The organism is Micromonospora sp. NPDC049175 (assembly GCF_043197345.1).
Classification (GTDB): domain Bacteria; phylum Actinomycetota; class Actinomycetes; order Mycobacteriales; family Micromonosporaceae; genus Micromonospora.
This window is the reverse complement of record NZ_JBICSY010000011.1, coordinates 114,826-172,496: the sequence shown is the minus strand read 5'-3', so window position 1 is coordinate 172,496 and position 57,671 is coordinate 114,826. Positions and strand designations below refer to the sequence as shown.

Annotated in this window: 47 protein-coding genes, 1 tRNA gene and 3 pseudogenes (2 of these 51 only partly in view); 39 read left to right on the top strand and 12 right to left on the bottom strand. The window is 68.3% G+C overall.

From position 1 onward, the window contains the following. Window positions 1-924, bottom strand: the start of a protein-coding gene (locus ACGFH8_RS31530) for a glycerophosphodiester phosphodiesterase family protein (RefSeq protein WP_393374387.1). 1,119 nt of this gene lie to the left of the window's left edge; the window shows 924 of its 2,043 coding nt (coding positions 1-924); the start codon lies at window positions 922-924; its stop codon lies beyond the left edge, outside the window. Between the two features lie 190 nt (window positions 925-1,114). On the opposite strand from ACGFH8_RS31530, the gene ACGFH8_RS31525 reads away from it, so the two are divergent. Then, window positions 1,115-1,534: a hypothetical protein gene (locus ACGFH8_RS31525; RefSeq protein ID WP_393374448.1), complete on the top strand. Its 420-nt coding sequence runs from the start codon at window positions 1,115-1,117 to the stop codon at window positions 1,532-1,534. 87 nt (window positions 1,535-1,621) lie between these two features. Here the strand turns inward: ACGFH8_RS31525 and ACGFH8_RS31520 are convergent, their stop codons facing one another. Then, on the bottom strand, window positions 1,622-3,934 hold the full coding sequence (locus ACGFH8_RS31520; protein WP_393374384.1) for a HelD family protein: 2,313 nt from the start codon (window positions 3,932-3,934) through the stop codon (window positions 1,622-1,624). Between the two features lie 144 nt (window positions 3,935-4,078). Here ACGFH8_RS31520 and ACGFH8_RS31515 point away from each other — a divergent pair, with 144 nt between their 5' ends. Further along, window positions 4,079-4,705: an SGNH/GDSL hydrolase family protein gene (locus ACGFH8_RS31515; protein WP_393374381.1), complete on the top strand. Its 627-nt coding sequence runs from the start codon at window positions 4,079-4,081 to the stop codon at window positions 4,703-4,705. Between the two features lie 183 nt (window positions 4,706-4,888). Here ACGFH8_RS31515 and ACGFH8_RS31510 read toward each other — a convergent pair whose 3' ends face one another. After that, window positions 4,889-6,016: an outer membrane lipoprotein carrier protein LolA gene (locus ACGFH8_RS31510; RefSeq protein ID WP_393374378.1), complete on the bottom strand. Its 1,128-nt coding sequence runs from the start codon at window positions 6,014-6,016 to the stop codon at window positions 4,889-4,891. 96 nt (window positions 6,017-6,112) lie between these two features. On the opposite strand from ACGFH8_RS31510, the gene ACGFH8_RS31505 reads away from it, so the two are divergent. Then, the gene (locus ACGFH8_RS31505; RefSeq protein ID WP_393374376.1) at window positions 6,113-6,769 is read left to right on the top strand and encodes a response regulator transcription factor; all 657 of its coding nucleotides are present in this window, start codon (window positions 6,113-6,115) and stop codon (window positions 6,767-6,769) included. 74 nt (window positions 6,770-6,843) lie between these two features. Beyond that, window positions 6,844-8,223, top strand: coding sequence for a sensor histidine kinase (locus ACGFH8_RS31500; protein ID WP_393374445.1), 1,380 nt, complete (start codon window positions 6,844-6,846; stop codon window positions 8,221-8,223). A gap of 10 nt (window positions 8,224-8,233) precedes the next feature. On the opposite strand, the gene ACGFH8_RS31495 is transcribed toward ACGFH8_RS31500, so the two are convergent. Together ACGFH8_RS31495 and ACGFH8_RS31490 are read right to left on the bottom strand one after the other, a co-directional pair. Beyond that, the gene (locus tag ACGFH8_RS31495) at window positions 8,234-9,898 is read right to left on the bottom strand and encodes a tetratricopeptide repeat protein (protein ID WP_393374373.1); all 1,665 of its coding nucleotides are present in this window, start codon (window positions 9,896-9,898) and stop codon (window positions 8,234-8,236) included. A gap of 57 nt (window positions 9,899-9,955) precedes the next feature. Next, a complete protein-coding gene (locus ACGFH8_RS31490; RefSeq protein ID WP_393374371.1) occupies window positions 9,956-10,417 on the bottom strand; it encodes a MarR family winged helix-turn-helix transcriptional regulator in 462 nt (153 codons plus the stop codon). A 49-nt stretch (window positions 10,418-10,466) separates the two neighbouring features. Between ACGFH8_RS31490 and ACGFH8_RS31485 the strand changes: the two genes are divergently transcribed. Next, window positions 10,467-10,988, top strand: coding sequence for a VOC family protein (locus ACGFH8_RS31485; RefSeq protein ID WP_393374369.1), 522 nt, complete (start codon window positions 10,467-10,469; stop codon window positions 10,986-10,988). A gap of 25 nt (window positions 10,989-11,013) precedes the next feature. After that, on the top strand, window positions 11,014-11,889 hold the full coding sequence (locus ACGFH8_RS31480; RefSeq protein ID WP_393374366.1) for a hypothetical protein: 876 nt from the start codon (window positions 11,014-11,016) through the stop codon (window positions 11,887-11,889). A 179-nt stretch (window positions 11,890-12,068) separates the two neighbouring features. Here the strand turns inward: ACGFH8_RS31480 and ACGFH8_RS31475 are convergent, their stop codons facing one another. After that, a complete protein-coding gene (locus ACGFH8_RS31475; RefSeq protein WP_053653605.1) occupies window positions 12,069-12,248 on the bottom strand; it encodes a DUF4236 domain-containing protein in 180 nt (59 codons plus the stop codon). Window positions 12,249-12,495: 247 nt separating this feature from the next. On the opposite strand from ACGFH8_RS31475, the gene ACGFH8_RS31470 reads away from it, so the two are divergent. The 3 genes from ACGFH8_RS31470 (at window position 12,496) to ACGFH8_RS31460 (ending at window position 13,971) form a co-directional block, all read left to right on the top strand. Beyond that, window positions 12,496-12,573 carry a putative leader peptide gene (locus ACGFH8_RS31470; protein WP_393374442.1) on the top strand — a complete coding sequence of 26 codons (78 nt, stop codon included), beginning with the start codon at window positions 12,496-12,498 and terminating at the stop codon, window positions 12,571-12,573. A 220-nt stretch (window positions 12,574-12,793) separates the two neighbouring features. Beyond that, on the top strand, window positions 12,794-13,363 hold the full coding sequence (locus ACGFH8_RS31465) for a flavin reductase family protein (RefSeq protein ID WP_393374363.1): 570 nt from the start codon (window positions 12,794-12,796) through the stop codon (window positions 13,361-13,363). Next, the gene (locus ACGFH8_RS31460) at window positions 13,360-13,971 is read left to right on the top strand and encodes a malonic semialdehyde reductase (protein ID WP_393374360.1); all 612 of its coding nucleotides are present in this window, start codon (window positions 13,360-13,362) and stop codon (window positions 13,969-13,971) included. Before ACGFH8_RS31465 ends, ACGFH8_RS31460 begins: the two co-directional genes overlap by 4 nt. Before the next feature lie 13 nt (window positions 13,972-13,984). Here the strand turns inward: ACGFH8_RS31460 and ACGFH8_RS31455 are convergent, their stop codons facing one another. Together ACGFH8_RS31455 and ACGFH8_RS31450 are read right to left on the bottom strand one after the other, a co-directional pair. Next, the gene (locus ACGFH8_RS31455; protein WP_393374357.1) at window positions 13,985-14,440 is read right to left on the bottom strand and encodes an RrF2 family transcriptional regulator; all 456 of its coding nucleotides are present in this window, start codon (window positions 14,438-14,440) and stop codon (window positions 13,985-13,987) included. A 7-nt stretch (window positions 14,441-14,447) separates the two neighbouring features. Further along, the gene (locus ACGFH8_RS31450) at window positions 14,448-15,440 is read right to left on the bottom strand and encodes a helix-turn-helix transcriptional regulator (protein WP_393374354.1); all 993 of its coding nucleotides are present in this window, start codon (window positions 15,438-15,440) and stop codon (window positions 14,448-14,450) included. Window positions 15,441-15,643: 203 nt separating this feature from the next. Between ACGFH8_RS31450 and ACGFH8_RS31445 the strand changes: the two genes are divergently transcribed. After that, on the top strand, window positions 15,644-16,420 hold the full coding sequence (locus ACGFH8_RS31445) for a glucose 1-dehydrogenase (protein WP_393374352.1): 777 nt from the start codon (window positions 15,644-15,646) through the stop codon (window positions 16,418-16,420). Between the two features lie 139 nt (window positions 16,421-16,559). Here ACGFH8_RS31445 and ACGFH8_RS31440 read toward each other — a convergent pair whose 3' ends face one another. Then, complete coding sequence (locus tag ACGFH8_RS31440; RefSeq protein ID WP_007457244.1) at window positions 16,560-16,991, bottom strand: SsgA family sporulation/cell division regulator; 432 nt, start codon at window positions 16,989-16,991, stop codon at window positions 16,560-16,562. Between the two features lie 369 nt (window positions 16,992-17,360). Here ACGFH8_RS31440 and ACGFH8_RS31435 point away from each other — a divergent pair, with 369 nt between their 5' ends. Together ACGFH8_RS31435 and ACGFH8_RS31430 are read left to right on the top strand one after the other, a co-directional pair. Further along, window positions 17,361-17,843, top strand: a complete 483-nt coding sequence (locus ACGFH8_RS31435) for a TIGR02611 family protein (RefSeq protein WP_393374349.1) — start codon at window positions 17,361-17,363, stop codon at window positions 17,841-17,843. Window positions 17,844-17,893: 50 nt separating this feature from the next. Next, window positions 17,894-17,965, top strand: a tRNA-Val gene (locus ACGFH8_RS31430). 1,284 nt (window positions 17,966-19,249) lie between these two features. On the opposite strand, the gene ACGFH8_RS31425 is transcribed toward ACGFH8_RS31430, so the two are convergent. Then, window positions 19,250-19,645 (bottom strand): hypothetical protein, encoded by a 396-nt coding sequence (locus ACGFH8_RS31425; protein ID WP_393374346.1) that lies wholly within the window; start codon window positions 19,643-19,645, stop codon window positions 19,250-19,252. 113 nt (window positions 19,646-19,758) lie between these two features. Here ACGFH8_RS31425 and ACGFH8_RS31420 point away from each other — a divergent pair, with 113 nt between their 5' ends. The 3 genes from ACGFH8_RS31420 to ACGFH8_RS31410 are packed head-to-tail and all read left to right on the top strand — an operon-like array spanning window position 19,759 to window position 23,035. Continuing rightward, window positions 19,759-20,031 carry a hypothetical protein gene (locus tag ACGFH8_RS31420; RefSeq protein ID WP_357404122.1) on the top strand — a complete coding sequence of 91 codons (273 nt, stop codon included), beginning with the start codon at window positions 19,759-19,761 and terminating at the stop codon, window positions 20,029-20,031. Further along, complete coding sequence (locus tag ACGFH8_RS31415) at window positions 20,024-20,635, top strand: DUF6879 family protein (protein WP_393374343.1); 612 nt, start codon at window positions 20,024-20,026, stop codon at window positions 20,633-20,635. Before ACGFH8_RS31420 ends, ACGFH8_RS31415 begins: the two co-directional genes overlap by 8 nt. 3 nt (window positions 20,636-20,638) lie before the next feature. Continuing rightward, complete coding sequence (locus tag ACGFH8_RS31410; protein ID WP_393374341.1) at window positions 20,639-23,035, top strand: ATP-binding protein; 2,397 nt, start codon at window positions 20,639-20,641, stop codon at window positions 23,033-23,035. Window positions 23,036-23,071: 36 nt separating this feature from the next. Here ACGFH8_RS31410 and ACGFH8_RS31405 read toward each other — a convergent pair whose 3' ends face one another. Continuing rightward, complete coding sequence (locus ACGFH8_RS31405; RefSeq protein ID WP_393374338.1) at window positions 23,072-24,304, bottom strand: helix-turn-helix domain-containing protein; 1,233 nt, start codon at window positions 24,302-24,304, stop codon at window positions 23,072-23,074. Between the two features lie 280 nt (window positions 24,305-24,584). Here ACGFH8_RS31405 and ACGFH8_RS31400 point away from each other — a divergent pair, with 280 nt between their 5' ends. The 18 genes and pseudogenes from ACGFH8_RS31400 (at window position 24,585) to ACGFH8_RS31315 (ending at window position 48,511) form a co-directional block, all read left to right on the top strand. Beyond that, a complete protein-coding gene (locus tag ACGFH8_RS31400; RefSeq protein ID WP_393374336.1) occupies window positions 24,585-25,457 on the top strand; it encodes a DUF5753 domain-containing protein in 873 nt (290 codons plus the stop codon). Beyond that, a complete protein-coding gene (locus ACGFH8_RS31395; RefSeq protein ID WP_393374333.1) occupies window positions 25,447-25,635 on the top strand; it encodes a DUF397 domain-containing protein in 189 nt (62 codons plus the stop codon). Before ACGFH8_RS31400 ends, ACGFH8_RS31395 begins: the two co-directional genes overlap by 11 nt. A gap of 220 nt (window positions 25,636-25,855) precedes the next feature. Next, window positions 25,856-26,251 carry a hypothetical protein gene (locus ACGFH8_RS31390; protein WP_393374330.1) on the top strand — a complete coding sequence of 132 codons (396 nt, stop codon included), beginning with the start codon at window positions 25,856-25,858 and terminating at the stop codon, window positions 26,249-26,251. After that, complete coding sequence (locus ACGFH8_RS31385; RefSeq protein WP_393374327.1) at window positions 26,248-26,691, top strand: hypothetical protein; 444 nt, start codon at window positions 26,248-26,250, stop codon at window positions 26,689-26,691. The genes ACGFH8_RS31390 and ACGFH8_RS31385 overlap by 4 nt, the downstream gene beginning before the upstream one ends. A gap of 252 nt (window positions 26,692-26,943) precedes the next feature. After that, a complete protein-coding gene (locus tag ACGFH8_RS31380) occupies window positions 26,944-29,346 on the top strand; it encodes an AAA family ATPase (RefSeq protein WP_393374326.1) in 2,403 nt (800 codons plus the stop codon). Window positions 29,347-29,461: 115 nt separating this feature from the next. Continuing rightward, window positions 29,462-30,790 carry a hypothetical protein gene (locus ACGFH8_RS31375; RefSeq protein ID WP_393374324.1) on the top strand — a complete coding sequence of 443 codons (1,329 nt, stop codon included), beginning with the start codon at window positions 29,462-29,464 and terminating at the stop codon, window positions 30,788-30,790. A 113-nt stretch (window positions 30,791-30,903) separates the two neighbouring features. Next, window positions 30,904-31,040, top strand: a pseudogene (locus tag ACGFH8_RS31370) (IS5/IS1182 family transposase); the annotation flags it as partial. Window positions 31,041-31,450: 410 nt separating this feature from the next. Next, window positions 31,451-33,004 (top strand): ATP-binding protein, encoded by a 1,554-nt coding sequence (locus tag ACGFH8_RS31365; RefSeq protein WP_393374321.1) that lies wholly within the window; start codon window positions 31,451-31,453, stop codon window positions 33,002-33,004. Further along, complete coding sequence (locus tag ACGFH8_RS31360) at window positions 33,001-33,981, top strand: PD-(D/E)XK motif protein (protein WP_393374319.1); 981 nt, start codon at window positions 33,001-33,003, stop codon at window positions 33,979-33,981. The genes ACGFH8_RS31365 and ACGFH8_RS31360 overlap by 4 nt, the downstream gene beginning before the upstream one ends. Beyond that, complete coding sequence (locus tag ACGFH8_RS31355; protein WP_393374316.1) at window positions 33,978-36,953, top strand: Z1 domain-containing protein; 2,976 nt, start codon at window positions 33,978-33,980, stop codon at window positions 36,951-36,953. The genes ACGFH8_RS31360 and ACGFH8_RS31355 overlap by 4 nt, the downstream gene beginning before the upstream one ends. A 326-nt stretch (window positions 36,954-37,279) precedes the next feature. Next, a complete protein-coding gene (locus ACGFH8_RS31350) occupies window positions 37,280-38,434 on the top strand; it encodes a DNA cytosine methyltransferase (RefSeq protein ID WP_393374314.1) in 1,155 nt (384 codons plus the stop codon). 41 nt (window positions 38,435-38,475) lie between these two features. Continuing rightward, complete coding sequence (locus ACGFH8_RS31345) at window positions 38,476-39,204, top strand: GIY-YIG nuclease family protein (protein ID WP_393374312.1); 729 nt, start codon at window positions 38,476-38,478, stop codon at window positions 39,202-39,204. A 65-nt stretch (window positions 39,205-39,269) separates the two neighbouring features. Beyond that, on the top strand, window positions 39,270-39,644 hold the full coding sequence (locus ACGFH8_RS31340) for a very short patch repair endonuclease (RefSeq protein WP_393374309.1): 375 nt from the start codon (window positions 39,270-39,272) through the stop codon (window positions 39,642-39,644). Window positions 39,645-39,813: 169 nt separating this feature from the next. Next, window positions 39,814-40,812: a GIY-YIG nuclease family protein gene (locus tag ACGFH8_RS31335; RefSeq protein WP_393374307.1), complete on the top strand. Its 999-nt coding sequence runs from the start codon at window positions 39,814-39,816 to the stop codon at window positions 40,810-40,812. 199 nt (window positions 40,813-41,011) lie between these two features. Next, a pseudogene (locus ACGFH8_RS31330) lies at window positions 41,012-41,146 on the top strand (IS5/IS1182 family transposase); the annotation flags it as partial. A gap of 855 nt (window positions 41,147-42,001) precedes the next feature. After that, entirely contained in the window at window positions 42,002-45,670 is a 3,669-nt protein-coding gene (locus ACGFH8_RS31325) for an AAA domain-containing protein (RefSeq protein ID WP_393374305.1), read from the top strand. A gap of 5 nt (window positions 45,671-45,675) precedes the next feature. Continuing rightward, complete coding sequence (locus ACGFH8_RS31320) at window positions 45,676-47,469, top strand: hypothetical protein (RefSeq protein WP_393374302.1); 1,794 nt, start codon at window positions 45,676-45,678, stop codon at window positions 47,467-47,469. A 367-nt stretch (window positions 47,470-47,836) separates the two neighbouring features. Then, window positions 47,837-48,511, top strand: coding sequence for an HNH endonuclease family protein (locus tag ACGFH8_RS31315; RefSeq protein ID WP_393374300.1), 675 nt, complete (start codon window positions 47,837-47,839; stop codon window positions 48,509-48,511). Between the two features lie 58 nt (window positions 48,512-48,569). Here ACGFH8_RS31315 and ACGFH8_RS31310 read toward each other — a convergent pair whose 3' ends face one another. Continuing rightward, the gene (locus ACGFH8_RS31310) at window positions 48,570-48,821 is read right to left on the bottom strand and encodes a hypothetical protein (protein ID WP_393374297.1); all 252 of its coding nucleotides are present in this window, start codon (window positions 48,819-48,821) and stop codon (window positions 48,570-48,572) included. A 433-nt stretch (window positions 48,822-49,254) separates the two neighbouring features. Here ACGFH8_RS31310 and ACGFH8_RS31305 point away from each other — a divergent pair, with 433 nt between their 5' ends. The 6 genes and pseudogenes from ACGFH8_RS31305 to ACGFH8_RS31280 all read left to right on the top strand — a co-directional run. After that, entirely contained in the window at window positions 49,255-49,602 is a 348-nt protein-coding gene (locus ACGFH8_RS31305) for a hypothetical protein (RefSeq protein WP_393374295.1), read from the top strand. Between the two features lie 105 nt (window positions 49,603-49,707). Next, window positions 49,708-51,558 (top strand): Hsp70 family protein, encoded by a 1,851-nt coding sequence (locus tag ACGFH8_RS31300; protein WP_393374292.1) that lies wholly within the window; start codon window positions 49,708-49,710, stop codon window positions 51,556-51,558. A 1-nt stretch (window position 51,559) separates the two neighbouring features. Next, a complete protein-coding gene (locus ACGFH8_RS31295) occupies window positions 51,560-53,659 on the top strand; it encodes a hypothetical protein (protein WP_393374289.1) in 2,100 nt (699 codons plus the stop codon). A gap of 372 nt (window positions 53,660-54,031) precedes the next feature. After that, window positions 54,032-54,556: pseudogene (locus tag ACGFH8_RS31290) on the top strand (hypothetical protein); the annotation flags it as partial. A gap of 522 nt (window positions 54,557-55,078) precedes the next feature. Further along, window positions 55,079-57,127, top strand: coding sequence for a BTAD domain-containing putative transcriptional regulator (locus ACGFH8_RS31285; protein WP_393374439.1), 2,049 nt, complete (start codon window positions 55,079-55,081; stop codon window positions 57,125-57,127). Between the two features lie 215 nt (window positions 57,128-57,342). Continuing rightward, a protein-coding gene (locus ACGFH8_RS31280; RefSeq protein WP_393374287.1) for a hypothetical protein crosses the window boundary here: on the top strand, window positions 57,343-57,671 show its 5' portion. 988 nt of this gene lie beyond the right edge of the window; only the first 329 of its 1,317 coding nucleotides appear in the window; it begins with the start codon at window positions 57,343-57,345; its stop codon lies beyond the right edge, outside the window.

The window sequence follows — 57,671 nt, the reverse complement described above, 5'->3', positions numbered from 1 at the left end:
GTCGACGGTCCACGGGATCACCTTGATCCCGTAGCGGTGCGCCCGGGCGACCATCTCCTTCGTGACGTACGGCTGGTAGCCCGGGTCGGTGACCGTGCCGTTCTGCGGCATGCCGTGCACCGGCGAGAAGGCGCTGGCGCCGAAGCTGCGGATCGCCCTGATCGGGTCGCCACCGAAGTCGTCGATGTCCAGCCCGCCCAGCCACGGCGAGGCGCCCGGCTGTCCGGTCTGCAGGAAGTCGTAGTTGGTCAGGGCGACAAGCGGGAGCTCCGGCTCGACCTGACGCATGCGCATCAGCGCACCCCAGTCGAAACTCTGGATGGTGACCTGCTTGAGCAGCCCGGCGGCACGGACCTCGGCCGCGGTGACCCGGACGAACTGGTCGCGGGGCGCGGTCTCGGTCGGCGCGCCGGCCTCCACCTTGGTCTCGACGTTGAGCGTCACGTCCTTCGCCCGGTAACGGTTGACCAGGGCGAAGACCTCACGCAGCAGCGGCATCCGGGCGCCCGGGACGGCGAGCTGGCCGGGCTTGTCCGGCAGCGTCTTCGTGCCGCAGTCGAGCGAGCGCACCTGGGCCACGCTCAGCGTGTTGACGTACTTGCCGACGTACGGGAACTCCGGGTCGCCGGGCGTCACCGGGGCGGTGTCGACGCACTTGGCGCCACTGATCTTCCGGTCGTGGGTGACGACGGCCTGCCCGTCCTCGGTGATCTGCACGTCCAGTTCGAGGGTGCTCACCCCGAGTTGGAGGGCGTTGCCGAAGGACGCGAGGGTGTTCTCCACCCGCAACCCGAGGCCGCCGCGGTGGGCCTGCACGTCGAATGTCCGGTCCGGTCGCGGCTTCGCCTGGGCGGGCACCGCGAGCCCGGTCGTCACCGTCGCGGCCACCAGGGCCGCGACGGCGGTACGGCGTACTGTGCGCACGCTGTCATCCCCTCTGCCGGTGGGCATCTCCCTCCGGTCGCCGGACAGCATGGACATCTCGGACGGCGGGCAGGCGGCCAGCGGGCGGCGCGACGGTGAACCACCGTGGACGACCTCCCGGTCACCCCGGGTTTGGTCGGCCGGTGGCCGGGCACGCAGTCGGTTCCACAGCTTCTGCGAGGTGATGATCGTGCGTGAGGACGACATGCGGCAGGACGCCGCCCGCCAGGCCGAGGATCGGATCGCCGGAGGTGTGTACGGCAAGGGTGCCATCGACGAGGTGACGCTTCCCCGTACCGATGTGCAGAGTCAGATCCAGCGCGACGACCCGTTCGATCCGGCGAAGGAACGGATCGACCCGCAGGTGCTGCGCGACGGTGGCCCGGTCGGTGGGCAGGGCGCGGTGACGACCACCGGTGGCACCGCCGGTCCGGCGAGCGTGCGCCGGGTGGCGCGGCAGCCGGAGCGGCACCCGGGCAAGGTCGCACCGACCACGACCGGCGACGCCACCACCGGCGGCCTGAGCACGCCGACCAGCGGTAACACCAGCGACGCGTCCACGTCCGCGCCCGAACCAGCAAAGTCCATCAGGGACAAATCCACCGACTGACCCCACCCACCCGCCCCCCCTGGCGGCGTGATCATGAGGTTGACGTGGCTGACGGAGATCACAGTCCACGTCAACCTCATGATCGACTCAACGGGTGGGGGTGGGGGTGGGGGTGGGGCGGAGGACACCCAGGCGTTGGGTCGCGCGGGTGAGGGCCACGTACAGGTCGCTGCGCCCGCGCGGGGACTCGGCCACCATCCGGTCCGGGTCGACGACGAGCACCGAGTCGAACTCCAGCCCCTTGGCCTGCGCGACTGTCAACACCACCACCCGGCTCTCCAACTCCGGATGCTCACCCACGGCCGCCTCCGGCAGCGCGGCCGCCACCGCGGTGCCCAACTCGCCGACCCGGCCGGCCGGCACGAGCACGCCGAGCCGACCCTCGGTCAGCGCGGTCGCCTCACGGGTGGCCTCCGCGACGAGTTCCGCCGCCAGCCGCTCGCCGGGCACCGTCCGGTCCCACGGGGGTACGCCGCTCTCCCGCACCGAGCGCGGTGGACGCAACGCCGGGTCGATCTCCGCCAGGACGTCGGCGGCGACCGCCATGATCTCGGCCGGCGTGCGGTAGCTGACCGTCAACTCGGTCAACCGCCACCGCTGGGCCACGTACGGGGCGAGGGCGTCCGCCCAGGACGGCGTGCCGCTGAGCGCGCCGGTCTGCGCGACGTCCCCGACGATCGTCATCGAGCGGCTCGGGCAGCGGCGCATCAGCAGCCGCCACGCCATGGGGCTCAGCTCCTGCGCCTCGTCCACGATCACGTGGCCGAACGCCCAGGTTCGGTCGGCGGCGGCCCGCTGCGCGGTGGTCAACCGGTCGGCCTCCTCCTGCCGCTCCAGCAGCCGATCCGCGTCGATCAGGTCGGTCACGCCGAGGATCTCACCGCCCTCGGCCTCGTCCTCGACGTCGATCGAACGGGAACCCCGGGCGATCTCCAGCACGCCCTCGGCGTACTCCCGTTCCAACATCCGGAGGCGGTCGCGGCGGGCGGCGGCGGCACGCTCGTCCTCGCCGAGCAGCTCGGCGGCCTCGTCCAGCAGCGGTACGTCGGCGGGCGTCCAACCGCCCGGCTCACGGTGCAGCAGCGCCCGCTCGTCGTCGGTGAGCATCGGCGCGGCGGCGGCGATGCGGTCCGGGTCGGCGTACAGGTCGGCGAGCAGGCGTTGCGGGGTCAGCACCGGCCACAGCCGGTCGAGGGCGGCCTGGATCTCCGACTCCTCGCGCAGCTCGCGGCGGATCTCGGCGCGGTCGGCCTCGTCGAGCAGGTTGTCGCCGCCCAGCGGGTCGGCGCCGATCCGTTCGGCCACCTGGTCGGCGAGCGCGTGCACGATCTCCGTGGCGAACAACGCGCGGGCCAGGTTGTGCGGCCGGTCGACCCGGCGGACCCGGTCCCGGGCGGTGCGGACGGTCTCCGGGTCGAGGCTCAGCGCCTCCCGCTCGACCTCGATCTCCAGCGGCTCGTCCGGCACCCACTGCCGGTCCCGGACGGCGAGCGCCAGGACCTCGGCCAACACGGCCCGGCCCTTGAGCGCCGCGGTCTCCGCCGGTTCGGCCCGTTGGGCGCTCACCCCGGGAAAGAGATCGGCCTGGGTACGCAGCAGCACGCCGGTCTCGGCCAGCGTCGGCAGCACCTGGGAGATGTAGCGCAGGAACGTCGCGTTCGGGCCGACCAGCAGCACGCCCCGGCTGGAGAGCTCGCGGCGGTGCGTGTAGAGCAGGTACGCCGCCCGGTGCAGCGCGACGGCGGTCTTGCCGGTGCCGGGGCCGCCCTGGACCACCATGACGCCCGGCAGTTCGGCGCGGATGACCTCGTCCTGTTCGGCCTGGATGGTCTCGACGATGTCGCGCATCCGGCCGGTGCGGCCCGCGTTGAGCGCCGCGAGCAGCGACGCCTCACCGGTCAGCTCCTCGTGGCCGCCGGGGGCGGCGGAGTCGATGTCCAGGACCTCGTCGTTGAGCCCGGTCACCTTGCGCTGGCGGGTACGCAGGTGCCGGCGGCGGCGTACGCCCTGCGGGTTGGCGGCAGTGGCGAGATAGAAGGCGCGGGCGGCGGGGGCCCGCCAGTCCATCAGCAGCGGGTCGTAGTCACCCGTGGTGTCGAAGATGCCGATCCTGCCGATGTAGTGGCGGGAGTCGTCGTCACCGTCGAGACGGCCAAAGCAGAGCCCGTTCTCCACGGCGGAGAACTGCTCGACCTGATCGGCGTACATCGCTACCGAGCTGTCGCGCTGCGAGCGGTCCTGGAGGGTGCCGCCGGTGTTGCGCAGCTCGGCGGTGAGCCGGTGGGCGGCCTGCTCACGCAGCCCGTCCAGCCGGTCGTAGAGCATCGAGACGTACTCCTGCTCGCGACCGATCTCGTCGTCGAGCGGCAATTCGCCGGAACCGCCGGAGTGCCTTGACAAGCCGTCTCCCTAAAGATTAGAATCCTTTGCAGGAACGGCTATTAGCCGTTCTTTTTTGTGTCCTCGAACTGTTGAAGATAGCGCGTTCCGCCGGTTCGCACCAAGCCCGGCGGTTCGGCGCCGGTGATCGCGAGGTGGCGTCACATGATCCTGCGGGCGGGGCAACGCGTGGTCTTCATCGGCGACAGCATCACCGATTGTGGTCGGCGCGACGTCGCCGCGCCCTACGGCTCCGGTTACGTCAGCCTCGTCCGCGCGTTCGTCGACGCCAGGCACCCGGAGTTGGAGCTGACCTGGATCAACCGGGGTGTGGGCGGCGACACGGTACGGGACCTGGCCGCCCGCTGGGACGACGACGCCATCGCCGAGCGCCCCGACTGGCTCGCGGTGCTGATCGGCATCAACGACATCTGGCGGCACTACGGCGACCGCCCGCACGAGGCCGTCGGCATCGAGGAGTACGAGCGCACCCTGCGCGACCTGCTGCGTCGGGCGGTCACCGCCACCGGCTGCCGGCTGATCCTCGGCGACCCGTTCCTCATCGAGGCGGACCGCGGCGTTCCACAACGCGCCGACACCGACAGGTACGCGGCGGTGGTGGCGGGGCTGGCCGCCGAGTTCGACGCCGTGCACGTGCCCAACCAGGCGGCGTTCGACCGGGTCCTCGCGGTCAGCCCGTCGGCGCGCTGGGCCGACGACCGCGTGCACCCGTACCTGCCCGGTCACGCGATCCTCGCCGACGCCTACCTCAGCGCCCTCGGCGCCGCCTGACCCGGCACGACCGACCGCCGACTCGGCGCCCGCCGGCACCGCTGGCTGTCGCCCGCGCGCGGGCCGGACGCGCCCAGCCGGCCTCACGACCCGGGCTGCCCGTCGCCGCCGCCCGCTGACGGGTCGGACACGATGACGCGCCGGGCCAACCGCGAGGGTCGACCCGGCGCGCACACCGGAGGATCAGCCGCGAGCGGCCTGGTAGAGCCGCTCGGGAGTGACCGCGCCGGCGAGAACCCGGCCGTCGTCGGTGAGCAGCACACTGAACAGCTTGCCGGTGAGCAGACGACCGCTACCCCAGTCGCCCTTGACCGCCGCGAGCCCGCCGAGCAGCTTCGACAGATCCAGGTCGGGTGCGGCGCCCGCCGGTGGCACGGCCGGCTTCGCGTCGGCCGGCTTGCCGCCGAGGGCCCCGTCGAGGCGGGCGACGAGCACGGTCGTCCAGCCGGTGCCCACCGCGCGTACCTGCGGATCGGCGGCCGCCTCGACGTGGCCGGGCTTGCCCGCGGCCGGCCGCTCGGCCTTCTCCTCGGTGACGGTCACGCCGGGCGGCGGGTTGAAGGTGAACTGGTCCGCATCGGGCCGGCGGTAGTCGATCTGGGTGAAGGCCATCTCGAACGCCGGCTGGTCGCTGCCCTTCGCGAGCACCTCGAAGCGCAGCGGCACGTGCTGCTTGGCGTCGATGGCGATCCGTAGCTGGTGCACCAGGGAGCCCTGGTCGCGCGGCTGGAGCACCAGCTCGTACGCGTCCTGACCGGCGACTGTCGCCGACCGGCCGACGCTCACCTGGGTGCTCGGGTCGATCGCGGCCAACGCCAGGTCGGCGGCCTGCTGCGGCGTGGCCGGCAGGCTCGGCCGCGCCTCGGGCGCCGCCTGGCCGGTCCCGGTGTCGCCGAGTGTGCGGTGCTGGGCGGTGTTGGTCCGACTCTCCCAGGTCCACACGTCCCGGCCGTTGCGGATCACGTCCTGCTCGCCGAGGGTGTCCAGCAGCGCGACCCGCTGCCGCTCCGGGCCGGAATACCAGACCCGCAGGGTGTGCGTGCCGGTCAACATGGTGGTCAGGTCGTTGCCGGGGAGCAGCCCGGCGAGTGGCGGCAGGCCGAGGTCGGCACGCTGCACGACGGTCCCGGAGACCCCCTCCAGTCGGGACGTCTGCAGGTCGACCAGGAGCTGGGCGGCGGTACGCGGTGGCAGGCTCGGCTCGGCCTCGGCGGCGAACGTGCCGATCGCCGCTCCACCGCCGATGACGGCGACGGCTGCGGTGGCCGGGACCAGCCAACGAAGGACGGGACGGCTTCTCAGGACGGACATGGTGGCACCTCCTGCTCCCATCCTGCCCCCTCGGCCCTGAGAACGTGCTGAGGACGCCGAGCCGCCGCCTGTTGACCCGGGTGGCACCCTTGACGTGTGCGGTTGCTTGTGGTGGAGGACGAGGCCCGGTTGGCGGCTGCCCTACAACGCGGCCTGCGGGCCGAGGGGTTCGCGGTGGACGTGGCGCCGACCGGCCCGGCCGGCCTGGACGCGGCCCGGCACGGCGGGTACGACGCGATGATCCTCGACGTGATGCTGCCCGGCCTCTCCGGCTACGAGGTGGTCCGGAAACTGCGAGCGGAGCAGCACTGGTTGCCGGTGCTGATGCTCTCCGCCAAGGACGGCGAGTACGACCAGGCCGACGGCCTCGACTGCGGCGCGGACGACTACCTGACCAAACCCTTCTCGTACGTGGTGTTGCTGGCCCGGCTGCGGGCGCTGCTGCGCCGGGGCACGCCGGAACGCCCGACGGTGCTGGCGGTCGGAGACCTGCGACTGGATCCGGCCCGTCGACGGGTGACCCGGGCCGACGCCGAGGTGACGCTCACCGCACGGGAGTTCGCGCTGCTGAACTATCTGATGCGCCGGCCCGGCCAGGTGATCTCCAAGATCGAGTTACTGGACCACGTCTGGAACGCGAGCCTGGAGACCGCGCCGAACATCGTCGAGGTGTACGTCGGCTACCTGCGCCGCAAGCTCGGCCGGGACCGACTGGAGACGGTCCGGGGTGCCGGTTACCGGCTGGCGACGTGACCACCGGCGGCCCGGTGCCGGCCCGTCGCGCGCGAACCGGCTGGCTGCCGGTGCTGGGGCTGCGGGGGCGGCTCCTGGCGATCGGAGTGTTCGGGCTCACCATCGGGCTGGCCCTGGGTGGGGTGGTGCTGTTCGGCGCGCTCGGCTTCGTACTCCAGCGCACCGTCGACACCGAGGCCTTCCGGACCGCCGACGCGGTCGCCCTGCTCGCCGCCGAGGACGTGCTGCCCGATCCGCTGCCGGTGGCCGGCGGGCAGGTCCGCGTCCAGGTCGTCGACGGGCAGGGGCGGATCAGGGCCGCCTCGATCGACGCCGACCGGCTCGTCCCCATGGTCCGCCCGGAGCGGCTGCGCCGCGACCGGCGCCAGCAGCTGGACGTGCCGGCGGAGCGGGTCGGGCTCGCCGGCCCGGTCCTGGTGGTCGCCGTGCCCGCCGGCACGGCGAACGACCCGCTCACCGTGCTGGTCGCCCGGTCGATGGCCGACGTGCGGCAGAGCACCCACGTGGTCCGGACCATCCTGCTGGTGGCCTTCCCGCTGCTGGTGGCGGTGCTCGCCGCCGTGGCGTGGCGGGTGGTGGGCGCGACTCTGCGGCCGGTCGAGGCGTTACGTCGGGGCGCCGAGGAGATCACCGGGCGGGCCGGCACCGGCCGGCTGCCGGTGCCCGCCTCGGCCGACGAGATCCACCGGTTGGCGGTCACCCTCAACGACATGCTGGACCGGCTGGAGTCCGGACGGGTGCGTCAACGGGCGTTCGTCTCCGACGCCGCGCACGAGCTGCGCAGCCCGTTGACGAACATCCGCACCGAGCTGGAGGTGGCGCAGCGCCTCGCCGACCGGACGGACTGGACGGCGGTGACCACGAACCTGCTGGCCGACACCGACCGGCTGAGCCGGCTGGTCGACGATCTCCTGCTGCTGGCCCGCCTGGACGAGGCCGCGCCGGCCCGGGGGACCGGCCCGGTCGAACTGGGCGCGCTGCTGACCGAGGTCGCCGCCCGCTATCCGGCGTCGCCGGTGCGGGTGGTCCTGCCGCCGGGCCCGCTGTGGACGACAGGCAACGCCGACGAGCTGCGCCGCGTGCTGGCCAACCTGGTCGACAACGCGGTACGGCACGCCTGCGGCAGTGTGGTGCTCGCCGCCGAGGCGACGGCTGCGGCGCGACGGACGGACGGGCCTGGCGTCGGGGCGTACCACCTGGTGACGGTGACCGACGACGGCCCGGGGATCCCGGCGGCCGACCGGGAGCGGGTGTTCGACAGGTTCACCAGGCTGGACGACGGCCGGGCCCGCGACGACGGCGGCGCCGGCCTGGGCCTGGCCATCGTCCGGGAGTTGGTACGACGCGCCGGTGGCGGCATCACCCTCACCGACGCGCCGGAGCGGCACGGGCTCCGGGTGTGCCTGCTGCTGCCGGCCGAGGAGCCTCCGGAGCCAACGGTTGACGCGCCGTGATGGTGCGGGGTCAGCGGCGTCGGGTGCAGACCTGCGCGGAGTTGGCGACGGTGTCGGTGGACCAGACCACGGCAACCGTGAAGCAGTAGTCGTTCGTGCGGTTGAGCGCGTAGATGACGTAACTGGTGGTGCCGGCGGGCAGGGTCGCGAAGACGTTGCGCTCCTGCCCGGTACGACCACCCGCGATGACCACCGGCCCCTCGCTGCCGGCCGGATAGGTCCAGTTCAGCGCGATGCTGTCCCGGGTGTCGCGCAGGGTTACCGCGCCCGGCGGACTGCCCGGCGGCACCCCGGTGGCGGCCGGCGTGGGCGCGGCACTGCCCGAGGTGGGCGGGGTGGCGGCCGGCGGGGTGCCGGTGGGGGAGCCGCTGGCCGGGGGCGGGGTCGGCTCGTCGTCGCCGTCGACCCGGGCCACCCCGGCGATCACCGCGGCCGCGCCGAGCAGCACCACGACCACGCCGGCCACCAGCACGGGCACCAGCCGGTTGCGTTGCGCCGCCGGCGCCCGGTGCACGGGGACCGGCAGCAGGCGCGACGGCGTGTAGGGCTCGAGCGGCGCGTACGGGTCCGGCGGCCGGTGCGGGTCGGACGCGGCGTACGGGTCGGACGCCGTATACGGGTCGGACGCGGCGTACGGGTCGGACTCCGCGTACGGGTCGGACGGCGCGGCGGGGCGGTGTAGCCGGTAGACGCCGGGCTGCTCCTCGGAGCCGCCGGCCAACCCGAACACCGACGGGGGCACCGGTGGGTCGGTGTGGTGGGACGAGGGCTCCGTCTCGGGTGGCCACCTGGTGCCCGTCGACCCGACCGGCTCGTCGGCAGGCGTTCGTGGGTTCGGCACCGTGCCGCCGGCCGCCGCCCCGCCCTGGTGGGGGTAGGGAGTCGGTGGCTGTTGCCCGGCGTCGGTCGGGTCGTCGCCGTGCGGTGGCACCCGGGCGGCCGGCACCACAGGCGTGTCCCGGGCGGTGGGCGGGTCGTCGGCGCAGGCGTGGTCGGGATTGGCCGCCGCCCGGGCCAGGGCCGCCACCTGCGCGGCAAGTGGATCGTCGGCGGGCAGGTGCTGCCGGCACAGCTCGCGGGCCAGCGCCAGGTTGTCGTGTGCCTCGGTGAACTGCCCGCAGTCACGCTGCATCGCCCCGAGCCGCGCCAGCATCTTGATGCCGCTGGGGTGCCCGTCGCCGTAGATCTCCCGGTGCAGCTCCCAGGCGTCCTGGAGCCGGTCCCGGGCGACCGTGCACTGGCCGCGGGCGTACTCGACGGTGGCCAGGTCGGCGTGTGCGGCCAGCACCCGCAGCGACTCCGGACCATCCTGCGCGGTCAGCTCGATGATGACTTCCTGGTAGAGCCGCGCGGCCCGGGAGTGGCTGCCGACCCGGTGCAACACCGCGGCCAGGGTCGCGGCGGCGGCCACCGTGCGCGGGTCGGAACGGCCGTGCAGCCGGGTGGTGGCCGCGTACGCGAAGGCGGCCCATCCTCGGGCCGAGTGCGGCTCACCGAGGGCGACCAGCACCCTCGCCTGGAGGCTCGCCGCCTCGGCCAGCTCTCCGGTGGCGTTGGCCGGGCGGGGGTCGGCATCGGTGAGCGCGTCGGCGAGCAGTTGCTGCGCGCCGGCCAGGTCGCCGGCCGACACGAGGTGGTGCGCCTGGTCAGTCAGTTCACCGAAGCCGGAAGACACGCCCCATCGTGCTCATCCGACGACGGTAAGTACAAGACCCGCGCCGGTGTTGATTGGTCAGGATCTCCTCAGGTGGTCGGCCAGAGTTTCGCTGATGCGGCGCAACTGGTCGACCTGGGCGGGGCTCAACGCGTCGAACAGGTGCCGGCGTACCCCCTCGACGTGGCCGGGTGCGGCGGCCGCGAGGGTCGCGAATCCCTCGTCGGTGAGCAGCGCGACCTGCCCGCGCCGGTCGGTGGGGCAGTCCTCGCGGCGCACCCATCCGGCCGCCTCCAGGCGGGCCACCGCGTGCGAGAGCCGGCTGCGGGACGAACCGGCGGCCTCGGCCAGGTCGCTCATCCGCAGGCGGCGACCGGGGGACTCGGAGAGCCGGACCAGGATCTCGTAGTACGCGTGTGGCATCGCCGCGTCGCGTTGCAGCTCGCGGTCGAGCGTGTCCATCAACGCCCGGGAGGCGGTGAGGTACGCGCGCCACGTGCGTTGTTCGTCGGAGTCCAGCCAGCGGGTCATGACCGCCATCATAACCCATTTAGTTGAACGTTCAACAAAAATGCGCTAGTCTCGGGTCATGGGTATCCACCGGCTCAACCACGCGGTCCTCTACGTCAGTGACCTCGCCCGCAGCGTCGCGTTCTACCGGGACGTGCTGGGCTTCCGTGCGGTGGCGATGACCCCGGACGGCTTCCGGGGCGCCACCTTCCTCCAGGCCCCCGACTCCACGAACGACCACGACCTCGGCCTGTTCGAGATCGGCGCCGGCGCCGGGCGGTCGACCGCCGGGCGGGCCACCGTCGGCCTCTACCACCTCGCCTGGGAGGTGGACACCCTCGACGAGCTGGCCGTCACCGCCGAGCGGCTCACCGCCGCCGGGGCTCTGGCCGGCACCTCCGACCACGGCACGACCAAGAGCCTCTACGGCCGGGACCCGGACGGTCTGGAGTTCGAGATCGTCTGGCTGGTCCCCGCCGACCTGCTCGACGACGCCGCGCTGACCGCCCGCAAGCAGATCGGTCGGCTCGACCTGGACGCCGAGCGGCAGCGCTACGGCGGGCAGACCCGGGGCGGAGTGGGGATCTCCGTGTCGGTCTGAGCAGGTCATACGGTAGAACGGACCGATGCCGACCGACCGGACCACCGATTTCCTCCGCGCGCTGCTGGTCCGCCAGCTGACCACCTGGCTGCCCACCGCCCTGCACCGCTCCCGGCGGGCCACCGTGGCGCTCGCCGGCGTCGACGCGGACGGCGCGGTGGCCGCGCTGCGACTTGTCGCCGGGCACGCCGACCAGTTGCGCGGCCGGCAAGTGACGGTGCTGGTCCTGGCCGACGGCGCACCCGACCTGCCGACCCGCCTCGGCCCGGTCGAGGCGGAGCTGCCCGCCGAGGTCACCGTGCACCTGCTGCCCGGCACCCCGGACCGGCTGCCGGTCGCCGCGAAGGCGGCCGGCGCGGCCGGGTCGCCGCTGTTCTCCTTCGTGGACGTGCCCGGCGCGGTGAGCCGGGAGCTGCTCAGCGCCGCCGCCAACGGCCGCACCGGGGAGGTGCTGCTGCACGCGGGCAGCAGTGCCCGGGACGCGCTCGTCGCGGTCGGCTTTCCCCTGGTCGCCGAGGTGGCGCCGGTGCTGCCGGACGACGAGGCCACCGGTGTGATCGCCTTCGGCAGTCGTTCGGACCGGAGTCTGGAGGCGGTCCGTGAGGCGCTCTGGTCGGTCGGCGCGGACCTCGGCGTGCGCTACCGCGACCGGACCGGCGTGACTGTCGACGTGGCCGGCGACCCCGACCTCGAACCGCTGGCCCGCGAGCTGCTTGCGGAGTTGCGTCGGGGCGGGCCACGGCCGGTCACCGAGCTGCGTCGGCACACCCTCACCGCGACCGTCTACCGTGCCGCCGACGCCAACCAGGCGCTAGCCGCCCTGCTCGACGCGGGCAAGGTGCACCGCGACCGCGAGGCCGGCAAGCTAGCCGGCGACGAAATCATCACCCCGAAGAGCTGACCAACCCCAACCCCGCGCCGGCCTGCGCGATCTTGCACTTTCTGTCCCCGCGTAAGGGGTATTCCGCGCAGAACGGCAACAGAAAGTGCAAGATCGCGGGGGTCGGGCGGGGGTGAGAGCCCGTAGACGCCGAGCGGGGTGCCGGTGAATCACCGGCACCCCGCTCGACTCCCGGGAGGCTACGACCGGGACTTGTCCTGCTTCCAGGACAGCGGACCCGGCAGGTCGACCCGGTGCGCCTTCGCCTTGGAGTTCCAGGACCAGCGTCCGATCTTGATGCTCCAGGAGGAGAAGCCGTTCTCGGTGAAGTTCAGGATGATCGGACCGTACTTCTTGCGCTTGCGAAACATGAGGCCCATCGGAGGACTCCCCTCGTCACCGTTCCCTGCCGTGTCGAGATCGAACATGCCCGAACCGACAACTTTTGAAACCCTCTCAGGGTCCGTCCTGGACAGTGCGTGCCGCGCAGCGCGAATCTCTACTCACCAGATAGGTGTTGCGCCACGATAGACGCTGCTAGGGGCGCTTTGTCGCATCGGCAGACGTGCAATTCTCACCTTCTGGAAGAGCGTTGACCGGGCGATCCCGCCCCGGCAACATGAAGTCATGTCGCAGCGGGACGATCTTCACCTCACCGCTCGTGTGCACGTCGACCTGGTCCGGCACGCGAGCGCGCTCTGTTGAGCTGACCGGTCCATCCGGCTCGGTTCCAGCCCTGCACTCACACCGCCGGTCCGCTCAACGCGGAGCAGCGTGCCTCCCCACCCCCCTCCGAGCGTCCGTGCTCCCTCCGCGGACAGATCAGGAGACCCCGCATGTCCCCATCCCGTTCCGCAAAAACCCCGATCACCTCCGGCCTGACCCGACCGGCCCACGCGTACCCGGCGCCGGCCGAGGTGTCGGCATGACCACCGTGGAGCGTCCACAGACGGACGCCGCCGAGCTGGGCCCGGTGAGCGCGGACCTGTTCCGTGCTCTGCTGCGACGACAGGCCACGAGCGTCACGGTGGTCACGGCGGTCGCCCGCGCCACCGACCCCACCTGCCTGGGCGGGATCGGCGCGCCGATCCGGGCCGGTTTCACCGCGACCTCGTTCACGTCGGTGTCGCTGGACCCTCCGCTCGTCTCGTTCTGCCTCGGGGTGGCGTCGTCGAGCTGGCCGGTGCTGGCCCGCGCCGAGCACGTCGCGGTGCACCTGCTGACCGCGGGGCAGCGGGACGCCGCGACGATCTTCGCCACCAGCGGCATCGACAGGTTCGCCGCGTACCCGGACTGGACGCCCGGACCATTCGGGGTGCCGCTGCTGACCGGAGTGCTGGCCCGACTGTTCTGCCGGGTGGTGCACCGGGTGCCCGCCGGCGACCACACGCTTGTCATCGCCGAGCCCCTGGCGCTCGGTGACGGCGGCGACGGCGCGCCGCTGGTGCACCACCGGGGTGGTTACACCACCGCCGTCGCGCCGGTGCCCCGGTGAGCGCACCGACCACACCGGACCTGCTCGCGTTGGACCGGGCCGCCCAGGACCTGCTGTTCCGGGCGGCCCGCACGGCCAACACGTTCACCGACGAGTCGGTCACCGACGCCGAGGTCGCGGCGATCCACGACCTGATCCGGTACGGGCCCACCGCGTACAACGGCCAGCCGCTGCGTGTGCTGCTGCTGCGCAGCGCGGCCGCCCGGGCACGCCTGCTGCCGTACCTCTCGTCCAACAACCGGGCGAAGACCGCCAGCGCCCCGCTCGTGGCGGTGCTCGCCGCCGACGTGGACTTCCACGAGCGACTGCCCGAGCTGTACCCGCACCGCCCGCAGGCCCGCGACTGGCTCACCGATCGGGCGACGCGGGTCGAGCAGGCCCGGTTCAGTGCGACCCTGCAGATCGGCTACCTGCTGGTGGGCGTACGCGCGGCGGGGCTCGCCGCCGGCCCGATGGCCGGGTTCGACGCGGCGGGCGTGACCCGGGAGTTCTTTCCCGACGGGCGGCACGAGGCGCTGCTGGTCATGAACGTGGGTCGACCCGGCCCGGACTCCTGGCGGGAGCGGCTGCCCCGGCTGGACACCGAGGACGTGGTCCGGACGCTCTGACGCGCGAGGTGGATCAGCGCGGCTCCCACGCGTCGGGCAGCGCGGTGAGCTTGCGCACGTGGGCGGGCAGCCGACCGCTGACGATCTCGGCGAGGCTCACCTCGTCGACCACGCGCCGCACCGCCGCCCGCACCGCCACCCACAGGCCGGGCAGGTTCTCCGCGGCGCCCTCGTACGTGGTCTCCTCGGGGCGCAGGCCGCGTACCCCGGCCAACGGGCCGTCCACCGCCCGCAGCACCGCGCCGACGGTCACCTCGCGCGGCGGGCGGGCCAGTGTGTAGCCGCCCTCGGCGCCGCGTTGGGCGCGGACGATGCCGGCCCGGCGCAGATCCGCGAGGACCGCCTCCAGGAACTTGCGGGGCATGTCCTGCTCCCCGGCGATGGCCTGGGTGGACAGCAGCGAGGGGTACGCGGTGGCGAGGCTCAGTGCCGCCCGTACCGCGTAGTCGCCGCGCGCGGAGATCTGCACCCTGTCATCATGCCCGGCCGGTGCCGCGGGCCGGTCCGGTGGGCGACCCGGACGGCCCGGCGTGGCCACTGTTGGTCGGTTCGCCGTGCGCGCCGGGGCGGAACCGGCCCCCGTTGGCGCCCGTCGGCTCGGCGGGCGATCGAGGCCGGACCACCCGGCCGGCCACCGGTTGGTCGCGGGCCGCCCGGAACGCGCCGGGGCTGACCCCGACCTCCCGGGTGAAGAAGCGGCCGAAGTTCGTCGGCTCGGAGAAGCCGAGCTGCCGGCCGATCTGCGCGATCGGCTTGTCGGTCGCGGCGAGCAGCCGCCCCGCCTGCAACGCGACCCGCTCGTCGATGACCTGCTTGGCGCTGCGGCCGGTGACGGCCAGGCACGCCCGGGTGAGGGTACGCACCGAGCAGCGCAGCGCGGCGGCATAGTCCTCCACCCGTCGGGTGCGCGGGTAGCCGCGCTCCACCTCCTGGCAGAACCTGTGGAACGTCTCGTCCTCGGGCCGCGAGGTCGAGCGGTCGGGGCCGGCCAGGGTGAGCCGCAGCAGCAACACGGCCAGTTGGTGGCGGAGCAGCGCGCGGGCGGTGCGGCTGTCGGGGTGCCGCTGGCAGTCCACCGCCAACTGGCTCACCTCGCTGATCACCGCGTCCTCGTCCTCGCCGGCCAGTTGCCGCCAGGTGACGGGCGTGGCCGGGTCGACGTCGAAGCCGCGCAGCGCCTCGGGATCCCAGGCGACCACCGTGGCGTCGAACTGCGGGCCAGCGCAGCGCAGCGCCTGGCCGGCGCGCACCCGCAGCAGCGTGCCGGGCCGGCACGGCAGCAGGTGGAAGTCGAGTTCCGCGTCGCCGTGCCCGCGGGTGGTGAGGATCAGCAGCTCCTGCTCGACGATCACCGGCCGACGCCAGCCCGGGTCGCCGGCAAGGTCGGCCAGCGCGAACGTGGCGATCTCGTCGGGTACGGGTGAAGCCGAACCGATCGGTGGCGCGGGGGAGGGAACGGTGGAGACCATCGCCTGCGACGGTAGCCCGAACCGCAGGTCACCGCATCCCGATCGACATTGCTCGCGGAATCCGCGCCGCCCGCGGGGCTTGTCGCCGTCCCGGCGGCCGGGCTACGTTACCCGGCGGTAGCGCCGTCCGGTCCGCGGTCCGTCCGGCGCCTCGCCGGCCGACCAACCCGTCGGCGGCCCCGCCGACTCGCGATGGGATGGGCATGACGCAGCTGTTCTCGGTCGAAGGTAAGACGGTCCTGGTCACCGGCGGGTCGCGGGGGATCGGTCTGATGATCGCCCAGGGCTTCGTACGGGCCGGCGCACACGTGATCATCTCGTCCCGGAAGGCCGACGTCTGCGAGGCGGTCGCCAAGGAACTCTCCGCCGAGGGCCGGTGCGAGGCCATCCCCGCGGACCTGAGCGACGACGCCGGCGCCGAGGCGCTGGCCGCCGCCGTACGCGAGCGCTTCGACCGGCTCGACGTGCTTGTCAACAACGCCGGCGCGACCTGGGGCGCACCGCTGGAAACCTACCCGGAGGCCGCGTTCGACAAGCTCTGGGCCGTCAACGTCAAGGCCGTCTTCCGGCTCACCACCGCGCTGCTGCCGGCGCTGCGCGCCGCCGCCAGCGCCGACGACCCGGCCCGCGTGATCAACATCGGGTCGATCGACGGCATCCGGGTGCCGTTCATGGAGGTGTACGCGTACTCGGCCACCAAGGCTGCCGTGCACATGATCACCCGCAGCCTGGCCCACCAGCTCGCCGCCGAACAGATCACCGTCAACGCGATCGCGCCCGGCCCGTTCGAGAGCAAGATGATGGCCTTCGCCCTGGACGACCCCGCCAGCCGGGCCGCCATCGAGCAGCAGGTGCCGCTGGGCCGCATCGGACGCCCGGAGGACATGGCCGGCACGGCCATCTACCTCTCCTCGCGGGCTGGCGCCTACCTCACCGGGGCGGTCATCCCCGTCGACGGCGGCATCACCACGCACGGCTGAGCGCCGACCATCCCGGTCGGGCGGCGCCTCCGGGCGACCCGGTCGGGCTGCCCGCGTACTCCCGGGTGTGCCGGGGCCGCGCGGACTCGGCAGATCCGCGCGGCCCCGGTGTGGCCGGTGTTGCCCGTTCGGGCGGTGCTCAGCGACCGGCGAGCAGCCGGTTCACCGCCGTGTCGACGTCCAGGTGCTCGGCTTCGCGGCCGCGCGGGACGACGACGTACGTCCGTCGAAGGAAACGCACCAGAACGCTGCGCGGCACCTCGAAGAGGGCGTTGCCGTCCGGTGACGAGAGGGCCAGCGCGACGAAGTCGCCGCGCGGTGTGGCCCAGGGCCAGACCCGCACATCACCGATGCCGGCTGGCTCGTCCAGGCCGGTGACCAGCAGTTCGCGGGCGAAGGACCAGCTCACCGCCTCGCCGCCGGCAGATTCGGCATGGAACAGGACATGGACCGCATACGGGTCAGCAGGGTCGTAACGCAGACTGGCACGCACCGGCAAGGCGGTGGCGTCAGGTGCGACGAGCCTTAGCGACGTCTCGACCTCTACGGTCGTCGGTCGGATGACACTCATGGACGTTCTCCCCCCGGCACCGCTGCGGAACGCGCGTGTCCCGCTTTTCCCATACTCAGGTGCTACTCCTGGCTACGCTCCGCCATACGCTGACTTCACCCAGTGGTGGGAAGGGGGACGGAAAGGCCGCGTGAATGTGAGCATTCATGTAGGATTTCCGGTTCTGCCCAGTGTGTGATTCCGCCCGGCATCGGGTGGCTCAGTCGTCGACTTACTCCGGTAACGTCCAGTCGGCCGTTGCAGTGACGGGCCTGAGCGACACTGGGGGGTGAAATGGTGGCGAAGAAATCCTCAGTGGATCGGCCCGCGGCGCCCCGCCCGCCGGAGGTCGCGGTCCGAGCAGCCGAAAAGTGGGGGTACGGAACACCGATGGAGCAGCCCGAACGCGCCGATCGGCCAACGACCGACGCCGATCGTCCCGGTGGTGTCCTCGTCGTCGGAGAGCCACCGCGCCGCCCCCGCTGGCGGGAGCGGATCTCGCTGACACTCGATCTCATCCGGGCCAACCCCAGCGGCCGGATCGCCCTCAAGATCTTCATCGCGATCGCCGGAGCGATAGTGGTGACCGTCGGCATCGCACTCATCCCGCTGCCCGGTCCCGGCTGGCTGCTGGTGATCGCCGGGTTGGGCATCTGGGCGGTCGAATACCACTGGGCCCGCCGGCTGCTCGGCTTCACCCGCCGCCACGTCTACGGCTGGACACAGTGGGTGACGCGACAGTCACTGGCGGTGCGAATCGTGCTCGGGTCCGTCGGCCTGGTCTTCGTGGCCACCGTGGTCTGGCTGTCGCTCAAGTTCAGCCTCGGCATCGACCTGGTCGCCAAGGTGATGCAGTACCTCGCGACGCACTGACCCCGGATTTCCGGTCGGGTTCCACGATCGGGTAGAGTCAGTGGCGCTGAGGGCGATTAGCTCAGTGGGAGAGCGCTTCGTTCACACCGAAGAGGTCGCTGGTTCGATACCAGCATCGCCCACTCTCAGTTTCTGCAGGTCAGACGCCCGTTACCGGAGTAGCCGGTAACGGGCTTCGCCGTATGCACCGCTTACATTGGGAGCAGATTGGGAGCAGCGGTGAGCGGCGCTCGCCGCGATGACCCGGGGCAGGCGTGCTCTGACGCTGACCCCTTCCCGGACTGGACCGGGTCGGCGGCTTCTTGGGTTGCGGCGATGGAGGGCTTGGGGACGGTGCGGTCCGGCGGGCGGTCGGTCGCGGACCCTTGCTGGCTTTGAGTTCCTGAGTAGAGGCCCGGGCTGCGGCTACATTTCTCGTCGCAGAGGTTGCCGCCAACGGTGCTGTGCGACGACCTGCAGCGGCCCATTGGATGTCCGGGGTTCACGATTCGGGCGGCCTTGTATAGGACTCTTCGTGTCATGGGCAGTGGAGTGTCACGGCCGTTGAGGTCGACGACGAGTGGGGTCGCGGACATGAGGCTGAACTGCTGATCGCCTGGCGGGAGGTTGTCCGGAGTTCCGACGGCCAGAGTCACCACCGTCCAGGTGGTTGATCTGCCCGCCGCGTAGCAGGCGACCGGTTCGGTGCAGAGCGGCGAGCTGGTCGGGAGTCATTGCGTCAGTGTCCGGGACGGTGATGCGCTGCACGGCGTGCCGCTGAGTCTGTTGTTTGGCGTCGACCACGGTGAGGTGCCAGCGTGCCTTCGCGGCCAGCGCGACGTTGTCGACATCGCAGACGCAGGTGACCGGTGGGCCACCGCTGCCGACGGCGAGCACGAGGCCGGCTCCGTCCTTCAGGTCAGCGGTCATGGTGAGCGCGGGGTAGACCTCGCGCCTTCTCGATCTCGTACCCGCGACCTCGAATGTTCGTGCTCGAGGGTGGCAGTGAACGCGTAGTAGGAGAGGCTAGCGGCCCGCTACCGCTTACGCCCTTGGCCTTCAGTTTGGTCGCGGTGCTCGTCGGTGCGGGGTGCTCGTCGCACCCGCCTCATTGGAGGAGGGGCAGGCCTGCGCCGTCCAATTAAGGCGGGTCGAGTCCGAGCTGGGCGTCGGCAAGCTGCGCTACCAGTCTGGGAACGAAGCCGGTCTATAACGGGCAAAGCCTTAAATCGACGTAGACGCCGCGCGAAACCCCTCGAACTCGCATCGATCCTCGGCGCGCCAAATGGTGCCGCCGGCAGTGCCTCCGATGGGTCAACTGCCGAATTGGGCCGACGTGGGCGCCCAACCGGGTCACGTCGGCCGGGTGGGGGCCGGTGCGTCGGCGGTACGGGCGGGCCGCGGGTTACCCAGCGGACAGCGGCTGATCAAGCGCTGCTGTGTCCGCCGAAGGAGATGCCGCCGTGGACGTCACGCGCCTGCACCACCGATCCGCTGACGTCGCCGGAGACGGTGTTGGTCACATCGCCCTGGTTGGCCGCGACAATCGCCTGGACCTTCCTGAACCGTGCGAGGAACTCGGCATCGAACGCGGGATCACGGAGCGTCTCCTGTTCGAGGAGTGCTCCGAGGCGCTGAACGGTATCCGCAGTCGGGTGGCGTAGCGCGACCTCCACGGTCTGCTGGGCCGCCTGCTCGTGACGGAATCGGTGCCGGAGAAACTCGGTCAGGCCGGATACAGCTGACCGAGCTCCCTGTGCGAGTTCGGTGGTCGCCCAGGCGACCAGCGTCGTCGCCGCCGCGAGCATGAGCGGGTCCTCCACACCCTTCACCCCCAGGGATCGCCATCCGGGCCGGAGCCGGCAAGCACGACTGTAATCCAGCTTGTTCGATGTTACTATCCGTGCTCTCAGTATCACGAAATCAGGGGGTTGGCATGAGTCCACGCCGGTGGGAGGCGGACCCGTCCGCCGAGCTGAACCGCCGATGGGGCAAGTCGTCGCATGAATTGGGCAACACCTCCGGGGACGGCAGCTGTCCCGACATCTGGGAGCTGAGCAACGGTGATGTCGCCGTGATCGGGCAGGATCTCACCGAGACCTACCAGGATCGGCTGCCCGAGGGAGTCTCCGTCGACCCCGGTGAGCGGCTTATCATCATTCCCCGATCGACCATGATCGCGGCGAAGGTAGACATCCCTGATGCGTGAACTCCTGGGCGGAGACCCCGGCGAACTGCTGGCCCTCGACGACTACTGGGCCGAATTCGAACAACGGTTCTGGAAGACTGGCCCGCCAGGATTCTGGAAACTGGAACGGCAACAAACGTTCAAGGAGCCGCAGGACGAGGGCTGGCAGACATTCGCCGCTGGTCGATGGGAGGAGTCGCTGCGGATTCTCGACGCGCGGCGTTCCGAGTTCGGCGACTACTACCGGCGCATCGCCGACAGCGGGTTCGCCACCCGCCGGCTGCGGGTGGTGCAGGAGCCACTGACGCCCTACCTGCAGTGGGAACTGCACGTGCTGCGGCTACGCCACGAGTACGGCGGGCTGACCCGAGTGGTCGCACCGAACCAGGTCGTCGCCGCGGAGGTGGATGGTCCGCTTCCGGAGATCTACACCCTCGGTACGGACGTCATGTACGAGGCGATCTACGACGCCGACGGCGTGCTCGAGGCGGCGCGGCGCTGGAGGAACCCGGACGTGGTGATGCGGTGCCAAGAGTTCATCGAGTCGCTCTACGACGCCGGCGAGCCGCTAGACGAGTTCTTCGCCCGAGCGGTGGCACCATTGGAGCCTCCTCACCCGGACTGACAGATGGCGGCTAACGGCGCGGCGGAGCAAGGACGACCGGAGCACGTCAACCGGTCGGAGCTGTCCGGCTCCGCCGACCTGGTGCAGGCGCGCGACGTGTACGGCGGAGTGCACTTCTATTCCGGCGACCCCTCGCTCGCCGACCCGCCTCCCCGTCAGCTCCCCGGTGATGTACGCGGCTTTGTCAACCGGGTCCAGGAGCTGCGAGCGTTGGACCGGCTCCTCGGCGATGAGGCCGCCGACGCCAACCTCGTCGTCGTCACCGGCACCGCCGGAGTCGGCAAGACCGCTCTCGCGCTGCGTTGGGCGCACGCCGTGCGGTACCGGTTCCCGGATGGCCAGCTCTACGCGAACCTCCGTGGTTACGACCCGGGCCAACCCAGTCAACCGGAGCAGGTGCTCGACCGCTTCCTGCGGGCGCTGGGCGTCCCCGCATCCGCGATTCCGGCTGATCTCGAGGACCGCGAGGCGTTGTACCGCTCCCGGCTGGCTGACCGGCGCGTCCTGGTGGTCCTGGACAACGCCGCCACGGTCCGGCAGGTGCGTCCCCTGCTGCCGGGCACCAGCAGCTGCCTGGTGATCGTCACCAGCCGAAGCATGCTGTCAGGGCTGGTCAGCCGTGACGGCGGCCGGCGGCTGACCCTGCGCATGTTGGCCGAGGAGGACGCGGTGACGCTGCTGCACGACGTGACCGTCGAGTATCGCACCGGCGATGATGCGGTCGAGCTCGCCGAACTAGCGCGGTTGTGCGCCAGGCTGCCACTGGCCCTGCGAATCGCCGCCGAACGGGCGGCGAGCCGGCCGTTCATGCCGCTGTCCGAGTTGATCCAGGACCTGCGCGATGAATCGGCCCTGTGGGACGCGCTAACCGCGGAGGACGGTGAGGAGGCCGACGCCGTTCGGTCCGTCTTCGCCTGGTCCTATCGGGCACTGAACACATCGGCGGCCCGTCTGTTCCGCCTGCTCGGCTTGCATCCCGGCCCGGACCTCGGCGCCCCGGCTGCCGCCGCGCTCGCCGGCTGGCCGGTGTCAGAGGTTCGGCCGCCGCTCGACGCGCTCGTCGGTGCGCACCTGCTGGAGCAGAGCGCACCCGGCCGCTACCAACTGCACGACCTGTTACGCGCGTACGCAGTGGACCAGGTCAAGCACGTTGAGAGCGGCGAGGATCGCCAGGCGGCGCTGCGTCGCGTACTCACCTGGTACCTGCACACGGCGGACGCCGCGCTGACCCGCACACTTCCGTTCAGCCGGGCGATGCCGTTGGCACCACCGACCGAGGTCACGCCGCTGAGCTTCGCCACCGCCGAAGAGGCTGACGCCTGGTTCACCGCCGAGCAGGACAACCTCGTCGCCGCCACCCGCGCCGCGTTCGAGGCAGCGCTGCCGCGGATTGCTTGGCACCTGGCTGTCCTGCTGCGCAGCGTATTCATGCACCGCAATGCCTTCGACGCTTGGTTCGCCACCGCGCAGATCGGTTTGTCCGCTGCGCGATCGCTGGGCGACCGAGGCGCTGAGGCGGAGGCGCTGGAAAGCCTCGGTAAGGCCCACTTCCAGGCCCGCGAGCTCACGGAGGCGGCGGAGCACCACCACGCTGCGCTGGCGATCCGGCGAGAGATCGGCGACGAGCACGGCACGGCAGTGTCCATCAACGCACTGGGACTACTTGCGCTGCGCCACCGCCGCCTCACCGACGCCCTCACGCACTTCGACGGGAGCCTCGACATCTTCACCCGCCGTCAAGACCAACGCTGGCAGGCCCTGCTGCTGAGCAACCTTGCGGAGACCCGCTACGAACTGGGTGACCTCGCCGACGCCGTGATGCTGCTCAATGAGGCGCTTGGAGTGCAGCGGGACATCGACGACCGGGGGCAGGAGGGCAACTCGCTCTTCTTCCTCAGCATGACGTTGCGCGAACTCGGACGCACCGAGGATGCCCTGGCCGCGATCGAGCGGGCACTGGCCATCGCCGAGCACGGCAGCCCGGTGTGGTTGGCGCACTGGCTGGTCGAATATGCGCGTGTGCAGCGCGCCGCCGGTCGGTCCGCCGAGGCGCTGGAGGCGACGCACCGGGCGGCCACGATCCAGCGCCAGTTGGGTGACCGCAGCCGGGAGGCGATGGCACTGGACGGGTCCGGCGAGGCGTACCGGGAGCTGGGGCAGCCGGAGCAGGCGATCGCCTTCCACCGGCGGTCGGCGGCGGTTCACCGGCAGCTCGGGGACGACTGGCAGCTCGCTTTGACGCTGGACCACCTGGCGACGGCGCTGATCGACGTCGGGCGCGCCGAGGAGGCACACCGGTGGTGGCGCGAAGCGGTCACGCTGTTGAGCAACTTCCCGGATACGCGCGCGGAACAACTGCGACGGCGCGTCGAGTCGGCGCTCGGGGACAGCGCTGCTTGATTCGACCACGGCGGAAGCGTGTGGCCTGCGGTGCGGTCACTGCTGGGTCAGTCCGACGGTGGCGGCCAAGCGGGCCACATCGGCCGGGGTGGGGCCGGCATGCAGGACGGTGGTCAGCGCGGCACGCGCTGCGGGGCGGATGCGCACCTCCGCGGGAGCGATCCCGTCGGCGGTGACCAGGGCGCGGCCGGCGGCGCGGGCATCGCCGAGGTCGAGGTGGGCACGGGTGATGTCGATCAGGTGAGCGGCCCGGTGCTCGGCGGGGAGCCGCTGCCAGACCTCGGCGCTGGTAGCGCGCCGGTGAATGGCGATGGCCCGATGGTGGTCTCCGACACTCAAGGCGGCTATGGCCCGGGCGAGTTCCACGGCCGTGGCGCCGAACCCGATGCCGTCGTCGTCACGATGGTGCTGATCGGCGTACACCGAGGCCAGGTGGGCCGCTCGTACGGTGAGGTCGGCTGCGGCGACATCTCCGCAGGCGGCCGCCGCGAGAGCCGCTTCGATCAGCAGCGTCCCGGTCAGAGCCACCTCCTCCGGCGGGCGTTCGTGCGACGGCGCAGGGTCAAGCTGGTGTACGGCGGTGAGGGCGGCGGTCATCGCCAGCCGGCCCCGCCGCAGGGCACGGAGTGCCTGGGCGAGGGAGATCGCCGCGAGACCGGCCCGGCGTGGGTCACCAGCGGCGGCGGTCATCGCCCGGTCGGCCGCCAGCCAGGCCAGGTTGGACTCGCCGAGCTTGACGAGTACCTGGGCGGCGAGCCGGTGCACTCGCACCAGCAGGTCGGCGGCGGAGGCCTCCGCCACCTGCGCGTGGCAAACTCGGCGGCTGTCGCCGAGCAGGTCGGGCAGCATCCGCAGCACCTGGAGATGGTGGCCGTTCCGGTACGCCGTCCACGCGTACCCCACCTGGTGGTCAAGGTCCCGCACCGACGACGGCGTCTGCGGGCCGTCGCTGCCGGAGCCGTGAACGTCGTGGCGAGCCAACGCCTCCCGCACCCGCTCCACGGCGCCGCCGACGTCGGTGGCCGGTTCCGGCCGGGTCTTTCCGCGAAGCAGGACGCTCGGGGCGACGCCCAGCGCGCGGGCGACCGCCTCGATCGCCGAGAGCCGGTCGAGGTTACGGACACCTCGCTCGACCTTGTCCACCCAGCTCTTCGACTTGCCGACCCGGTCGGCGAAGACCTGCTGCGTCATGCCCCGGCGTGCCCGCAACTCGGCCACCCGCCGTCCGATCGGCAGGTCGTTACGGTGCCTCCGGCCCGGCCCGGTCACCACTCCCGCTCCGCCGGCCGCATGGCCTCGGTGGACTCCCCGCACCGTGGACACCACCGGGACTTCACCCGAAACGTCAGCAGCCCGAGCAGGAAGCCCGGCACCAGACCACCAAACACGACCCCTACGACCTCGGTAATCACGGAGTACTTCCCACCTCTCTGGCTGGGGATCACATCGGTGGTGCCCGATAAGCAGACTCGCGCATCATCTGATGCAAAGCAAGCGCATGCGTGTGATCAATACTTGTGTCCGCACGCGATGCGATGCACGCGAGCGGATGGATCTGGTGCAGAATCACGACATGCCTCGATTCACGCCAGCGACACCGCGCTCTCGGCGGCTCGGCCGAGAGCTACGCAAACTCCGCGAGACCAAGGGCCTGACCGGCGAGGAGACAGCGAAGCTCGTCCGCTGCTCGTCGTCTCGGATCAGCCGGATCGAATCGGGCGAAATCAAACCCCGCGCCGGCGATGTCATGGAGCTATTGGTCACGTACGGCGTCAGCCTCAACGAGGAGCCCGCCACGTCGCTGCTGCAACAGGCACGCGATCTGCGCGAGGACGGTTGGTGGCAGCGCCTCGGTGGTCGTTACGCGACGTACATCGCCTACGAGAGCGAGGCCGTCGAGCTCAAGAACTTCGAGCCGATGTTGGTGCCGGGACTGTTGCAGACCGAGCGCTACGCCCGCGAGGTCAACACCATCGGGCGCGAGTCCGATACGGACACGATCAACCAGCGGGTCGCCGCCAGGATGACCCGGCAGGAGGTGCTACACCGGCAGCCGACGCCGCTGCGGATGCACGCCATCCTCTCCGAGGCGGCCGTGCGGACGGAGGTCGGCGGCCCGGAAATCCTGCGCGAGCAACTCGACCACCTGGCCACGCTGAGCCGAATGCCCAACGTCACGATCCAGGTCCTTCGGTTCGAGGCCGGCGCTCACCTGGCAATCACCAGCGGCTTTGCCCTGCTCGCCTTCGAGCAAGATGAGCCGCCGCTGGGTTATATCGAGACCTTGGCCGGCGAGCTGTTCCTCGAATCGAGCCGCGACCTGGCGCGACTCTCGGCCGCGTACGACAATCTGAAGACGCTGGCACGGTCGCCGGCCGAGTCCGCAAAGTTCATCAAGGAGCTGAGCAAGCATGGAGCGTAACGCCTGGCGTAAGTCGAGCCGTTCGGGCAATAACGGTCAGTGCGTCGAGGTGCGCGACCGGTGCGTTCAGGTCGACGTACGCGACTCCAAAGCTCCGGCTGCCGGGATGCTGAGCTTCGAGCTGGCCGCCTGGGGTGCGTTCGTCAACGGCATCAAGGCGGACGGCAGCCGGAGCTGAGGCAATGCACCACGGACGTCGCAGAGAGCCTGATCGGCAAACTCCCATGTCGAAGGCCTCGGTGCCGTGGGGCGATCGCCCCACGGGCGGCTTCCCCAGGGGCGGTGCCACGAGACGCCCAGTACTTCCTGACTGGGGCTCGACCGGGCATTGGGCCGGTCCGTCCGGTGCGAGAGCGGGTGCGTCCGAGTTCTAGCCTGCCGTTACGGCGGACGGGGAGGTGCGGCCGGAATTCGAGCAGTGGTACGACCGGGTGCTTGATGTCGGCCCGGTCGGCAACGAGGCATTCTTCGGTCGGGACGTTCTGGCGGGCCTGGTGCAAGGAATCCGGGACCTCCGACAGCACTGGCAGCAGCAATACCACGGGCCTGGGGCGACGCAGCTGAGCTGCGCGATGTGGATGGACGACCCGGATCTGCTCGACGACCTCGCCAAGCTGCAGGCCGTCTGCGTGGTGGTTAGCAAGCAGTCCCGGGACAAGAAGGCGCAGCCGCAGGACCTGCCCTACAAGATGCGCCGTATGGCCGACCTCAACGTCCGCACACCCGGGTGCCCAGTGCGCTATTTCCCCTCGCTAGAGCAACTGACCACCCTGGTCGACGGCGAGCCCCGGTGATCGGGCCCGGGTGGTCGCTGCCGCCGGGCGGCGAGACGATCCCGACCGTGCGGACGATCGGCTTCCGCAAGGGTGCGGGTGCCAACGGGTCCATGCCGCCAATCCTGCACGCCAAGCTGGTGCTGCTCGGCCGCCTCTGGGACCGCGACGAGAACGACTTCGCGCCGGCCGACGTCACCGCCTTCACGCCGAAGCGACTCTGGATCAGATCAGCAAACTTCACGGCGTCGTCGCGGCCCAGCCTTGAGTTCGGCTTCTGGACGGAAGACCCCGCGCTTCTGCACGGCGCCGAAGAAATCCTACTGGACCTGATCAGCAGCTCTGAAGGCATCGACCCGGACGCCGACGTGCACATCCCGGAATGGACGTTGCCGGACTACGACCTTGCGGCCATGGCGGAAGCGGCGGCAGAACCACGGCTCACCGACCTCGACGACTAACGGCCCCGCCCTCGGCCCAGCGCCAGACGGGAGTAGTGCGCACGCACTATCCAATGGTCGGCATCACTGCGGCCCTCCGCTGCCGTGGCCGTCTCTACAGCCAGCTCTCATTATTGTTTGATTTCAGTGCGTATCGCTCCGGCCAATGACGCGATGCCGAGCGGTTCAGCCGTCTGTCGTACCCCTTAGCTAGATTCTCTCTTGCGCGGCTGGCATGTGGTGCCAGGCGGCATGGGTTGCCGAGGAGGGCCGGTGCGCCTCACGCGGGTGTACGTCAGATTCTTTAAGTCTTTCAACTTCGACTACGAGCGCCGCGCGAACGAGAAAGCTGAGCGCGCGACCTGGGAGGTCCTGCCGGAGGGTTGGTATCCCCATGTGCGCCTGGACGTCGACCCGCAGATCACAGCGATCGTCGGAGCGAACGAGTCGGGTAAGAGTCACCTTCTGGACGCCATTGAGTGCGTCGTGGGCAAGCGCGAGGTTTCGCGGAGCGACTTCTGCCGCTACTCGCAGCTGTTCTCAGTGGAGACCGACGAAGTCCGTATACCTGACGTCGGCGCCGCCTTCACGGTCTCCCGTCCGGTGGAGTCCGAGGTGTTGACAACACTAGGCGTGACCAGGGCGGTGGGCGAGACCTTCCTGTTCATGCGGCCCGGCGAAGGGCATCCCTTCATCCTGGCGGACAAGGTCCTCGTCGAGCTCGACGACCCAGCCGAGGTGAAGGCGCTCGAAGACATCCTGCCGCAGGTGCTGCGATTCTCCACCAGCATCGCCGTCCCCGACAGCGTGCCGATCGCGTCGCTGTGGGGTGGCCGGCTCGGGAACCTCGCCGACCGCCGCCTCCGCGGAGAATTTCTAGAAGCCGCCGAGCAAGCCGACGACGATGCCGACGCGGCGGCGTTGGGTCAAAGGTTGTGGTCGTTCTTCCGCCGTCCCGCCCCCGCGGCGGCCAGCCCTGAGCAGGCACGTCAACGCGAGGCACGCGCTCTGGCCAGGAAGCTACTCATCGACGTCGCCCACGTCGACGAGAGCATCTTTAAGGAACTCCAGGAGGCCATCAACGAGGGCAAGGAAGGCGAAGTCAGCGGCCTTGAAGGCAAGATCAACGAGAGCTTGGCGCGGCACCTCAATCTGTCGCGCTGGTGGAGCCAGGACAACGACTTCAAGCTCCGCGTCACCACCCGCGAACGCGAGCTGGTGTTCACCATCCGCGACCGCACCGGGGCGGAGTACTCATTCGGTGAACGCAGCCGGGGCCTGACCCACTTCCTCGCCTACTTCGTTCAGCTCCGGGCCCACCGGCCAGCCGACGACCGCGACGAGATCCTGCTCATGGACGAACCGGACGCCTACCTGTCGAACTCCGGCCAGCAGGACCTTCTGCGCGTGCTGGAGAACTTCGCGATCCCGGACGACCGGCATCGGACCGACCAGGTCATCTATGTCACTCACTCACCCTTCTTGATCAACAAGAACGCCGCGGATCGGCTGCGAGTCCTTGACAAAGGTGCTCAGGAGGAGGGCACCCGCGTCGTCAGGGACGTCGCCCGCACCCACTACGAGCCCCTGCGCTCCTCACTCGGCAGCTACGTTGCCGAGACAGCCTTCATCGGTGGCAAAAACCTCATCGTCGAAGGATCCGCCGACCAGGTGATGCTGGCCGGGATGTCCAACGCGCTGCGCGTCCGGCGGCCCGAAGTCGCTCGGATGCTGGACCTCAACGAAGTCACGATCGTTCCCGCCGGCAGTGCCGACAGCGTTCCCTACATCGCCTACCTCGCCCGCGGTCGCGACCCGATCAAGCCCCCGTGCGTCGCGCTTCTCGACGGTGACGACGCTGGTCGGAGGGCCGTCGCCAAATTGAGGCGCAGCGAGGCGAACCGCAAGCCGGTCCTCGACGCGAAGTTCGTCGTCTGCCTGGACACCTGGGCCACCAACCGCGCAGCCTCGGCACCCGATGACATCAAGGTGGTCGCGTCTACCAAGTCCGGTGACGTGACCGAGATAGAGGATCTCGTCCCTGCACGCATCGCGGTCTACGCCGCCCGAAACTACGCCATCCGACTGCTGGGCCTCGGCGACGATGACGCCGCCAAGCTGAAGGAGACAGGCGTCAAGGCACGGCTCGAGTCAGGCCGCCCGTTGTGGGACTGCCTCAAAGACAGCTTCGCCGAGGCTTTCGACGCGAGTATCGACAAGGTCGGGTTCGCCCGCGAAGTCGTCAGTCATCTCAACCACGTCCCGCTCGACGGCCGCCGCCCAGCAGAGGTCAAGACGTTGGAGGACAACTTCATCGCGCTCTTGAGTGACCTGACAGACCTCCTCGAAGACGCCGCGATCTGCGAGACCCAACGCCGTCGCGGAAAACGCATGGGCCGCATCGTCCGCGGATTCCTGGACGACTATCGCGAGGGCGCAAGTCGTACCGTAGCTGACAGCCGCCTGCGTGAGATCGAGAGCAGCCTCGACGACTCTGCCGCCCACGACGACCTCAGAATCAAGATCGCAGCGCTACGGCGAGACTTCTCACTCCGGACTGACCCGACCAGGACCATCGCCGACTTCCCGACCTTCCGGCAAAGGCTCGAAGACCTGACTCGCCAGGAACGCCTCGCGAACCAGGATCCCGACGTCAACGTAGGCCCCGGCTACTAAGCGCCTGGACAGAAGTCTCGTCCGCGATCCTGCGCCGGCAGGAAAAGCTGTTCGCCTGCGAGGGGTGACGGCTGTATCCTGTCCGGTTCGCATCACGTGGAGGAGTCCGGGAGTGATGATCAAGACGCTCGATGAGCTACGCCAAGCAGATGACCGTACGCTGCGGTTTACCCCCTTGGGGCTGGGCCTAGGCGTGCAGATGCGTCCCGACGACGCCGCCGAGTACCAGCAGCAGGTCGCATCCCAGCTGGATCTCGATCCGAGCGTCGCCGAGGGCACCCGGCAGAGCTTCGATCACCTGCGCAATGTCTACGCCTACGGTGTGCTGTGTTACGAGGTGTACACATTGGTGCACGATCACGCCTTGCTGGTGATCGAGCAGGCGCTGCGGGACCGGTTCGTTGACTTCCATCAGGGAACCGTGACGTTTGTCGACGGTGCTGGTGTCGATCATCAAGTGGTCGTGTCGCGGTACGAACAGGCGCAGGAGTTTCTTCGTACTCGCCGCCCGCGCCCCCGCCGCGGCTGGCGGCTGCGTCTTCCGGACGGGAACGTGATGGCGTTTAGTGGTGGGATGCTCGGTGACCTGCGGGCCTGGGCGCGGCAGGTTGGGCTGTTGCGTGGGCAACGGAACCGCGGTGTCGAGCAGGCGCTGTCGAGCCTGCGTAACGTTGTCGCCCACCCCACCGCCTACCACCTCATCGGCCCGGTGGAGGCTGCGTGCACACTTTGCTACCTGGCCGAGATCATCAACCAGCTATGGGGTTTGCCCACCCCAGGGGGGCGGCTCTACCCGGCACCGCTGCGTCGCGAGGTCGTCGTGATGGCGTGGCCGACCGACGGTAGCGAGTTGTGCACCGCCATCGCCGCAGACGCCTTCGCCGGATTCGTCGATCCCGACGACCGCCGATGGCAGTGTGTCATCCTGCGTGCCGTCTTCCACCCCGACGAGCGCGTTAGTGACCCCGAACTGCGCCATTACGACTCCCGGAGCGAAGTGACCCGCTACCCGGTCGACCTGCTCTGGGGGCCAGGAACTATCACCGACGCCGCCGCGTGGTTCGTCAAGTACGAGCCCGAGCCGGATGAGTGCGACTACCTCGACCGGATTTTCATGATCCGCCACGACGGCAAGGATCTCTACCTGCCGATACGTCCATCGATGGCCGCCGCGATGCCCGACCAAGACCGCGCCGGCATCTGGTACACGGTCAAGGCCGACCACCCCAACGACGCCTACCATCACGTCCACAACCTAGTCACCGGCGCTGGGTGTGAGCGGGACGGACCATGCCGTGAGTGCCACGCCGAGAACTTGGGCGCCGGCTTCCACCACGTCGCCCTTAACCACGCCGGGCACCGCGCAACTTCGACCCCCACCCTGCCGAACGATGTCAGGGCGCCCTGGGCACACCCCCGCGTCCAATACCTTGACTGGACCTAACCGAATAGGAGTTAGTCCCCGGCGTACTGTCGGTTACGGGCCGCCGAGTGAGGGCTTGGCCGTCCAAGTGCCGGCAGCACTCCCCGGGTTGGGGTCGTCATGCGCCGCGTCCGTCAACGACGGCGGCGCACCGGGTCATCGACACACTGGCCTGCTGGCATTGGCGCCGGTGCGCAAGCGGCAGGTCGAGCAAATCGTGATCGTCGACGGCACTCTGATCCCGACGCGCGCGCATCAGGCGTCTTCGCGCATCGGCTGACGCGCTGTTCATTCTGCAGAGGCGGGGATTGTAGGTCGCTGCTATGACGGCGGGCTCGATGCGATATCGATCGGAGGCGGTGCACGCGCAGGATCAGGCGCATCTCACGGAGGGGTGAGGGCATCGGGGGTAATTGAGAATGACCAAGAGCATGCAAGCGGCTCCGCGTCGACGGGCACCATTTTCGATGGATGAGCCGCGTCTTGTCGCCGGAGACGCAGCCATTTCCACTCTAGATCGCATCATCGCTGTTTGTGACTCTCGCTGAGAAGGATGGGACGCCAGATGACTATTCTTGTCGTTCCCCGCGGAGGGCTTGAGGTCGGCCGATTGGCTGATGTTCATCAACGGGGCGATCGGGTAGAATTCGGCTTCATCTGCAGTGATTAACTCTGTATGGGATGTGTCTCGAAAGAGGGCGGACGGGGTCTGAGTTGTTGACTTGGCGAGAAGAAATTCCAACTAGCGGTTCAGTCAGTCTGCCCCCTGACCCGCATGCCCTTGACGGCCTCGGACGCAATCATCGGATCGAGACGGCCTTAGCGGACCTTGTTGACAATGCCATCGACGCCGCCGCGAGCGAAGTGATCATCAGATTCGTGCAGCGCGACGGCCGACTACGCTCGTTGTACGTTGCCGATAATGGTCACGGCATCTCCTCCAACCTTATCGATTCGGCCATGACCGTCGGCGGGTATCGTGCATACAAGGCAGGTAGCCTCGGGAAGTTCGGTCTCGGGATGAAGGCTGCATCCTTCAGTCAAGCTCGCAACCTGACAGTTTTCAGCCGCTCCGTCGACAGTGAAACGAATGGTCGTCGCTGGTCGCTGAATGACCTTTCGGATTTCCGATGCGACATCGTGCCGACCGACTGCGTCAACGACGAGTTGGATCAAGAATGGGGCTTCAGGTCAGCAGGCGCGGGCGGTCGTACTGTCATCCGTTGGGATGACATCACTGGATTCACTGTGACGGACGATCCGGACCGCGTGCAGGCGTTCTTGAACGCTACAATATCGAAGATTCTCGACCACCTCGGACTGGTGCTCCACCGATTCCTAGCGCGGGAAGCCTTGCGGATCGCCGTTGACGTCGCCGACGCAGATCGTTCCGTTGTCGGCAGCCAGTTCGAAGTCGAGCCGATCGATCCGTTTGCTTACCACCACACCGGCCATCCCGATTATCCAAAGGTCCTCGTGGCGGAACGCGACGGCCAGAGGATTGAGTTCACCTGCCATGTCTGGCCTGGCCGCACGAAGTCCCCGAACTTCCGTCTGCCGGGCGGTGCCATCGAACGACAGGGCCTCTACTTCTACCGAGCCGATCGGCTGTTGCAGGCCGGCGGCTGGGATGGCCTCACCGCCGCTGACCCCCGGCTGCAACTCGCCCGCGTCGCGATCGACATCAACGACGACGTGGCGGGCCTCTTCTCGATGAACCCGGAGAAGTCGCGGGTGACGGTCGGGCCCGACTTCGCCCACCTCGCCGAAGCCGCTCGCGACGCCGACGGCGCTCGTATGGCCTCCTACCTTCGAGATGCTGAAGCCGCCTACAAACGATCACGAGAACGCCGCCGAGACAGGCGGAAGATGCTCCCTCCCGGCAAAGGATTCGACCCTCTCGTCAGGAAGGCCATCAGCGACGAGGTCCCGTTCATGGCCGGCGAAGACCCGATCGACATCAGGTGGCGCCGGTTCCAGAGCCTTGAGCTGTTCGCTGTCGATCGCGAAAACCGCACCTTGTGGCTGAACGACCACTATCGCCCTGCCGTGATAGGGAGCGGACGCGGCGGCCTGAACGATGCTCCGCTCGTGAAGGCGCTGCTCTATCTCCTGCTTGAGGACGTGTTCGAGGGCGAGTACCTTGGCGCCAAGGACAAGGACAACATCGCCATGTGGCAGGAGATTTTGACGAGTGCCGCCCGGTCCCAGCACGCCCGCGGCGTAACCTGGTGACCCGACAGCACCTCAGCGTCACTGGCTTCCGCGAGTACCTCGCTGCCGGCGTACCAATGGCGCATCCGATGGGCAAGAAGCCACCACTGACCCTCACGATCGATCCAGAACGTCCCTCCATCACTCTGCAGGGACCGCTTGCTGACCGCGAGGCTGTTCCACGGTCCCGCTTGGAACATCTCAGCGTGCGGCCATCGCCCCTCGATCCTGGCCTGCTACAGGTCGTGATCACAGACCCATCACTCTTCGTGGACGCCTATCCAATTCTCTGCGCGATAGCCGATCGAGCCCAGCTGGACAGCAAAGGATTCGGAGTCGCCGTCACGGAGACCCTACGGCTGCTCACGCGTTTGATGGGACGCAACCGATCAATCTCCAGAGAGCGTGAGCTGGGCCTCTGTGGCGAACTACTGACTTTGATCGGGGCATGCAAGCGACTCGGGCCGCAGGCTGCTGTGTCGGGCTGGCGCGGACCGCATGGTGAAGAACACGACTTCGCTATCGAGAACTTCGATGTCGAGGTCAAAACCACCGCCTCGGAGAGCCGGACGCACTGGATCGGCTCCCTTACGCAGCTGCAAGCGACACCGTCGGTGCCGCTGTGGCTCGTCTCCCACCAGGTCACCGAAGCCGGCCCGGGACAGGGCTGGAGGTTGAGCGAGCTCGTTGCCGCTGCCCGGAGCGCTGCCGCGAGCACAACTGCCAGCGTGGAGATCGCCGCCAAACTGGCTGCAGCAGGCTGGGCAGAACCGTTCGATGAGCTGTGCGTCACGCGCTGGCGGCGACGAAGTCCTTCACGAGCCTTTCTCGTTGCCGAAGACTTCCCAAGGCTTACTGCACAGCAACTCGCAGGCACGGGTTTCGACTACAGCCACGTCACCGACGTCCGATACCGCATCGACTTGACCCATCAAGAAGCAGGCGCGCCCGTCCCTGAGCCGCTCGCCGACATCATCGCCACCGAGGTGAACCCATGACCGACCCCTTTGCGACCAGCTACCGAGAAGCGCTCAAGGCCATGGATCTGCGCGGACCCCGCCGCCTGCATGCGTTAGTCGCAGCCCTCACAGAGGACCTGTCCATCTGCACCGACGACGACAGCCTCTGCGCCTACCTCACTGCCGTGGACCCCAACGATAGCCTCCGGATAGACTTCGCTGTACGGCTTGCCACCTGGGACGCTGCTGAAGGCAGCACCTGGACTGATGGCACGCCCCACAACACCCCCGAGCGGCGGGCCCGTATCACCTCGCTGCTCGGCCTCGGTGACAAAGCAGCAGCGCTAGTGCTGGACATGGTGCCCATTGCGGCGACCGAAGGCACCATCATCGAGGGCGAATGGTCACCTTGGTACACCGAGAGCGTCCGCCACGACCGTGACTTCTACTGGGACCACTACCGCAACCACCTGCTGCACGCGCGCGGTTTTGACCCCAAAGCAGTCGCCGCGCTCGACGCCTCCACGACCAAAGTCGTGGAGCGCCTCGCGAACCCCGCCGGTTCCAAACGCCACCAGGCGAAGGGCCTGGTCGTCGGCTACGTCCAAAGCGGCAAGACAGCAAACTTCACCGGTGTCATCGCCAAAGCCATCGACGCTGGTTACCGGCTCTTCATCGTGCTCAGTGGCAGCGCGAACCTGCTACGAACCCAGACCCAGCGACGACTCGACATGGAACTCGTCGGCCGCGAGAACCTGCTTCGGGGCATCAGCGAACACGACACCGAAGCATTCGACTACCACGCCGATCGAGACTGGCGCGACGGAAAGTTCGTCCGGCACGGCGTGCTGCCTCGTGAAGTGGGGCAGCCCGACGTCGTCCGCCTCACCACGCGAGACTTCGATTATCAAAGCTTGCAACAAGGCATCAGCGCCCTTGACTTCGAGCGGCCCGATCGGACTCGACCGCTATTCGACGAACTCAATCTCAGAGGTAGCCATGCGCGCCTGGTTGTTGTGAAGAAAAACAACCGCGTGCTGGCTAAGCTGGTCAAGGATCTACGCAAGATCACCACACGTCTCGCCGACATCCCGGCCTTGATCATCGACGACGAGTCCGATCAAGCGTCTCCGAACACTAGCAACCCCAAGAAATGGGCAAAAGATCAGAAAGAGCGGACCAGCATCAACCAGCGCATCAGCGAGCTGCTGACGCTGCTTCCGCGGGCCCAGTACGTTGGCTACACCGCGACGCCGTTCGCCAACGTCTTCGTTGACCCCAGCGATACGGAAGACATCTTCCCGAGCAACTTCATCCTCTCCCTCGACCGGCCGCCGGGATACATGGGAGCCGCCGACTTCCATGACCTCGACGCCGACCTCGATGACACCGAACGCAACTTCGCGAGCTCGAAGGAGAAAGCGCACGTACGTCCGCTACCGGACGACCCTGCCGACGAATCCCACCTCAGGCAAGCCATTGACGCCTTCGTGCTGACGGGGGCGATCAAGCTCTACCGGCAAGACCGAGGCGAGGGAGCTTTCCGGCACCACACCATGCTGGTACACCACGCCATGCATCGTGCGGTCCACAGCGACAAAGCAACGGAAGTGCGCCAACTGTGGGAAACCGGCGGCTATTTCGCGCCAGCTAGCGCTGAGCGGCTATGCAAGCTCTATGAGGACGACATCCGCCCGGTCAGTCAGGCGCTCGCAGACGGAGACAGCATTCCCGACTCCTATGAAGAGCTGACGCCCTACGTCGCTCAGGCGATCCGCAACATCGGCCAAGGTGGCGACCCTGTAATCGTCGTCAACAGCGAGAAGAGCCTCGAGAACGAACAGATCGATTTCGACCAGCGCGGAGTCTGGAAGATTCTCGTCGGCGGGAACAGCCTCGCTCGTGGCTTCACCGTCGAGGGCCTCACCATCTCCTACTACCGGCGACTTACAAAACAGCAAGACACCTTGATGCAGATGGGACGCTGGTTCGGCTTCCGACCGCACTACCGGGACCTCGTCCGTCTATACATCACCCCGTCCCTGCACACGGCCTTCGAGGCAAGCTGTCGCGACGAGGAACACTTCCGAACCGAGCTGCGCCGGTACGCCACACCCGTCGACGGTAAGTCTCAACTCACACCCGCCCAGGTGCCACCTCTGGTCGCCCAGCATCTCGACTGGCTCAAACCCACGGCAGCCAACAAGATGTACAACGCCGACCTCGCCGAACGCCGCTCGCCAGGCATCGCCGTCGAGCCGCGGCGGTGGCCGGCCAACCCCAAACTCATCGAGTCCAACACAAGGGCCTTTCAACCGCTTCTCGATGCCGCGAAAACCTACGCCCACCTTTACGGCGAGCTGCCCAACGCTCCGGAGCCTGATAGCGACGAGTCAGAGAGAACACCCGAAAGCTGGAACTACCACGCCTGGATCGGCAGAGTCAGCCATCCGATCCTGCTCAGCGTTATGCAATCGCTTCGCCTCGCAACCGATGATGCGCTGACGCCCGATCTGCGATGGCTCACCTCGCTGACCCCGGAGCAAATCAGCGGCTGGGTCGTCATCTTGCCGCAGCACAAGGGCTCAGCGGCCAACCGGCGGATCCTGGGACACGAACCGATCAGCGTCCACACCAGAACCCGGCAGAAGCCCGATTACTACGGCGGAATCAGCAAACTCGAACACCGCGGCCCCGGAGAAGTAATCAAACGCGTGCCAGCAGAATATAACAAAGCTGTCAACAACACAGAAATCGGCGAGGTGCAAGCGAGGCGGCATGTCGAGCCCCGATCGGGTTCGATTCTGATCTATCCGGTTGTTGACCGGGCGAAGGACGGCGAGCCATCGCTTCCCGGACAGGCAAAAGATGAACTGCATCCCCACCAGGTGACTTTGGCGTTCCGTTTGGTTGCGCCCGAATCGGCCCTTGGCGGTGACAAACGCCTCGTCCTGTTCGAGGCCAAGGTGACCTCGCGGCGGAATGCAGCGATTGTTGACAAGCATGAGTAAAAGAGTGTGACGGATCCTGTTGGGCTGGCCGATAGCCTGGGTGCGGAGGTTCGGAACGTTGCGATCTGGAATTCGAGGACGCGTTTACTGGTATTTGACGCGAGGCTGGCTGAAGCCCGGCGTGAGCTCGTTGATGACGAACCGTGAGGCACCTCTCTGCAAGAACTAGCCTTGCTTGTCCCGTAACTCAACGAGCGGTTTATCGTTACTTTGGGTAGCTAGCTGATCGGGAACGCAGGTGCCGCATGGGGCGTATGATTGGATTGGTCACAGGCTGGCGTCATTCCTCGTCAGTTCGACATCGCAGGTTATAGACTGCTGCAACGATGATCGGCGATGGAGGGCGCATGGAAACTAGGGCGATCAATGCCGCAGAATTTTTTGCCGGCATCGGCCTCGTGCGGACGGCGCTGGAGCCGCTCGGAGTGAGAATCGTTTGGGCCAATGACATCAAGCAGGCGAAGTTCGACGCATACTATGCGAACTACCCCGATGCCGAGGACCACTTCAAGGTCGATGATATCTGTGATATCAGCGGAGAGTCTCTTCCTTCTGAAATTGAGCTCGCGACAAGCAGCTTCCCCTGCATTGACCTCTCCCTCGCTGGCAACCGCCGTGGCCTACTCGGCAAGCAATCCGGAATGTTCTGGCAGTTCGCCCGGGTGGTCAAGGAGCTTCCGAAGAAGCCGCGTGTGATCCTACTCGAGAACGTGCACGGATTCGCGACCAGTCACGGCGGCAATGACTTGGCCGACGCGCTTCGGTGCTTGAATGAGTTGGGTTATTCGCTCGATGTGATGGCTATCGACGCCCGGCACTTCGTTCCGCAGTCCCGCCCGCGCATGTTCATTGTAGGAATCGCCAAAGAGGAGCTTCCGAAGAACGCGCATGTCGGAATTCCAGAGATTAGCGACGTTCGGCCGGCATGGGTTAGAAAAATTCACGAAGCGCACAACGAGAACATCAACATGCACTACCTCGACCTTCCTGGCCTCCCCGAAGGACCGAAGGACCTGGGTGCAGTGGTGGAGCACAACGTGCCGCCAGGTGCATGGTGGGATGAGCAGCGAGTCGAAGCCTTTGTGGGCTCGCTCAGCGACGGACAAAGAGCGCGGTTCGAGTCTCTCCGTACCGCGGATCGGCTTCACTATCGAACGGCTTATCGACGTACACGGCAAGGTGTCTCGATGTGGGAGCTCCGACGTGACGCAATCGCTGGATGTCTACGAACGACCGGCGGGGGATCGAGCAAGCAGGCGCTAGTCGAGTTGGGCCACGGCCGCGAACCTCGGATCCGCTGGATGACGCCGCGCGAATACGCGAACCTCATGGGCGCTACGGATTACAAGCTCGTTGCTGGCACACCTAACCAGCAACTGTTTGGCTTCGGCGACGCCGTAGTAGTAGACGTCGTCCGCTGGATCGGCAAGCACTACCTGATCCCTGTACTGCGGCCAGACAACGAGCCAGGCGACGGGTAGCCTTCCGAGGGCGAGCCTGTCCATCGCCCTGGAGGTTGCCGTTGTCTACACGCCGTATCGACCTCACGACGACGCTTCTGCCCCGGGAGGTGCAGGCCATCCGGGACGCGATCACCGCTGCCCTTAGGCGGCCCGACCCCCAGCGCCCGGGCCAGACCATCGGGAAGGCCAAGGCCGGCATCTACGCCTTTTACGACTACGACGGAGAGCCCATCTACGTTGGGCAGACGGCTGAGGGCTTCGGCGTCAGGCTCGGGCGGCACCTGACCGGCCAGCGGTCTGATGCAGTGGCGAAGTACGTGCTCGATCCATTCGAGGTCCATACGGTTTCGATGTGGTCGCTGCCACACATCGGTGATCTACCATCGAGGGCTCGCAAAGCTGCTCTCGATCCGTATGAATACACCGTCTATCAGAAATTGCTCGAGGCGAGCGCCTTCAACGCCATCCTCAACGAAGGCGATATCCCCGAGGCTGAGCCAGTGGAGCTCCCCGAACCGCTGACCTGCACCATCATTCCGGACAGCATTTTTCCCGATCGCAGCCACCCGGACACCCGGATCGCTAGGCGCGCGCAGACGATCTCGCTTCTTGCTAAGAACATCAGTGAGCGCAAGGTGTCACGGGGACTGAGGCGAACGCTGCTGACACAGACGGAACGGCTCAACGACCTAGCGCGCGCCCGCTACGAGGCTCTGGACGGCGTAATCGAAGTCGAAGGCGCCGAAGGAGTCGTCGAGGAGCCGGAAGGCCTTTTCCCAACATCCTGATAGGTAGCGCATTGCCCACGGTCAGGCTCCCGACGACTCCACCGCCCTCAAGTGCTTCTAAGTCAATGAAGGCTAATCGAAGCTCCAGCACCAAGCCGGAACTTGCGCTGCGGCGCGAGCTGTTCCGGCAAGGCCTTCGATACCGCGTGGGACTACGGCTCCAGCTGCAGGACAGAAAGGTTCGCCCTGACATAGTTTTCCCGCGACGAAAAATCGCGATCTTCCTCGATGGATGCTTCTGGCATGGCTGTCCCGAACACGGGCGTATGCCCTCGGATCCGACGGGCTACTGGCATGCAAAGATCGAGAGGAACCGCAATCGCGACGTCGTCGTCGATGGCCAGCTTAAAAATGCGGGTTGGACGGTGGTCAGGATTTGGGAGCACGAGCTGGTGACAGAAGCAGCTTCCCGCGTCAAGCGCCTCGTCCTGTCCCAGTAGCAGCCAGCCAGCTGGCATGCGCTGCGCCACGAAGAGGCTGGCAGGCAGTCCAGTGAGCCGCTGCGTCGTGATTAGGTCCCCGGCAGGTCCGGGGCACCCGGCTTGGTGGGATTGGTGTAGACGCGCCGGTTACGGTCCTCGCTCATCGTCTGCGCTAGCCTCTGGAGTCATGCCCGGACTCGTCCCGCCGCCGAACTACAACGCCGACACGCCCGATATCAATGAATTTTATCAGCTGTTGGATGATGGCCTGAAGCTGACGCTCGACGAAGACGCCGCAGACCTCAGCGCCCTCGACCGCGATGCTGCCGTGTTGGACAAGCTCATCAACGAGCTGACTGACGAAGTATCTGGCCTGAAGGCATTGGAAGCGCAAAGGCTAGCCCGCCTGAATCAGATTCTTGCCGCGCCCTCGCCTCGTCGCGGTTTCAAACGGTGCAAGGCGGACCTCGCTGAAGTTCGGGATCCCTTGAGGAAAGCGTCGGCCGAACTGGAAGAGGCGCTGGCGACACGAAGCATGCTCGCGCGCGGTATAGAGCTTCGAGCGGGACACAGGAACATCCGGCACGAATGGCAGGCTGGCAACAAGAAGGTCGGTTCAGGCGGCTACGGCGTATATGTCTTCTATGACTTCGACGGCGTAGCCATGTATGTAGGGAAGACGACAGAAGGAGTCAGCACGCGGATTCGACGCCACCTGACAAATCAGCGCACGGACGCGATCGCGATGGGGGTGCTGGATCCGCTAGAGGTCGTAGAGGTCGAGGTTTGGCCGCTGTGGCCTACAGACCAACAGAGAGACCTGGCGAGGAAGTACGTCAGCGCCCTCGAGTATGCGATTGAGCGCCAATTTTCCGACATGCTGTTCAACGAAAAGCGCGTACCGCCCGTCGCCGACGTGCCCGTACTGCCAGCCAGCGTGCGCTTCGATGTTCTGTCCCCTCAGACCCGCGCCCGCCTTGGTCATCCCGATCTGAGAATCGCCCGACGGGCGGCTGTGGCTGCCAAACTCAGCAGTAGGATCTCTGAGCGAAGCCTCCCCAACGTAGGGCTTCGTCTCAGCCTGCGTCGACAGTTGCAGCGGCTCACCGAGCTGGCGGACCAACGGTTCGAAGATCTGGGCGGGCTGGCTGCTGTGCCTGAAGGCACCGACAGCGAGGGCGATTGAGGTTAAGCAGCCGGCCTGGTCTGTCAGCTCGGCCAGGCGTGACCGGCGCGCCGCAAGCTGTCGATCAGCGTGGTCATGCCAGCGCCGGGTTCCCTGGTGATGACGATGTAATGGCTGCTCACGTCGTCCTCTCTGATAGTCGTGTACTCCTCGCAACCTCGGCGTCTGGTTCACTCCGGAGATCACCGAGGATGCGTGGATGCAGGTGATCTCCGCAGCCCGCCAAGAGTGGATCCTCCCGTTCACTGCGGACCCCGCCCAGTTCCGCAAGCTGGTCCGCTTGGTCGCCGAGCGTGGCGGGAACGGGATCGCTGACGGTCGGCCGGGCCAGCAGCGGGCCGCTGCTCCGGCGACCGCTGAAGCATCTGCGGCACGGTGACGACGTAGCGCGTCGCTGGTCTTCGATGATTTCCGTGGCGTGTGCTCCAGCGGGTGCCAAGTCGGGTCAACCGGTGCCTGCGCGGGGCCCCACGGTCGACTATCGGTCGCAAGCCGGGGTTCGTGTGCTCGGGGTGGTCCTCGGCTGGGATGACAGGGATGCGCTGACGTGGGTGAACCTGGGCCACTCCCTGCTACCCCATGTGAACGCTCGCCCTCGCGAGACTGGGCCCTCGCGCCCTCGTAGCTCAGTGGATAGAGCAGCGGTTTCCTAAAGCGGTCGTCAGCGTTGTTCCTAACGGAGACCGACAAGCCCTGTGTGCTCGGTTTGGGATCCGCCTGGCTGCGCTCGTCGGGCCCCCTGCTTTTCTTTAGAGTCAGGATCCCGCAGAGCTGGGGCCGCAGTAGACACCATAGTGACCCTTATGATCACTGTTCTCATCACGTAATCGGTAGGCGCGAAGGCTCACTGCACGAGTGCGCGACATTGAGCTGGGCGTCGCTTCTGCACTGGAGGCGGCTGCGGCTTCAGCGACCGAGTAAACCTGACCCGCCCCGCGATGCACCGTGGACCGGTCCGCTCGGACTAGTAAATCGCCTGCCTCGGCGGGGGGTTTGAAGTGCCGCTCCATATTTCGCGGCTCTGCCCGAGCTGCAATGGCACTCGTGTGCGCGAGTCCCCTGCCCCAGCGAACCACGATACGTGGACCGCCTCGTACCTTCGGGTCTTTGAGACGAACGCGTGCGGGATGTCAGCGCTTCCGGCGTTGGCTAGGTTCGTGATGAACATCCGGCGAAGGTGAGGGTCTACATGAGTCTCGGGTCCAGTGCGCTGCTGCTCAACGGCCGCTACAAACTCATCGGCTCAGAGATCTCCAAGCCCGGTGACGGCGAGCTCTGGGGCGCACTCGACCAAGAGGAGGTCTCCAAGCCGCTGCTACTCAAGGCCTGGCCGTTCATTGATGAGCGGCCCGACGACGTCCAACGGGCCTTGTGGGACGCCGAGCTGCGAACGCTCTACCGGGTGCGTAGCACGCCCGGCTCAGAGGAGTCGCTGCTGCAGCTGTGCGACGTCGGGATCGATCATGACGCCCGCTGCTTCATCATGGTGTTCAAGACGGAGGGACTGCAAAATCTGGCCAGCCTCCTCGGTCCGCAGCGTGGAGACCATGCGTGGCTGAGCGGGAGGCCGGAGGACCGGGTTGCGCTATGGCAGATGCTCGAGCGGTTTACCGACGGGCTCGGACTGTTACACGACCAGCAGGTCGTGCACCGCAACGTGGTGCCTGAGTCGGTTTTTCTGGAGTCGGGCGAGGGGCCCGAGTCGGCCCGACTTGGCGGTTTCGAATGGAGCATCAGACTGGGCAGGCCTGCAGCGCGGGCGGCGCGGATCGGCTGGGAGACCGTCCCGGAGGCGTTCGCCGGGCGGGCGCCGTTCGGGCCGGACGCAGATTGGTTCGCTTTCGGGATGCTCGCCGCCCGGTGCATGCTCAACATCGAGCACTTTGACGCGCCCGCCGTCGCGCCGTGGGATCGGTACCGCGGTGTCCTGAAGCTGTTGGCCAAGCCCAAGGGCAGGCTCACCGCGCTGGAAGTCGACTTTATCGGTCGACTGATCGCCGAGGATCCGGCGACGCGGCTGCGGCATCAATCGGACATCTCGGCAACCATCAGGGAGATCGTCGGCGTCCTGCAGGATCCGGGGCAGAACGACGACACCTCCCGTCGGCACCTTGTCATCATCGATCCGGCTAACCGCCGGCTGGTGACCGACTGCTTCGACCGCGGCTTCGGCGAGTTGCTACGGCTCGAGCCGGGCGACACGTTCGACCCGAAGCGGGCGGAGCACCGCAGCGCGCTACACACCTTTCTGTACAAGGACTTCGCCGACGGCGCCACCCTGACCCCCGTGCCCAATCGCGAGAAGTACGTGCTCTCCGGCAGACGCATGCATCTGATCATCGGCCCGTCTGTCAACGAGGTTGACGGCAAGCCGACCTGGCAGAACGCGTTTTGCACCGGGACCTCCGACTATTTGTCAGGGGCTGCGGCGAACCAGGTCAGCATCCCGCCGGGACAGCTGGAGTTCTTCAGCACACGCGAACGGCGCGTCCTTGGTTCCCGCCTCGCCGCCTCGGCCCGGTGGGAGGCCTTGCTGCCGCGCGTGGACAAGGCTCGCGAGCGGCGCGAGGAGCAGGAGCGCTTCAGCGATTTCCTGCGTATCACTAACCAGGTCGACATCCTCGTTAGAGACGCCGAGCTGTTCCGCTGCGAGGTTGTCGAGGTCGAGGAAGAGGGTGGCAGCTGCACACAGGTCGAGGTGCGCGAGGTCCTTCGCGACCACCCGCCGTCGGGGATGTTTGCCATCGACGGCGGTATGGCCGAGTTCCTTTTCCGCGAGAAGCACAGCGGCAAGCCAGGCAACAACCTCATCCAGCTTTGCTCGCCAAGTTCGGAGAGCATTGAGGACCGGCCGGCGGATCCTGAGTGGGTAGTGCACAGCGTCGACATACCAGGACGTACCGCGAAGCTGACGCCGAACCAGGACCTGCCGAAAATGCCACAGGTGGGCGATGTGCACGTGCTACGGACCAAGGGGCTCGGCGGGCAGGTGCTGCAGATCAAGCGGCGCAAGCAAGCGATCGCCAAGCTCGCCAAGCACACGTACCTGCTGGAAAGCCTGACCACGCCGGGACAGGTGCTCATGGACAGCGGGCCAGTGCGGCTGCCGGTCCCGTTGGGATCCAAGACCGTCGACTCGAGCAAGCTCACACAAATCCAGACAATACTCGGTGTTCGGCCCATCTACACCGTCCAGGGACCTCCGGGCACCGGCAAGACGCATATGGTCGCCTGGCTTTTGCGTGAGATTCTGGAGGAGGATCCCGTTGCCCAAGTGCTCATCACGGCCCAGGCGCACCACGCGGTCGACGTGTTACGAGCAAAGGTCGAGCAGGACGCTTTCGCCGACGTCTCTGAGGAGCGCCGGCCGCTGACAATCCGGCTGCGTCGCGCCAAGCCGGACCAGCCCGGCGGCTTCAGTGCTGAGGAGCAGGGCTCGGAACAGCAAGTGACTCGAGAGTTGCTGGAGCAGACAATCAGCCGGATCGAGGCCGTCCAGCCCGTAGGCGCCGCCTCGCCCGTGCAGGCCGAATGGCTGGCAATCTGCAAGCGCATGGTGGCAGAACTCAACACACGTGATGCCTCGACTCCGAAGGAGTTCCGCGAACTGGTCAAGCGCAGCGCCAGCATCACCTACAGCACGACGGGGGATGGCGACCTGGCGGCGCTAGCTGGGGAGGTGTCCTACGACTGGGCCATCGTGGAGGAGGCGGGCAAGGTCCATGGCTTCGAGCTTGCCCTGCCGCTCTTCCTAGGGCATCGCTGGCTCCTTATCGGTGACCCGAAGCAGTTGTCGCCGTACCGCATTGAGGACTACGAAAAGGCGGTAGCCGAGCTCAGCTCGACTGTTGCCGCGCTCGAGGCGTTGCCGGCGCCAAACAAAAACGTCGACCGGGAGGTACTGCTCAGCTGGCGTGACCGAACCCCGGAGCAGCGTGGGGAATTCCAGCAGTACTGCAAGCGCTGGCTGCGGCTGTTCGCTCAGCTACACAAGCTGTGCGCCCATCACGAGCCGCAGGAGGGGTTACTTACCGGACAGCACCGGATGCACCCGGACATCGGCGAGCTAGTGTCCGAGGTCTACTACAAGGGGAGACTTTCGCACTACACCCGTGATCCCGACAGCGGCCGGCCGAAGCCTGGCATCCTGCACAACCTGCATGCTCCAGCAGAGGTCGACGGCCGGGCCATAGTGTGGCTGGATCTGCCGATGGCGTCCGCCGATGAGACCCGGGCTATGGAACACGGCACCCCGAAATACCGCAATCCCGCCGAGGCTTTCGCGCTTGACCGGTTCCTACGCACCCTGCGCGTTGACAACAAGCCGCCGTTGGACCTCGCAATCCTCTCGCCGTACGCGCAGCAGGTCGGCTATCTCCGCCAACAGCTCGACGGACCGGAGTTCCGTGAGATGCTCGCCGAGGCAGGCCTGCGCCTGGCACCGGACCCGCAGCGGTCGCAGTACGACACCGGTGCGCAGGCTAGGGATGGCTTCTTTACCGTCGACTCCTTCCAGGGCAACCAGGCCGAAGTGATTGCGATCAGCCTGGTCCGCAACAGCACTGCCGCCAGTGAAGCAGGACTGGGTTTCCTCGTCGAGCCGCAGCGCATGAACGTGCTCATCTCCCGGGCCGAGCGACTGCTGGTGCTGGTCGGATCGTGGGAGTTCTTCCGCTCGCAGGTCCACTACGTCTCACGAGACCCGCAGCAGTGGGCGCCGCTGCAGCACCTCGCACTGATGGTCGACCGGTTGGAAGCGTGGTTCAAGGAGGGGCGGGCCGTGCTGATACCCGCCGACCTAGCCGGATATGAACCCCCGGCTGCCCTTGTTCACCATGAGCCCCCTGTAAGGAAGTGAACATCATGACCATCGTCAGGACCTTGGTTCCGCTGAATATGTACGTGGTCACTTACCAGCTCGCCTACGGCCGTCCGTACAGCAAGTTCGAGGAGTTGCTGCTCAAAGCAATCAACGAGTCGGCGGACACGGGAGGCCGCACCTCACGCGAACTCGGGGACATTTTCAAGGTTCATGTCCGGCTGCTGACCGAGGGCCTAGTGACGCTAATTCAGGAGGGGTGGGTCGCGATGGAGCAGCGCGGCTCCGAGATCTACTACCTGGTGACCGAGCAGGGACGTGCGACGGTCGCGTCCGGGCGTCGCCCGAGCAATCTGCGAGTGCGTACCTCGCACGCAAAGATCGTGCGGGAGCGGCTGACCGGCCAGATGACACGCGCCTCAGACCTGACGCTGATCACTGTGAATGCGCTGCGGCGGGCCGCCAACCGGGCGGTGCACAAGGAGGCGCTGCAGCCGCGCTTGATCCGTACGAAGATCAACGGTGGCGAGGCTGAGCGGTTGCTGCCTCGCTCCGACCAGCATCAGGAGTGGGTGCGGTGGATCGATTCGGCGGCTCGCGTTAGCCAGGACCTGCACTACCTGCCGGTGCGGGTGGACCTACACAGCGGGAATGTGCTTGGCCTGCCCTACCAGTGGCAGCACCTCGCGCAGATGATCTGCCATGAGGCCCGCGAGCGGCGCGAGGAGTTTGAGGCCGACCCGGCGTTCCAGGCCGAGCTGCAGCGAGTCATGCAGGATTCGACGGAGGCCGTGATCGACGACGTCCCGACTGTCGCACACTGGGCTGTGCCGTACGCCCAGGCGCCCATCACGTGCGCCGACCTGACACTGCGGGGCGGCCACGGTCGTGCTCTGGCGGAAGGCCTCCTAGCGCGGGCCGAGGGCAGCGTGCTGATCGTCACCGGCAACCTGGACGAGCCAACGGCGGTCGCCACGAAGGACGCGGTGATCGCGCTGCGCCGCCGCGGTGTGCATTGCGACGTGCTCTGGTCATGCGATGACGAAGCGGCGGCCGACAGCATCCAGCGACGGGTCACCGCGATCCGAGCCGACGACTCACTACCAGGCAAGGTGCAGTTCAACCGAGCGCGGGCGGAATGGGTCGCCGACATGATCATCACCGTGACGGCGGACGGGCCAGTGGCCGCCATCGGAGCAGGTCTGTTCGGCGGGGCAGAGCGAGACGGTGAGCTGCGGCCTGCACTGCGGCTGACCGATCCAGGGATCGCCGCAGCGCTGGCCCGGGTCTGCGCCGGCTGGTGGGAGGAACTTCCAGCGAATGAGGGCGCGCTGCCCGCACATCGGTGGAAGCACTTGGCCGAACAGTGGGCCGGCGAAGCGGCCACTGCGCCAGCGCCCAATCAGACGATCGTGGGGGTCGGCTGCCCAGACAACCCGTCAGTGGAGTGCGCCGGCCGGGCGATTGTGTTGGTTGGGCCGCAGCAGGCAGCGTTTCAGACCAACCTATCCGCCGAAGCCGGACAGCGGTACCTGCGCACCGAGTCGGACGGACGCGCTGACCGTCTAGTAGCCGAAACAACCCACCTGCCGGATGCAGTTGGCAGGCTCTACCGGGTCGTCGGCGGGGCCGACGGATGGCGGACGCTTCACCGCAAGGGAGACTCGTGGTCGGTCGAGGTCACAGAAGCGCCACCGCCCTCGCGGTCCCAACGGCTGCTCGCCGTCAATGGGCAGTGGCTGGTGACATGCGGTGACCCGGCGCGGTCGAGCGTTGCGTTCTGCGTCGAGGGACACGTCGGCGAACACGCGTGGGTGCGCGCGATGAACGGTTCCTGACAGCGCCCGCCACCATGCTCCTTGGACAGAGGCGGACGGCCGGAAAGGGTTGCAGGGGGATCAGTACAAAGGCGACGAAGTGGCGATGGCTGCGCCGATCGGCATGGCCAGCGAGGCGGTGGTGATGAGGTGTGATCACCGTGCCCGACCTGTCGGCCAGGACAGAGCACACCTGTACTCGAGCGATGCAGGGGCTGCGATTTGCCGATTGCGCTGACTCCGGTCCGCCGGTCCGCCCGGTCGTGCCAGTACGCCAGCGAACCGCTTCGAAGTTTCGTAGCTACGTCCTTACCCCTTCACAGAGGCGTCCCTCGATGGCCATCATCGTCTGAGACGGTTGCCGTCAACCCAGTGCCGAGGAGGCCCCATGCGGGTAAACCGAGTCTCAGCCCGTCTCCCACGCGCCACGCGCCACGCCACCGCAGTCGTCCTTGCCGCCATTTCAGGCGCCGGCCTGGTCGGGGTCGGCGCGCAGCCGGCGTCGGCCACACCTCCCGGGATCCCGTCGAAGGCGACGGCGCAGTCGCAGCTCAACGCCCTGACCGTGGCGGCGCAGGGCTCGTCCAGCGGTTACTCGCGTGACCTGTTTCCGCACTGGATCACGATCAGCGGTAGCTGCAACACCCGCGAGCAGGTCCTCAAGCGTGACGGCACCTCGGTCGTCGTCGACAGCTCCTGCGCGGCCACCTCGGGCCGCTGGTACAGCGCCTATGACGGCGCGACCTGGACGGCGGCCTCCGACGTCGACATCGACCACGTCGTGCCTCTCGCCGAGGCATGGCGCTCCGGCGCGAACTCATGGACGACCAGCCGGCGGCAGAGCTTTGCCAACGACCTCACCCGTCCGCAGTTGATTGCGGTGACGGACAACGTCAACCAGTCCAAGGGCGATCAGGATCCCTCGACCTGGCAGCCGTCCGTGTCGTCGTACCGGTGCACTTACAGCAAGATGTGGATCACCGTGAAGTACAACTGGGGTCTGACCCTTCAGTCGTCGGAGAAGTCCGCCCTGCAGAGCATGCTCAACACCTGTAGCTCCTGACGACGATCCTGGCTTGCGGTCCGCAGCCCCTGCAGGGCCGCAGACCGCAAGCCAGGCGCTATGCCTGCTGCGGTGGCTGGCTGTCGCCGGACTGCTTACGCCATTGGCCGCTCGCGTCGGCGGCGAGCAGGCGTTTGACCATGGCGAGGGCCTCGCCTTCGGTGTCGAACTCCCACCGCAGCACCCGGCCGGTGTCGGTGTCACCGGCTCGGGCAGTGACCTTCCACCGGATCTCGCGGGTGAGCCACACATCTCGGCGGCCCAGGCGTCCCCAGATCCCGTTCCACCAGCGAGCCGCAGTGTCCTCCACCGGGGCATCGTACAAGTGTTCGATTAGCTGTTGGTCTTGGGTGGCGATCTGGTCAGGCCGGAATTATGCCGTTCTGTGCTCGGATTGCGGGCCGCTCCGGCTTTGGTTTGTTGGCAGACCGTGCCTATCTCACTGGTCCTGGAGAAAAAGGTCCGTCGTACTGGACGGTCGGCACGTCGTCCTTGCCGTCATAACGGAAATCGCGGTGCTGTCCGCCAGCGGTTGGGCTGGTCGATCCACGGACCCGCTGCCGCGGAAGAGCGGCTCGGACAACCTTCGACGGCCTGTGGATTAGGCGTGTGTTCAGGCGTATGTGTGGTGGGGCGGCGCATAGCCGACGCGCACGGACCCGACGCATCCGGCATGTCATGGCTTGAACTGACGACTGGGATTGATGAATCTTGGTTGATCGCCTCAGGGTGGGAGGTAACCGATGAGCCCGTGGGCCTTGGACGAGGTGGACCGGTGGTTGGACTGGATACACCAGCGCCACAACGAGTTCGACTACCGCTACATCTATCTCGCCTACCTCGCGGCGGGCGCCCCCGTGGCACGCCAGGGCGAGATCACCGTGACGGTCCATCCCGACGGTAGTTGTTTGCTTCGAGCAGGCGCTGATGATCGCGGGCTCGTGCTGACGGGCGACCAGGAGCGGGAGCGGTTCGCTGAGCATCTGCGGCAGCGGTACTGCGGTGACCGGTATCCGAGCATGCGGGCGTGGGAGGCGGCCCAGCACGAGGATTTCCTCGATGAGATCCCCTGGCGGTTCGGCGGACGGTGACGGTGCCGTGGTTCCGGCTGGCCCCTGCTGGCCGTGAGTGATTGACAGGTGACGTGAATGTGATCCTCATGTTTGACTATGGACATGGGGGCGGGGGAAGCGCGGTTGTCGATTGATTGCGGCAGCGCCGACACCCAGGCCGTCCTGGCATGGGCCGACGGCAGCGTGCACGTGCTGTCATTCGACGGTAATCCGTCCCTACACAGCGCGTCATATTGGCCCGCGAACGGACAGGCGGCGGGACAGCCCGCAGCGTTCATTCCGGGGCCGCGCCATCCGGTGGAGGACGCGACAACAGGTGACGCTGGCGGCGACGCGCTGGAGGTGGCGGCGTCGCCGCTGCGCCGGGCCGCCGCCGAAGCCGAGCGGGCCGTCGGTCAGCCGGTGCGGGATGTGCGGGTGGTAGTCCCGGCGGGGTGGGGGCCCCGGCGGCGGACCTGGATGCGGCAGGTCGCGCACCGAGCGGGGATGCCGCAACCGCGTCTGGTAGAGGCCCCGGTGGCGGTCGCCGAGTATCTGCTCACCACTGGTGTGCGGGTGCCGGTCGGTGCGTTCCTTGTCATCTGTGACGTCGGCGCTGGCGCGGAGGTGACGGTGCTGCGCCGCGGGCCGGCCGGGTTCGAGGTCCTCGCGACCCTCGCCGACGCCACGGCTGGCGGCACGGCCGTCGATCACGCGCTCGCCGACGCCCTCATCGGCGCGTCGACGGGAGAGGCCCAGGGCGCATCGCGCGCGTCGGTGGCGGACAGCATTCGGGTCGCCAAGGAAGCGTTGGTGAGCCATCCGGCTGTCACGGTTCCGCTCCCGGACCGACCGCCGGTAGTCGCGAACAGCGCGATGCTCGACGAGGCCGTCCGGCCGGTGGCGTGGCGCGTGGCGCAGTTGACGCGGGAGACGGTCGCCGCCGCCGAGCTCACGGTCGGCGACCTCGCCGGTATCTACTGTGTGGGCGGCAGCGCCCAGCTACCGCACCTAGCGGCGGCGATCGCCGAGCACACAGGCGCCGCACCCTTCGTCGTGCCCGAGCCAGGGCTGGCCGCGGCTCGAGGCGCCGCAGAGGTCGGCGCCGTCGATACCGGAACGGTCGAGCGGGTGGAGGTGCCGGTGCCGCCCGTTCGGCGGGCGGCGGCTATCGCGGTGCCCGGCTTCGCGTCGCTGGCCCTGATCTGGCAGTGCCTCCTGACCGCAGAGCGGCACGGAACGCTCGGTGTGTACTACTCGGTGAGTGTGAACTGGGGCGAGTTCACGATGGCGGCCGTGATGGCCCTGCTGGCGTGCCTGGCCGCGGGCACGGTCCTCGGCTCGCTGATCGCCGCCCGCAGTCCCACCCCCGGCACCCGAACCGAAGGGGGACGGGTCAGCGTCGGGATCCTCGCCGCGGTGTCCCTCGGCGCGGCGATCGCCGGCCTATACGCGGTGGTCACCAGCCAATACTTCGGAATGCCCGTCGGCCCGTACCTCAAGTGGGCGCTGTGGCCGATCGCGCCGGTGTCGGTGATGGCCGTGGCGATGGCGGTCGTCGCCGCCCGGCAGTGGCGTTCCCCGCACGGCGGCTGGTCGGCGTTGCTGGCCGCGCCGACCGGATCCATCGTCGCCGCCACGCTCGGCATGGGGTTGATCCAGTACTCCCTGACCGCCGACCGGTGGCCGGACCGGATCCTCTGGATCGACATCGCCGGCCGCGTCGGCGGCCTCCTCCTCGGCGTCGCCGTGGTCATGGCGGTGGTGACACCCTTGATGTTCCGCCTCATCCTCGCCGCCCCGCTGGCGGTGATCTTCGCGGCGATCGTCAGTAGACGGGCCGCCGGCGTGCTCGGCGTCATCTACGCCATCGCCGTCGCGACCTGGTGGGCTACTCGGCTCTGGAGCCGTGTCCTGCGCCCCGCCCCGCCCGCCCGCACCTCAGCGCCCACGGGGCCGGTCCGGGCGGACATTCCACCGGGTGGAGGCGGGTGACATGCGGTGGCCGCGGCAGCTGATGTCGCTGCTGTTCGTCCTCACCCTTTTGGCCGGCCCCCCGATAGTGCTGCTGTCACTGATCGGAGCACCCATACAAGGTTGGCCGACCCCCGCGCAGGCACGCGAGTGGGTGCAGAATCCGCTGACCGAACAGAACCTCACCGCCGCGCTGACCATCGCGGCCTGGCTGGTGTGGCTCCTGCTCGCCTACACGGTCACGATTCGGGTGCTGACCCGCCTGAGCGCGACCGTGTCGTGGCTGCGGCGCATGCCGCTGCCGACACCCTGGCAAGCCACCGCCGGTGGCATCGCCGGCGTAGCTGTCCTCGGCGTCAGCTCCCACGCGATCGCCGCACCGCCACCGCCGTCCACGCAGCCGGTAGCGGCAGGAACCCTCGGGGACGCGGATAACCCCACACCATCAGACGGCGACGTCCTGGCCGACGAGGGGATCAGCGTCGCCGGTGGCTGGCTGCCGCGTGAGACAGCGGAGCAGGTCAGCGCCGCGGCGGCGCTGGTGTGGCTCCGTCGCCGTCGCTCCTACCGGCCCCGCCCGCCCGGTCCACCGAGCCGCGAGGACACGGACCTGGCGCCGCTGCCCCCGACAGTGGCGGCCGTGCAAGCCGCCCTCGCCGATTCGACGCCACCGCCTCGCGAACCTGGCGCCGTCTCGGCGGGCTCGTCGCTGCTCGACCGGCCAACCGTTAGCGGAGCTTTCCGCCGAGCTGGGGTCGGTCTCACCGGGCTGGGGGCGCAGGACGCGGCGCGAGGACTGCTCGTCACCAGCCTCCTAGCTGGGCGTCATCACCCGGCAGCGTCCGTGGTTGTCACCCGACCTGTCCTGGCCGGGTTGCTCGGCCCCACCGCCGATACGCTGGCCCGGCGCCTGCCGGGACTGGCCGTCATCGACAACCTCCGGCAGGCAGCAGGGTTCTTCTCCGGAGACCACCCTGGCCGTGGCCTGGGCGGACGAGACCAGGCACAACGAGACACACAGGAGGGCACCGGCCCACCCAGACCAACCCTCATCGTCGATGAGGCGTCCGCGACGGACAATGCCGAGACCCTGGCGGGTCTGGCCCCCGCCTCCGCCGCGGTGGCCGTGCTTGGACGGTGGCCGGCCGGCCAGACATGGCAGGTCGACCCGTCGGGGCGCACCCACCACCAGGACGGCAGCGGGTTAGCCGGGCCACGGATGTGCGTCCTTACCCAGGTCACGGCCACCGACCTGCTCTCCGTCATCGCCCACCCCGACCCGGCACCGCCAGAGCTTGGCACCTCCGGCCCGTCGCACGACCTCGCCTCGGCGGGCCGTTCCCCGCAGTGGGAGGCCACCGCCCAGGACCACCCCGTCCGCTCCGGCAACGACACACGACGCCTTCAGCTGCGCGTGCTGGGCGAACCGACACTGCTGCTGGACGGCCACCCTGTGGAGATCCGCCGTACCGCCGCGCTCCAAGTCCTCGTGTTCCTCGCCGCCCACCCCGACGGCGCCGACACCCGACAGCTGACCGACGCCATCTGGCCGGGCCTGCCTCGCCGCTCTCTTACCGGCCGCCTCTACACCACCCTCAGCGACCTCCGCGCCACCATCCGGTCCACGGGAGGGTCGACCCTCATCGAGCACACTGACGATCGGTACCGCCTCGACCCCACCGGCGTCACCGTCGATCTGTGGGCCTTCCATCACGCGGTCCGCGATGCCACCACCGCCGTCGCTACCGACGCGACGACCTGGAAGGCCGTCATCGACGCCTACCCCGGCGACCTCGCCGCCCGACGGACCTGGCCCTGGCTCGACCCGATCCGCGAGGCCACCCGCCGGCACGTCATCGACGCACATGCGGTTCTCGCCAGCGCCAGCCCTGACGCCCGTGAAGCCCTGGCATGGCTGCAGGCCGGCATCCGCATCGACCCCTACAACGCCGACCTGCACACCCGCGCGGTCAGCGCACTCATCGCCCTCGGCGACCACGACGCGGCCGACCACCTGCGGAAGGATCACGCCCGGCGTCTCGCCGCAGCGGGCATCCTTCCCACCGACACGGCTCTCACGACAGCCACCCCAACCGACCAGCCCGCCATCCCCACCCGGTAACGCCGCCCGCTCCGAGCGTACGGGCAACCCACTTCGGGAAAGCCCGAACTGTGCTACCCCTGCGCTCCGGCTCCGTTTCTGCCTCCGGCTTCCCCGTATTCGGTCCCAGACAGCCAGCTCGCCCTGCTGACAAAGGCGCGTCTTGGCCTCAGCAGATGCCGCCCGTCGCACCGTCTCGTCTCCTATCGACTGCCTCTGAGCTGGGTTTGTGAGGTCGTGTGAGGTCGTGTGAGGTCCTGTCAGCCAACGGAACCGCGTCGTCTTCTGCCGCTCGCCCTACGGTCGATTCGTGGCCAACGTTTCACGGCGCTGCCAAGCCGGCTCGGTGCCGGTAGGCGTCCGGGTCCCACACACGGCGGCAAGGGAGGGGCGATGAGGTCTACGGTCGCTCACACGTCGGCGGTCACGCTGCTGGTCGTCGCTGTGCCGGTCACGCTCGTCCGCGTCGGCAGGTGGCCACGCCCGCAGGGCTCGTGGACGACCCTGCTGCGCGGCTGGGTCGAGGAGCCCCTCAGCGGCGGCTTCCTCGCCGGCATCGCCTACCTCGCGGCGTGGCTGCTGTGGGGACTGCTCGCCGCCGCCATCACGGCCCGCCTGTACGCCCAGGCTGCCCGGATGTCACGGCGACTGCCACGGCTGCACATGCCCGGGCCGCTGCAGGGCATCACGGCGGCTGTCCTGGGAGCGACCGCCGTCAGCACGGCGGCCACCGCGACGCCCGCCCACGCCAGCGCGACCACCACCACGGCCGCGGAGACGACCCGTGCACCGCAGGGCCCAGCAGCCACCGCGCGTGCCCACGCTGACGAGCAGACCACCTCACCAGCCAACGGCAGGGACCAGGCCGAGCACACCTACACGGTGCGGCGTGGCGACACGCTGTCCCGCATTGCCCAGGACCGCCTCGGCGACGCGGACCGCTGGCCCGAGATCTTCACCGCCAACCGTGGCACTCGCTTCCCCCACACTGGTGGGATACTTCGCGACCCTGACGTCATCTACCCGGGCTGGACACTGCGACTACCTCCCACGCTCGAAGCACCACGCCCGTCGCCCCGACCGGCGCCCGCCCCAACGCCGACGACATCAGCTCCGTCAGGACCGTCCAGCAGCCCGACCGGAACGGACACCGACGACGGCCTCGTGGAGTCCGCCCCAGCGCCCACGTCCGCGCCAGCCGACCATGCTTCGGCGTCGGGACCGGCTGCCACGCCCACCACTCGCACCGCCGACGACCGAACCGCCCCAACGCCGCGCCCTCAGCCGGGTGTGTCGCTCGGTACGGGTAGCTGGCTCGACATGGGACTCGCCGCCGCAGTCCTCGCTGCGGTTGCCCTCGTTTGGGCACACCGCCGTCGCCGCTACATCCCCCGGCAACCCACCGCGCGCCCACGCCTCGACGACCCGAGCGTCGAGGCGATGCCGGCGGTGGTCACCCGGATCCGTCGCGGCCTACGGGCCCTCACACCGAGCGCGACGACGGCTCCTGACCCCGGCCCCGACCTCGACCCTCCGCTCGACGAACCCGTCGTGGACGCTGACTCGGACCCGGCAGACGCGGCCGACAACGCCACCTACAAGCTCACCGCGCACGGGTCGCAGCCGCCTATACCCGCGCCGACCCGCCCGCTGATCGAGGTATGGCCGTCTGCGGGACTCGGTCTGATCGGGCCCGGAGCCCAGGCAGCGGCCCGAGGCGCGCTGGTGTCCGCCCTCGCCGCAGGCGGACCGGATGACCCCCATAGCCGCCACCACGTTGTCATCGCCTCGGACACCCTCGCCACGCTGTTAGGCACCACCACAGCCACACTGGCGGACACCCCGCGGATGACCATCACCAGCGGACTCAGCGACGCTCTGACGCTGATCGAGGAGCAGACGCTGCACCGCGCACGCATGTGCGTCGACTACGAGGTCGACACGATCGCCGACCTGCGCGACCGGGACCCAATCGCCGAGCCCGTGCCGCCGACGGTGCTGATCGCCGTCCCCACCGCTGCTCATGAGCGCACCCGCATCGCCGCGCTGCTCACGCAAGGGCACCGACTCGACATCCACGGCGTAATGCTCGGCGCCTGGCCCGATGGCGACACCATCCTCGTCGCCGAAGACGGCTCCACTAGCATCATTAAGCACGACGCGAAACAGCACAGCTGTCCCTCCGCCGTTGGCCGCCTGAGCGTCATCAACCGCAGCGAGACCGCCGAACTGCTGCGGCTCCTCGCTGAGTCCCATACCGGCGAGCCTCAACCGCCAGCACCCGCGCAGCGCACACAACTACCCGCAACCGTCAGGCACCTCGACCTGAACAGCAGTGCGACACCCCCGAGCGACAAAAAGGCTGCCCCGCGGCCCGGCCCGCGCCCCGCCAACGCCGGTCGCCTCAACGCCCTTACCCCGCCCCAGAGAGCCGACATTCCCGTCGAAGTGCAGCCCAGCCAGCGCCGTGCACCGGCATCGACCGCACCGCCGCCCCCTGTCATCGGTCAGGGACCACGACCGGCCGCAGCCAGCGGTGTCATCACCGGCTTGCCCGATCACACCGACATCGGCGACCCCGACAGGCTGGTCATCGCCGCCCACGAGCCGAACCTCACACCCGAGAATTCCGCCGCCGCACACGCGCACGAGCGCCGCGATCACGCCGGGAATCAACCGCACCCGGCGGGCGACGACCAGTCTCCCTGTACCGGCGGACGCGTCGACGTTCGAGTGCTCGGCGGGGCCCGCATCGTGGACATGGACACGACCACGCCGCTGCGCGCGAAAGCCCTCGAACTGCTGGTCTACCTCGTCGTTCAGGACGGCGACGCCGCACAGGACAACATCCTCGACGACCTGCTGCCCGACGCCCCCGCCTCGAAGGCACCGCACCGCCTGCACACCTACGTATCCGCACTACGCAAAACCCTCGTCCTCACCGGAGGACCCGCCACCTACCTCACTCACCCGTCGCGCCGCTACGCCCTCAACCGCAACGCCCTCGACACCGACCTGTGGCGCATGCGCGCCGCAATGCGCGACGCTGCCCTCGCCACCACCGACGCCGACCGCACCGCCGCACTGCAGCGCGCCGTCGACGCCTACGACGGCACACTCGCCGACGGCTTTGACTACGAATGGATCGAGGCATACCGCGAGGGCATCCGCCGCCAAGCCCTCGACGCCCACCTCGCCCTCGCCGCCGCGACCACCGACCCGACACAAGCCCTGGCCGTCCTGGAAGCCGCGATGCGCCACGACCCGTACGCCGAAGCCTCCTACCAGCAAGCGATGCGCGCCCACGCCGCACTCGGAGACCTCGAGCAGGTCCGCTCCCTACGCCGGGCCCTCACCCTCCGCCTCGACGAGATCGACGCCGAACCCAGCGAAGACACCCTCAGACTCGCCGACCGGCTCATCGCCGACCTGCGCCGGCAGAAGCCAACCGGGAAGCCCGGCGTTCACAACAACGGACTTCACCCATGACGCCGGATCCTTCGGCGGCACCCGACACACGTCGTGGCAGCCTCCACGATCAGCCCAACCGCAGCGGCGACGCCCCGCAGGCGACAGGCGGCGACCGCAACGGCACCGCGTGGCCCCTGCGAGCAGCCGTACTCACCGGCCACCCTGGGCCCGCCTGCAGCCCTCACGCCGGATCGGCGCACCGACAAGCCTCCTCCCCGACGACCCTCGACGCGGTGGACGCCGACCTGGCCACAGCAGTCCGGCAGGCCGCCTGGATACGCCAGGTGTTCTACGTCCTGGTCCTGCTGGTCGCCCTCGTTGGACAAGTCACCGGCGCCGTCCAAACACTCGGCATCCCGATGTTCGTCGCGGTCCCCGCCGTCGCGGCGCTCGAACTCGGCGGCGTCGTCGTGATGACCAACGCCGACGTGCGACGCCGCCTCGGCGAGCGGGCAATCGGATCACGCCTGCTGTCCGCCGCGATCGCCGCCGGAGCCGTCACCTTCAACTGGGCGGCCCACCCCGACCACCTAGCCGGCGGCTTCTACGCGGGCATGTCCGC

Excerpts from the sequence above, each read along its gene's own strand:
- ACGFH8_RS31420 (WP_357404122.1), top strand. The coding sequence starts at position 19,759 with ATGAGTCCACGCCGGTGGGAGGCGGACCCGTCCGCCGAGCTGAACCGC.
- ACGFH8_RS31435 (WP_393374349.1), top strand. The coding sequence starts at position 17,361 with ATGGAGCAGCCCGAACGCGCCGATCGGCCAACGACCGACGCCGATCGT.
- ACGFH8_RS31510 (WP_393374378.1), bottom strand. The coding sequence starts at position 6,016 with ATGTCCGTCCTGAGAAGCCGTCCCGTCCTTCGTTGGCTGGTCCCGGCC.
- ACGFH8_RS31340 (WP_393374309.1), top strand. The coding sequence starts at position 39,270 with ATGAAGGCTAATCGAAGCTCCAGCACCAAGCCGGAACTTGCGCTGCGG.
- ACGFH8_RS31335 (WP_393374307.1), top strand. The coding sequence starts at position 39,814 with ATGCCCGGACTCGTCCCGCCGCCGAACTACAACGCCGACACGCCCGAT.
- ACGFH8_RS31450 (WP_393374354.1), bottom strand. The coding sequence starts at position 15,440 with ATGGTCTCCACCGTTCCCTCCCCCGCGCCACCGATCGGTTCGGCTTCA.
- ACGFH8_RS31295 (WP_393374289.1), top strand. The coding sequence starts at position 51,560 with ATGCGGTGGCCGCGGCAGCTGATGTCGCTGCTGTTCGTCCTCACCCTT.
- ACGFH8_RS31445 (WP_393374352.1), top strand. The coding sequence starts at position 15,644 with ATGACGCAGCTGTTCTCGGTCGAAGGTAAGACGGTCCTGGTCACCGGC.
- ACGFH8_RS31305 (WP_393374295.1), top strand. The coding sequence starts at position 49,255 with ATGAGCCCGTGGGCCTTGGACGAGGTGGACCGGTGGTTGGACTGGATA.
- ACGFH8_RS31365 (WP_393374321.1), top strand. The coding sequence starts at position 31,451 with ATGTGTCTCGAAAGAGGGCGGACGGGGTCTGAGTTGTTGACTTGGCGA.
- ACGFH8_RS31465 (WP_393374363.1), top strand. The coding sequence starts at position 12,794 with ATGACCACCGTGGAGCGTCCACAGACGGACGCCGCCGAGCTGGGCCCG.
- ACGFH8_RS31350 (WP_393374314.1), top strand. The coding sequence starts at position 37,280 with ATGATCGGCGATGGAGGGCGCATGGAAACTAGGGCGATCAATGCCGCA.
- ACGFH8_RS31415 (WP_393374343.1), top strand. The coding sequence starts at position 20,024 with ATGCGTGAACTCCTGGGCGGAGACCCCGGCGAACTGCTGGCCCTCGAC.
- ACGFH8_RS31470 (WP_393374442.1), top strand. The coding sequence starts at position 12,496 with ATGTCGCAGCGGGACGATCTTCACCTCACCGCTCGTGTGCACGTCGAC.
- ACGFH8_RS31440 (WP_007457244.1), bottom strand. The coding sequence starts at position 16,991 with ATGAGTGTCATCCGACCGACGACCGTAGAGGTCGAGACGTCGCTAAGG.
- ACGFH8_RS31515 (WP_393374381.1), top strand. The coding sequence starts at position 4,079 with ATGATCCTGCGGGCGGGGCAACGCGTGGTCTTCATCGGCGACAGCATC.
- ACGFH8_RS31485 (WP_393374369.1), top strand. The coding sequence starts at position 10,467 with ATGGGTATCCACCGGCTCAACCACGCGGTCCTCTACGTCAGTGACCTC.
- ACGFH8_RS31355 (WP_393374316.1), top strand. The coding sequence starts at position 33,978 with ATGACCGACCCCTTTGCGACCAGCTACCGAGAAGCGCTCAAGGCCATG.
- ACGFH8_RS31475 (WP_053653605.1), bottom strand. The coding sequence starts at position 12,248 with ATGGGCCTCATGTTTCGCAAGCGCAAGAAGTACGGTCCGATCATCCTG.
- ACGFH8_RS31375 (WP_393374324.1), top strand. The coding sequence starts at position 29,462 with ATGATCAAGACGCTCGATGAGCTACGCCAAGCAGATGACCGTACGCTG.
- ACGFH8_RS31285 (WP_393374439.1), top strand. The coding sequence starts at position 55,079 with ATGCCGGCGGTGGTCACCCGGATCCGTCGCGGCCTACGGGCCCTCACA.
- ACGFH8_RS31320 (WP_393374302.1), top strand. The coding sequence starts at position 45,676 with ATGACCATCGTCAGGACCTTGGTTCCGCTGAATATGTACGTGGTCACT.
- ACGFH8_RS31395 (WP_393374333.1), top strand. The coding sequence starts at position 25,447 with ATGGAGCGTAACGCCTGGCGTAAGTCGAGCCGTTCGGGCAATAACGGT.
- ACGFH8_RS31325 (WP_393374305.1), top strand. The coding sequence starts at position 42,002 with ATGAGTCTCGGGTCCAGTGCGCTGCTGCTCAACGGCCGCTACAAACTC.
- ACGFH8_RS31410 (WP_393374341.1), top strand. The coding sequence starts at position 20,639 with ATGGCGGCTAACGGCGCGGCGGAGCAAGGACGACCGGAGCACGTCAAC.
- ACGFH8_RS31490 (WP_393374371.1), bottom strand. The coding sequence starts at position 10,417 with ATGGCGGTCATGACCCGCTGGCTGGACTCCGACGAACAACGCACGTGG.
- ACGFH8_RS31400 (WP_393374336.1), top strand. The coding sequence starts at position 24,585 with ATGGATCTGGTGCAGAATCACGACATGCCTCGATTCACGCCAGCGACA.
- ACGFH8_RS31480 (WP_393374366.1), top strand. The coding sequence starts at position 11,014 with ATGCCGACCGACCGGACCACCGATTTCCTCCGCGCGCTGCTGGTCCGC.
- ACGFH8_RS31315 (WP_393374300.1), top strand. The coding sequence starts at position 47,837 with ATGCGGGTAAACCGAGTCTCAGCCCGTCTCCCACGCGCCACGCGCCAC.